Origin of the sequence: Vibrio sp. ABG19 (assembly GCF_029962385.1) — a bacterium.
Lineage (GTDB): Bacteria > Pseudomonadota > Gammaproteobacteria > Enterobacterales > Vibrionaceae > Vibrio > Vibrio ostreae.
The window spans coordinates 3,224,869-3,282,539 of record NZ_CP071708.1 but is presented as its reverse complement, the minus strand read 5'-3'; the positions used below and the strand labels follow the sequence as shown (position 1 = coordinate 3,282,539).

The window sequence follows — 57,671 nt, the reverse complement described above, 5'->3', positions numbered from 1 at the left end:
GACTCGGAAGAGGGTGAGGGCAGCAACATGATGGTTTATTTTGCGGTCTCTATGGTGCTGGAGCTGGTGTTCGGCTTCCTGGCAAGCTTTATTACGATGTGGTATAGCCGTCATCGTGAATTCCATGCCGATGCTGGTGCCGCGCAACTGGTCGGTAAACAGAAAATGATTGCCGCACTGGAGCGTCTGAAGATGAGCTATGAACCTCAGCTTGAAGGTTCAATGATGGCATTTGGTATTAACGGTAAAAGCACATTAACAGAACTGCTGATGAGTCACCCTCCGTTGGATAAACGAATTGCCGCGCTGCGCAATTCGTAATTCCCCAAGATACCAATGCACCAATAAGCCAATGTGCCGATAAACCCATTGGCCAATAAAACAATCACTCCGGACACGGCCTGCTCTGCCCGGGGGGATGTCAATCCAAGGCCCTGAGTTCACCCTCAGGGCCTTTTGTTTTGCCCTCATAATCCCACTGTCTGTTTCTTCCGGACCTGCTTCTTCTGAGTCATGATCGTTTAACGGAACATTACTTGCGCACAGACAGAACTGTTCTTGTCATGACCGCTTGCTCTATGCTTGCTGCTGCGTTTATTGACAGCGGCTTATTCTGTCCGCGCTTACCTTTATGCGAACTTAAGCTGGTCGGCGATTTTGTTATCGGCTAATTATTGATTTCCCGATTCATTTTAAAATTTTTGTTTATTTTTCGAGCGAACGAACGTTGTGTTGTTAATCATTTGCTATTTATGTTGCCTAACTGTGTTGTTTTTAGTGTTTGTTTAGTGATTTAATTGTCACTTTCGAAAGTTTTATGGATTAAATTATTTTAAAACAATAGGTTATGGTTATTTTTCGGGATAGGTTACGCAATGGCCTGGTGTGTTCAGAGGACTTAATGTGCGAACTTTAGCGCCTTTTCCATGATCTGAGGCAGCAAAGATGCGGGAATAAAGTGATCTATGTAACAAACAAGAAATGAGTTTGTCATTTAGTTATGAGTGAACGCGCATTTTTTGTGTTTCTTTGTTTTCGTATTCGATAATGAATGCATAATTACGCCAGCAACAACACAATTATAACGAGCAACTATAACGAGCCGTGAAAACAAAAGGACGAACATTATGACCACTCTTAAACAACCTAGTTTGCTAGGACAATGTATTGCTGAATTTATTGGCACCGGATTACTGATATTTTTCGGTGTTGGCTGCGTTGCGGCACTGGTTTTAACCGGTGCGCAGTTTGGCCAATGGGAAGTGAGTATTATGTGGGGCTTTGCAGTTGCGATTGCCATCTACTGCACTGCGGGAGTTTCCGGAGCGCATATCAATCCGGCAGTCACAATTGCATTAGCCGTATTTCACGGCTTTGAAAAGGAAAAGGTAATCCCTTATATCGCTGCTCAGTTGTTGGGGGCTTTCAGCGCAGCCGCGCTGGTTTACGCTCTGTTCGGCCCGCTGTTTACCGACTACGAAATTGCCCACAATTTCACCCGAGGTAGTGAAGAGGCTCTGGCTACGGCAGGTATTTTCTCGACTTACCCGAATCCGGCTCTCTCTTTTTCTGGTGCTTTTGCGGTCGAGTTTGTCATTACCGCAGTTTTGATGTTTGTCATTCTGGCGCTGGGTGATGAGCGCAATGGCGCGTCACGTGGCGCAATGAACCCTTTACTGATCGGTATCCTTATTGCGATTATTGGCGGCTCACTTGGCCCGCTGACCGGTTTTGCTATGAACCCGGCGCGTGACTTCGGTCCCAAGCTGTTTGCTTACCTTGCTGGCTGGGATTACGCATTGTCCGGCGCTAAAGATATCCCGTATTTCATCGTGCCGATTGTCGCTACCATTTGTGGTGCGTGTTTTGGCGGATGGCTGTATCCGAAAGTGATCGGTGCACACTTACCTCAGGAAGGCCAGGGTTGCACTATCCCGAATCAATGTGATGAAACGGTGGAAAACGCATCGGCGTAACCACAGACTTATTGATCTGTAAAGTCACCATTAAAACGATTTAAAAATAGAACATAATAGAAAACAAAAGGAATCCTGACATGAGCGACCAAAAATACGTTGTAGCACTCGACCAAGGCACAACCAGCTCACGCACTGTTATTCTCGATCACGACGCTAATATCGTCGCGGTATCACAACGTGAATTTACCCAAATTTATCCGCAGGGTGGCTGGGTTGAACATGATCCGTTGGAGATCTACGCTACCCAAAGTTCAACGCTGACTGAAGTCCTGGCGAAAACCGGTATCAGCAGTGATCAAATCGCCGCTATCGGTATCACCAACCAGCGTGAAACTACTGTGGTGTGGAACAAAGAGACAGGTAAGCCGGTATATAACGCGATTGTGTGGCAATGTCGTCGTACCGCTGACATTTGTGATGAGTTACGTGCTCGTGGTCTGGAGTCTTACGTGCGTGATAATACCGGTCTGGTTCTTGACCCGTATTTTTCCGGTACCAAGGTGAAATGGATTCTGGATAACGTCGAGGGCGCTCGTGAAGATGCTGAAGCGGGTAAACTGCTGTTTGGTACCGTTGATACCTGGCTGGTGTGGAAGATGACCCAGGGCCGCGTTCATATTACTGATTACACTAACGCATCGCGTACTATGCTGTTTAATATCAATGACATGTGCTGGGACCAAAAGATGCTCGATGAGCTGGGTATTCCTGCCTCTATGTTGCCGGAAGTGAAATCATCATCTGAAATCTACGGTAAAACTAACATTGGTGGTAAAGGCGGCACACGTATTCCGATCGCAGGTATTGCCGGTGACCAGCAGGCAGCACTGTACGGTCAGATGTGTGTTGAACCTGGACAGGCGAAAAACACTTACGGTACCGGCTGCTTCCTGTTGATGAATACGGGGACCGAGCGCGTAGCTTCAACCCATGGTTTGTTGACGACTCTGGCTTGTGGCCCGAACGGTGAGCCTAACTATGCACTGGAAGGTGCGGTCTTTATGGGTGGTGCTTCGATTCAGTGGCTGCGTGATGAACTCAAACTGTTTTCGGACGCACACGACTCTGAATACTTTGCCACCAAAGTAGACAGCTCTAACGGCGTTTACGTGGTGCCTGCATTTACCGGCCTTGGCGCACCTTACTGGGATGCACATGCCCGTGGCACCATTGTTGGTCTGACTCGCGGCACCAATACCAACCACATTATCCGCGCCACGCTGGAAGGGATTGCCTACCAGACTCGTGACGTACTGGATGCGATGCAGGCCGACTCAGGTATCCGTCTGGAGACGTTGAAAGTCGACGGTGGTGCGGTGGCAAACAACTTCCTGATGCAGTTCCAGGCTGATGTGTTGGATACTGAAGTACAGCGTCCTGAAGTGACGGAAGTGACTGCACTGGGGGCTGCTTATCTGGCTGGTATCGCGGTAGGTTACTGGAGTGGTATCGAGGAAGTGCGTAATAAAGCGGTTCTGGATCGTACCTTTACACCGCATGAAGACGAAGACAAGCGCGCCCGTCGTTACAAAGGCTGGAAGCGAGCGGTGAAATGTGCTCAGGTTTGGTCAGAATTACGCGATAGTGAAGATTAATCGTCTGATTTATGGACAAACCAACAAAAAAGAGCGCGTAAGAGCGCTCTTTTTTTGCATCAGCTCCTGATTTGGGGCTTCACAACTTCTCATAGGGTTGTAATTGGCGCACAATGCCCTTTATAACAACAAGATCACTATCAGGAGTAGAGTACGTGAAGCAAGTTCCACGACACCAGCAGATTGTCGAGCTGGTTACTAAACATGGTTATGTGAGCACCGAAGAGTTAGTCGAACGTTTTAATGTCAGCCCGCAGACCATTCGTCGTGATCTTAATGAACTCGCCGACGAAAATAAAATCCGCCGTTATCACGGTGGGGCGACGATTCCGTTAAGTTCGGAAAACATCTCTTATAATACGCGTAAATCGATAAATTTCAGCGAAAAAGACATTATTGCTGAGGAGGTCGCCAAGTCAATTCCGGATGGTGCGACACTGTTTATTGATATCGGAACCACACCTGAAGCGGTTGCCCGCGCCCTGAATAAAAACCACAAGCAACTGCGTGTTGTCACCAACAATATGAATGTGGCAACCATCTTGTTACCTAATCCGGAAGTGAGGCTGATTCTGGCGGGTGGCGAAGTACGCAACCGTGACGGCGGCATTGTTGGCGAGGCGACACTGGATTTTATTAAGCAGTTTCGTCTGGACTTCGGTATTCTTGGTATCAGTGGTATAGACCTGGACGGTTCATTACTGGATTTCGACTACCATGAAGTTCGGGTCAAACAGGCGATTATCGAGAACAGTCGCAGCGTACTGCTCGCGGTGGACCATTCTAAATTTGGTCGTAACGCCATGGTGAAACTGGGCAATATTTCCCAAATTCACAGTCTGTTTACCGACCAGCGCCCGCCGGAACAGATTATCAATATCCTTAACGAGCACAACATAACTCTGAGTGTGATCGAAGGTAAGAGCGCGTAAACTCATTTAAGCGCTATTAAAAGCTCATTAGTTAATACTTGTGGGCTTTTTTTGTGGCTGAATCACACAAATCGAGCATAAACGAACATTTTTGGTGACTGAAAACGAAAATGGATCTACCATGAGTCATATTCGTTCGCTCATTAGAATACTAAGGTCAGCAAAAATGAACACAAAGACTCAACATAATAATGACCATCTTCTCGATATGATTATTATCGGTGGAGGTATCAACGGTGCCGGTATCGCAGCGGATGCTGCCGGCAGAGGCCTGTCGGTCGGTCTCTATGAAGCTCAGGATTTTGCCAGCGCGACGTCATCGGCAAGTTCCAAGCTGATTCACGGCGGACTGCGTTATCTGGAGCATTATGAGTTTCGTCTGGTTTCAGAGGCACTGGCCGAACGTGAAGTACTGCTGCGTAAAGCGCCGCATATTTCGATTCCGATGCGATTCCGCCTGCCTCATCGCCCGTTCCTGCGTCCTGCGTGGATGATTCGTTGCGGCCTGTTTCTGTATGACCACCTGGGTAAGCGCACCACACTGCCAGCGAGTCGCAAAATTGATCTGTCTAAATCCGGTTTGCTGAAACCAGAGATGAAGGTCGGTTTTGAATACTCTGACTGCTGGGTTGATGATGCACGTATGGTGCTGCTGAATGTGTTGTCTGCCCAGAATAACGGAGCAGAAGTGGCGAACTACTGTAAGGTTGAGCAAGCGGAACAGAAAAACGGTATCTGGCACGTCACGATTCATAATGTGCTGACCAACACGCGTTTTGAGCGTAAAGCCAAAGTTCTGGTGAATGCGGCAGGGCCTTGGGTCAAGCAGGTGTTTGACGACGGCTTGCATGCCTCGTCACCGCGTAACATTCGTCTGATCAAAGGCTCCCACATCGTAGTGCCAAAAGTTCATCACGAAAATAAAGCTTACATTTTGCAGAATAAAGATGGCCGGATTGTATTTGTTATTCCTTATCTGGGGGATTTTTCCATCATAGGCACCACAGATATGGAGTACAAAGGCGATCCGCGTAAAGTCGAGATCTGCGATGAGGAAGTGGAATACCTGCTCGATATCGTAAACCAGCACTTTGTTAACCAAGTACACAAAGATGATGTCGTATGGACTTACAGTGGTGTGCGTCCGCTGTGTGATGATGAATCAGATTCACCGCAGGCGATCACGCGTGACTACACCCTGGAACTGACCAAAGATGGCGAAGCGCCGATTTTGTCTATTTTTGGTGGCAAGTTGACGACTTACCGTAAACTGGGTGAGTCAGCGATGAAAAAACTGGAGCCGTTTTTCCCGAACATGGGACGTCCATGGACTGCGCACAGCACATTGCCGGGTGGCGATTTCAGCTGTAGCCGGGAAAAACTGGCCATCACCATTCAGCAGCAATATCCGTGGCTAAGTGATAAGCAGGCGTTTCGCTATGTGACTCAATTCGGTATGTACACCCACAAAATGCTGGCGGGTGTTTCTAACGCTGAACAGATGGGGCGCGAGTTTGCGCCAGGTGTATACCAAATCGAAGTGGATTACATGCTGGAGCATGAATTTGTTAAAAACAGTGACGACCTATTATGGCGCCGTACCAAGTTAGGTTTGTATCTCAACCAAGAGCAGCGGGAACAAGTGGCTGAGTACATTGCCGCCAATCTACCGGCTCAGCCAGCCGTCAGTTTATCAGTCGTCAATCATTAACCCGAAGCCATTGATCGGTGATCGTTGACTGGTGAACAAAGTTTCAAGATAAAACCAGATTTCGAAGCAATATCGGAGTCTGGTTTTTTGTCGCTACCGTAAACGTCAATCGGGATGTGCAACGGATTGCCGCACATCTCTGCCCTTGATTTATCCTGCTTTTTACCGTGCTCACTTTTGGGTGCCGTTTTCATTTTGTTACTTATTTATCCTCCAAACTCAGCATCTTACTCAGCGCTTTAGTGATCGGCTTCGCTGCCCCTTGCGTACACCCTAATATAAAAAGTTGTACAAATATTTTTTTGTACAACTTTTGCGAAATGCTCTACAGTAGAGTTGTGTTGTACGAAATTATGTTTTGTATAAGTATTGAGGTCGGTCATGGATGTACAAACGGTTGCGCATTTTTACACTAAGCTCAACAAAAGCACCTTGCATACATTGCAGGATATTTATCATCACGATGTCGTGTTTGAAGATGCGGCACATCGTATCGAAGGCTTTGCGTCTTTGGCTGATTACTTCGATAACCTGTACCGCAATGTTGACCGGTGTGACTTCGTTATCCACGAACAGCATCAGGCCGGGCAGAATGCCTTTCTGACCTGGACCATGCAGCTCCAACATCCCAAATTGGCCGGAGGGCGAATGGTACAAGTGCAGGGCATGAGTCATGTGAAGTTTCATGAAGCGAAGGTGATTTACCACCGCGACTATTTTGATTTAGGTGAGATGTTGTATGAGCAGTTGCCGTTACTCGGCAGCGTTATCCGCTCGATCAAACGGAGGCTGGGGCAATGAGGTCTGTGCTGATTACTGGGGCAACGTCGGGTATTGGTAAAAAACTGGCCGAAGACTATGCACGTCTTGGTTGGCAGGTCATCGCCTGCGGCCGTAATCAGGAGAAGCTGCAGCAACTCTCTTCGCTTTCAACCTCAGTGCACTGTTTGCAATTCGATCTCACCCAGCGTGAGCAGACTCTTGAGGCTTTGTCACAACTGCCTCTTACTCCCACATTATGGATTTTAAATGCCGGTGATTGCGAGTACATCGATGACGGAGTGATGGACGCCAAACTTATGGCGCGTGTGTTTGAGATTAATGTGATTGGTCTCGCCAACGCTATAGAGGGCATCCAGCCTCATCTCAGCGCCGGACACAGGGTGGCCATCGTTGGCTCAATCGCCAGTGAGCTCGCGTTGCCAAGAGCTGAGGCGTATGGCGCTTCGAAAGCAGCCGTCGCCTATTTGGCCAACACACTGCGCCTTGACTGGAGTCAGCGTGAAATCGCGGTATCAACCATCTTTCCCGGCTTTGTCGCCACTCCGCTGACCGATAAAAACACGTTCAATATGCCAATGATAGTGACTGCTGAGCAAGCGTCTCAACGGATTCGTCACGGGCTTGAGCGCGGGCAGGACTGCATTTACTTTCCGCGCCGGTTTACCTGGATAATACGCTGCCTCGGCGTGTTGCCGTATAGCTGGCAACACCGCCTTATCCGTCGTTTTTTCCGTACTTAGAAGGACATTACAATGAAAATAGCCATTGTCGGCACGGGAATTTCTGGCCTGACCTGTGGATACTACCTGCATCAGGAGCATGACATTACACTATTTGAAGCCAACGATTATATCGGCGGACACACGGCGACAGTAGATGTTGAGCTGCAGGGGCAATCTTACTCTGTGGATACCGGATTTATTGTCTACAACGATCGGACCTATCCTAACTTTATCCGCATGATGGATGAAATCGGGGTACAAGGCGTGCCGACTCAAATGAGTTTCAGTGTGCGCAATGATAGTAATGGGCTGGAGTATAACGGCCATACGTTGCGCACCTTGTTTGCCCAGAAGCGCAACTGGTTGCGCCCCAGTTTCTATCGCTTTATCCGGGAAATTGTCCGCTTCAATAAGCTGGCCAAGCAGGCTGAACGGGACGAACAGCAAAGCTTGCAAACCCTCGGGCAGTTCCTGCTCCATCACCGCTTTTCCGACTACTTTTGCCGCAACTACATTTTACCAATGGGGGCTGCTATCTGGTCTTCGTCGCTGGCTGATATGCGCGCTTTTCCGCTGATGTTTTTTCTGCGTTTCTTTCTCAATCACGGATTACTGGATATTACCGACCGGCCGCAATGGTATGTGATTGAAGGCGGCTCCCGTGCCTATATTGAACCATTGACCCGGGGATTCTCTGACCGTATCCGCCTAAATGCGCCGGTAAGTCAAGTGCGACGAACTCTGCAAGGTGTTGAGCTGGAAGTGAATGGTCGGGTTGAGCAGTTTGACACGGTGATATTTGCTTGTCACAGCGATCAGGCTCTGAATATGTTAAATGACCCAAGCCGGAACGAAACAGATATTTTAAGTGCCATGGCTTATCAGGCCAACGAAGTGGTGTTACACACGGACACTGCACTTCTGCCTAAACGCAAAGCGGCATGGGCCTCGTGGAATTACTGGCTGAGCGGGCAGGCAGGAGAAGATCAGCAGTTGCCGTCTCTGACCTATAATATGAACATCCTGCAGCATATTCATTCGCCGCACACTTTTTGCGTGACCCTCAACAGCACGCACTCGATAGAACCGGACAAGGTTCTGCGCAAGTTTGTTTATCACCATCCGGTATTCACCCTGCAGTCTGTTCGGGCGCAGGAGAGAAAGCAGGAAGTGAGTGGCTTGAACAATACCTGGTATTGCGGTGCTTATTGGCACAACGGTTTTCACGAGGATGGGGTGCGCAGCGCACTGGACGTTATCACCCAAATTCAGGCTCAGGCGGCAAGAGATGCGAGAGGAGCAGCGTAATGCAGCAGCAAACAGCGGGCAGCGCTCTAATGGTTGGCCAGGTACGTCATCGCCGGTTTACCCCGGTGACGCACTCACTCAATTATCCGCTGTTTATGCCCTGTATCGACCTTGATGACTGGCCGGCATTGTCTCAGAAAGTGTGGGGATTGGGCGAACGTTGGTGGCACTGGGCTCGGTTTCGCCGTGATGATTATCTCGGTCAGGGGCCGCTGAAACAAGCGGTCCAGGATAAAGTGTACGAGCTGACCGGTGAGCAGTGCGACGGCAAAGTGCTGGCTGTGATTCATCTGCGTTATCTCGGTCTCTATTTCAGTCCTGTTAATTTTTACTATCTTTATGACAGGGGAGGACACTGGCGTTATTTGTTGGCTGAGGTCAGTAACACTCCCTGGAACGAGCGGCATTACTATGCAGTGGCGGCAGACAGCGGCGCCGACGGCGCGAACTGGAAGCACGAGAAAGTGTTTCATGTATCGCCGTTCAATCCCGTTGAACAGGAGTACCAATGGCGGCTGAAGCCGTTGGACCATTCATTAATGGTGCACCTCGAATGTCATCGGGAGCAAAAGGAATTTGATGCCACTCTGGCGCTTAAAGCGCGTCCTTTTACCTCTTCCGGGTTACTAAAGTTGTTGGTACGCACTCCGGCAATGACGGTAAAAGTTGTGTTCGGGATTTATTGGCAGGCGTTCAAGCTGTGGGTGAAAGGCGCACCGACTTATTTACATCCTAAGGATAACTTTCATCCCAAGTATCGCTCACACCCCGAGAGTCGCCAGAGCAAGGCGGATAAAAACAATAAGGAGAATTCTCAATGTTAAATTCCTCATCATTAGAACTACCCAAGACCTTGTCGCAGTGGCAGAAAGGGGCGCGTAGCCTGGCCCTGAAGTCACTTCGTTTTCTGAATAGCGGGTCACTGACCATCGAAGAACACTTCTGTGGGAATACGGTTAATCAGGAGCAGTTTGGCGAATACAAAGCCACAGAGCCTCATGCTGTCATCCGAGTGTCAAATCCGGACTTCTACGCCCGGGTCCTGAAAGGCGGCAGTATCGCCGCCGCAGAAGCCTATATGGACGGCTGGTGGGACAGTCCTGATCTGACGGCGCTGACTGAGCTGATGGCTCGTAACCTCGCCGCGTTGGATAAAATTGAGGCGCAAAGCAGCGTCATAACGCGCGCGGTTAATAAACTTGGGCACTGGCTGAAACGTAACTCGATTGTGCGTGCCAAGCAAAATATCGAGGCCCATTACGATTTGGGTAATGATTTGTACCGCACCTTCCTTGATGAGCGCATGCTGTATTCCAGCGCTCTGTATGTGAATACCTCAGATTCATTGGAGCAGGCACAGGTTCAGAAAATGGATCGCTTATGTCAGCAGCTCAAACTCACAGCCGATGATCAAGTGATTGAAATTGGTACCGGCTGGGGCGCGATGGCGATCTACATGGCGCAAACCTATGGCTGCCACGTGACCACGACGACGATCTCTGAGCAGCAATATGATTACGCTAAACGTAAGATCGAGCAGTTGGGCCTGTCGGAACGTATCACCTTACTTAAGCAGGATTACCGAGTACTGGAAGGCACCTTTGATAAGCTGGTCTCGATCGAGATGATTGAAGCGGTCGGTAAAGCGTATCTGCAATCGTATATGACCCAGTGCCAAAAGCTGCTCAAACCGGGCGGTTTGATGGCGATTCAGGCGATTACTATCGCGGACCAGCGTTACGATTATTACAGTAATAACGTCGATTTTATCCAGAAGTATATTTTCCCTGGTGGCTTCCTGCCGTCGATTACGGCGCTCACCAGCATGGCGACTCGCAGTACGGACTTTGTGGTGCGTGATTTGTTTGATATTGGTCAGGACTATGCACAAACTCTGGCCGACTGGCGGCAGCGGTTTGAGTCGTCTTTAGCTCAGGTTCGTGAGCTGGGGTATGACGAGCGTTTTATCCGCATGTGGCGTTATTACCTGTGCTATTGCGAGGGAGGATTCAAGGCGCAAACCATCAGTACCATTCACCTCACTCTGCAACGAGCCAGATGATGCGTTCATTTCTCCTGGTTTCAGTCTGGTTTGAGCTGATTTGGCTATTGGCCGTCCTGGGTCAGGAGCAGTGGCAGTGGCTGACCACTTTGCTGGTGGTCGTTACGCTACTGTTTTCAGCCTGGCGGCTATCCGTTGCCGTAGGGCGGATATGCGCCGTGGCCGTCACCGGTATAGCGATTGATGTAGCCAATATGCATCTCGGGCTATTTTTCTTTATTAATCCGCATCTTCCGGTGTGGTTAATTGCGCTTTGGTTCATTTTTGTCTGGTTTGCAGCTTTTGCCATCCCGGCATTGAGCCATTTGCCATCCTGGCTCGTAATAATAGCTACGGGCTTAGGTGGCGCGCTAAGTTATTGGGCGGGTTATCGTTTCGGGGCTGTTGGTTTCGGTTTGCCCGTTTTTTATACAGTGTTGGCACTGTTTTTGGAATGGTTAGGTGTGTCTTTGTTACTGATAAAGGTGTTTAGCAATGAAAACGTCAATCGTCACACTTTTCCTGAGCACACTGCTGTGGACCGGCGTAACAGCCAGCGCGGCAGAGGTTAATGGAACACAAAAGCCACAATGGAATGAATGGCCTGTCGTTGGGCAGGCTACTTTGTCCTGGCTGTGGTTAGATATCTATTCTTCCCGGCTGAGAACGCCGGACGGTAAATATCAGCAGCAGGATGATGTGCCTCTTCACCCGCTGGCGTTGGAGATCCGCTATTTGCGTGATATTGAGCGTGAAGACCTGGTCGAGGCCACCCGGGATCAGTGGCAGAAAATGGGCTATTCCAGTGATGAGATTGAGCGTTGGCTCCCGCTGTTAGAGACGATGTTACCGAATGTCCTGTCAGGCGAAAAGCTGGTCTATGTGTCTGACGGACATCGTGGACAGATGATCCACATGTCACTACAGGACAAGTCTCAGATTCTGGGAGAGGTTACAGATACGAAGTTTAACTCAGCCTTTCTTGCCATCTGGTTATCACCCAACACCCAATATCCGAAACTTCGCAGTCAATTAATAGGGATGAACCGATGACATCGACAGCAAAACTCTGGTGGGTAGTCAGAGCCTGGTTACTGATGGCCGCAACCATGTTGGCGGGTTGCTCGGCTGAGCTCAAGGATTATAAAGCGAGTCAGCCGGCTTTCGATTTATTTGGCTATTTTTCCGGTCACACTCAGGCCTGGGGAATGGTACAGGATTATACCGATAAGCAGACCCGGCGCTTTGAGGTTGATATCGTAGGGACTGTCTCTGGTGATGTTTTGACCTTGGTTGAAGACTTTGAGTTTGACGATGGTGAGCAGAGTCAGCGTATCTGGACCATAACTCGCACTGGCGAGGGGATGTATCAGGGGCAAGCCGACGACATCATCGGAGTGGCAACCGGACAGGAAATCGGTAATGCCCTGCAGTGGCAATATGATTTTTTGCTGAAAACCGACGACAGCGAAATTGAGGTGACATTTGATGACTGGATGTATCGTCAGGACGAAACGCGTCTGTTCAATGTCACCACGATACGTAAGTTTGGCATTGAAGTGGGCAAAGTGACTTTGTTTTTTAGTAAATAAAAATTTTTAGTAAATAAAAGTTTTTTAGTAAAGGAAAGCTTTGCAGTAAATCAAAATTTTACAGGCCATCATTTTTTCGGAAATAGAGTCACTTGGTTTTTCAGCACATGATGGTGATTGACCAACAAAAAAGGGTAGCCGAAGCTACCCTTTGACGTATTGGCTTTAGATTAAAGCTTGTCAGTCAGTTCGATTGCGTAACCGATGTAACTGGCTGGCGTCATCTCTTTCAGGCGTGCTTTTTCTTCAGCTGGCAGCTCAAGGCCATCGATGAAGTTACGCATCGCTTCGCCGTCAACACGCTTACCACGAGTCAGCTCTTTAAGCTTCTCGTATGGCTTTTCGATACCGTAACGACGCATAACGGTTTGCACCGGTTCGGCCAGAACTTCCCAGTTCTGATCCAGCTCTTTCAGCAGTGCATCACGGTTAACTTCCAGCTTGCTGATACCTTTCAGAGTCGAAGTGTAAGCGATGATAGCATAACCCACACCTACGCCCAGGTTACGCAGCACAGTTGAATCGGTCAGGTCACGCTGCCAGCGTGAGATTGGCAGTTTTTGCGCCAGGTGGTTGAATACTGCGTTCGCCAGACCCAGGTTACCTTCTGAGTTTTCAAAGTCGATTGGGTTAACTTTGTGCGGCATGGTTGAAGAACCGATTTCGCCGGCGATCGTTTTTTGTTTGAAGTGACCCAGAGCGATGTAGCCCCATACGTCACGATCGAAGTCGATCAGGATGGTGTTGAAACGAGCAACGGCATCAAACAGCTCTGCGATGTAGTCGTGTGGCTCGATTTGCGTAGTGTACGGGTTCCAGGTTACACCCAGAGACTCAGTCACGAACTCTTCGCTGAACTGGTGCCAGTCGATGCTTGGGTAAGCCGACATGTGTGCGTTGTAGTTACCTACAGCACCGTTGATCTTAGCCAGAATTTCAACGTTTTCGATCTGCTTGTACTGACGCTCCATACGGTAAGCGACGTTAGCCATCTCTTTACCCATGGTTGACGGAGAAGCCGGTTGGCCGTGAGTACGAGACAGCAGAGGGATGTCACGGTATTCGTTTGCCAGCTTGCGAATCGCATCGATGATGTTGCGAATCTCAGGCAGGATCACAGTTTCACGCGCTTCGTGCAGCATCAGAGCGTGAGACGTGTTGTTGATATCTTCAGAAGTACATGCGAAGTGGATGAACTCGTTCACCGCGTGCAGTTCAGGAACGCCCGCCACTTTCTCTTTCAGAAAGTACTCAACCGCTTTTACGTCGTGGTTGGTGGTGCGCTCGATTTCTTTGATGCGCGCTGCATCTTCTTCACTGAAGTTTGCCGCGATCTCATCTAGAAACTGGTTTGCTTCCGCACTGAATGCTGGTACTTCTTTGATCGCATCTGTCGCTGCAAGTTTTTGTAACCAACGGATTTCAACGATAGAGCGGTACTTTAGTAGGCCAAACTCGCTAAAGATGCTGCGTAGTGCAATAGTCTTACTTCCGTAACGGCCGTCTACTGGCGAAACAGCAGTCAATGCTGACAGTTCCATGGGGTTCTCCTGAATTGAGTTTCTAAATTTCGTGTGCTTTATACCAATAACTGTGGTAATTGTCACGAACATTGCGCAATCGTTTGCGCTAAGTTGATTTCAGTTTAAAAAACGTCTTCGGTTGCGGTAATTCCGGCAATTTAAACATGACAGCAACCGAAAAAAATTAGCTCGCGACTAAGCGCGAGCTAATGAATCAATCTTTACAGCCTGGCTAACAGGATTTTAGCCTGCTCAACCATCTTCTTGCGTCCGAAAATCAGGTGACGACGTTTGCCTCCGACCTGACGCCACAGCACTGCACAGCGGATCCCAGACAGCAACAGGGCGCGTACTTTCTGCTGATTACCGGTTTGCTGCAGTACCGCAGGTGTGCCGGTGACCTGAATGCGTGGGCCGATTGGGCTGATGACATCCAGATAAATGCTGGCCAGGTTACTGATCATCTGGTCATCCAACAGATCGAAATGCTCCACCTGACGTTCGATCATCTGGATACGATCCCCTAGCTGAGAAAGGGCATCGCGGCGCTGAGTCAGTTTACGCTCCAGCGCCATCAGGCTGATGATGTAGCGGGTCACTTCGCTGCCTGCAGGCGTGCTGTCGATTCCGTTGACTAAACACTCAAGGCCGACTTTTAGATTAGCCTCACTGCCGAATACGTTGAGTGTATTGGCAGGGTTGGTAGATAAGATGGCCTTGAGAGAAGTTTCAAACGCGTCTGAATCACAGGAACCGTTTTTTGCTACTTGTTGAACCAGGGCAACGGCCTGGCAAATACCGGCAAAAGCGATGGTACGGTCGTAATTTGTGTTAGCCACGTAAATACTCCTAAAGTTGACTAAGTCCTGAATGCCTAAACGATGCGCTCTTCGATGATACCGCCACCCAGACAAACTTCGCCTTGGTAGAATACCGCTGACTGACCCGGGGTCACTGCAACCTGCGGTTCATCAAACATAACTTTGATATTACTGTCATCAAGAGGGATGATAGTACATGGTATATCAGCCTGGCGGTAGCGGGTTTTGACTGTGCAACGTGTTGGTGCTGTAATGATTTCGCGATCTATCCAGTGTAGTTGAGAGGCCACTAAACCCTCTGATTTCAGCAGTGGGTGATCGGCACCCTGAACAGCAATCAGCACGTTACGTTTCAGATCTTTCTCTGCTACATACCAAGGCAATTCGGAACCGTCTTTTAAACCACCGATATGCAGGCCTTTACGCTGGCCCAGGGTGTGATACATCAGGCCTTGGTGTTCGCCGATGACTTTACCTTCCGGTGTTTCGATTTTACCCGGCTGAGCCGGTAAATAGCGAGAAAGGAAATCGGTAAATTTGCGCTCACCGATGAAACAAATACCGGTTGAATCTTTTTTCTTCGCCGTGATCAGCCCTTGCTCTTCAGCAATACGGCGTACTTCTGGTTTTTCCAGTTCACCAACAGGGAACAGGCTGCGTGCGACTTGCTCGTGACTCAGCGTGTACAGGAAGTAACTCTGATCTTTATTGCTGTCCAGGCCTCGCAGCATCTGAGGCTTCTCATCCTGCTCAGGGAAAGTACGGCGTACGTAGTGGCCCATCGCAATGTAGTCTGCATCGAGTACTTCATCTGCGAATTCCAGAAACGCTTTGAACTTAATTTCTTTGTTACAAAGAATGTCCGGGTTTGGGGTACGGCCGGCTTTGTACTCTTCCAGGAAATACTCGAACACATTGTCCCAGTATTCTGCTGCGAAGTTGATGGTATGCAAATAGATACCCAGTTTGTCACAGACCGCCTGAGCATCAGCAAGATCTTCGGCAGCAGTGCAGTATTCTTCGTTATCATCCTCTTCCCAGTTCTTCATAAACAGGCCTTCGACCTGGTAGCCCTGCTGTTGCAGGAGATAAGCTGAAACGGAGGAATCAACGCCACCTGACATGCCGACAATAACTTTCTTTTGGCTGTTTGCGTTGCGGTTTTCTGACATGACTAAACACCACTTAATTAACTAGGAGGCAGATTCTAACAGAAAGATTTTTTTGAGGACAGATCCGCGACTCGAATCACACTTCACACAGACGCTCTCTGCGGTTGCTTAAACGCAGTTTTTGACCAACAACATCATTTCCATGAGGACAGTGTTGCCTGTAAAAACACGGGTAAAGTTGGGGGATGTAAAACAGCGATTAATATAAGGAGATGGGCGTGATCTCATTGTCTAAATAGCGGAGTTCAGAGTGCAATCGTTATTATTTTTGCTATTGCTAAAAATATCATCATTGCAAACGTTTGCTATAATTGTGTGAGTTGCCGCAACATTGGACGCGGGGTAGAATCGCGCATCCTTTCCATCCGAGCCTATACTGACGTTATGAAATTTCCCGGCCAACGCAAATCCAAACACTATTTCCCGGTTCATGCCCGTGACCCGCTTGTGATTCAAGCACAAGAAAGTAAAAGAATGTCACGTACCCACATTATTGGTATTGATCAGACATTGGTTGATATTGAAGCGAAAGTCGATACCGGCCTGATTGAGCGTTATGGGTTGAGCAAGGGGCATTCGCTGGTGATCAGTGATGAGAGTGCAGAAGCTCTATATAGCGAGTTGAAGTCTGAGCAATTGATTACCAATGAATATGCAGGTGGAACTATAGGTAACACGCTTCATAATTATTCGGTATTAGCTGATGACCGTTCAACGTTATTAGGGGTTATGAGTCAGGATATAAAGATCGGCAGCTACGGATACCGCTATCTATGTAATACATCCAGTCGTATGGATTTGAATTACCTCCAAGGTGTTGACGGCGCGATTGGCCGCTGTTTTGCGTTAATTACTGAAGATGGTGAACGAACTTTTGCGATTAGTGAAGGTCAGATGAATCAGCTCAGTCCGGATAATATCCCGGAAAAGATTTTTAAAAGTGCTTCTGCATTAGTGCTCACAGCGTATTTAGTGCGTTGCAAAGAAGGCGACCCTATGCCTGATGCAACCATGCGAGCGATAGAATACGCCAAAAAATATGACGTGCCTGTGGTGCTGACGTTAGGGACTAAATTTGTTATTCAGGATGACCCAGCATTCTGGCAGCAGTTCCTCAATGATCACGTGTCTGTGTTAGCCATGAACGAAGATGAAGCGCAAGCTCTGACCGGCGAAAGCGATCCGCTTGCGGCTTCGGATAAAGCGTTGGATTGGGTTGACCTGGTGTTATGTACGGCAGGTCCTGTCGGTTTGTTTATGGCAGGTTATACGGAAGAATCCAGTAAGCGTGAAACTTCATTGCCTCTGTTACCCGGCTCTATTCCAGAATTTAACCGCTATGAGTTCAGTCGCCCGGCAACCAAAGTCAGCTGTATTAATCCGCTGCGTATTTATTCTCATATTGCGCCTTATATGGGGGGGCCGGAGAAAATAAAAAATACCAATGGAGCAGGGGATGCGGCGCTGTCGGCGTTGTTACACGATATGGCTGCAAATAAGTATCATAAAGAGAACGTTCCTAACTCCAGCAAGCATCAGCACGAGTTTTTGACTTATTCGTCTTTCTCTCAGGTGTGTAAATATTCCAACCGAGTAAGCTATGAAGTCCTGGTTCAGCACTCGCCGCGCTTGTCTCGTGGTCTGCCTGAGCGTGAAGATAGCCTGGAAGAAGCATACTGGGAACGTTAATCGCGGCTCATCAGTGAGCTAGGCTTGATTGCGGCAATAAACTTGATACGTATCTGTAAGCACTGCCAATTTGGTAGTGCTTTTTATTTACCTGCGGGATAAAAATCAACAACAGCGCCGCTTGCTGATTTTGAGTTGATGCCTTTATTGGTTATTGAGTTAAATTATGGAAAGCATGTCGTTTATTGTTTAAGCCACTTATCTGTAACAAAATCTAACGGCGACCTGTGTTAAATCTGTAAGCGGTTTCATGCTCATTCTGTAGCGCATAAATATTTATATCAATAGAAAAAAAAGGCCCCCATATGGGAGCCTTATTAAAAGATAAGCTATTAAAGTGCGAAGTCTTCGAGAGATTTACCTTCGTCCAGAGCTTGTTGGATAACCGATGGAGTACGACCTTGGCCTGTCCAAGTCTTTTCTACACCGTTGTCCATGTATTTATACTTAGCTGGGCGAGGAGCACGTTTGCCTTTCGTTTTTGTTTTAGTTTCACCAGCAAGTGCAGTAATAAGAGCATCAACATCAATGCCGTCTTTTGCAATTTGCTCAGCGATAGCGGCTAATTTAGCCTCTTGAGCTTCACGTGCTGCACGTTCTTCTTCTTCCGCTTCTTTGCGTTCTTCAACAACAGTAGATAATTTATCCAGTGCTTCTTCTAGTTGTTCAACAGTCAATTCACGAGCGTACGCACGAAGGCTGCGAATATTCAACAGAGTTTTTGTAATTTCCGACATTACCGATTCCTATGAAATAAATTCTTTTAACAGTTCAATAGTAAACCCAGCGATTTATTCTGGCAACAATGAAAGTGTAATATTAAGAAAAATATTTGTAAAAATAAAATAACTGCGCCGTGGGCAATTTATTACTCCCGCTTCACCCTTATCTTATTTATGGTTTTATTCGCTGAATTGGTTAAAAGGAGCAATTTATCGCACAAACGCAAATAAGCGAAGTGATATTCATTGCATAATTGTATGAAATGGGTCTCAGCAATGAAATGGATTTCAACATTTTGTGATCAAAATTGAGTAACAGGATGTGTTGCATTGATAATTATCATAAGTACAATAGCGCGCACCTGATGCGAAGTTCGGGATGAGAATCTGTTACAACTGCTTAACAGAGATGTTTGTCCTGGTTTCGATGTAGAGGCGCGATATCGATAAGTAGTCATGATTAGGGTGATGCCAGTGAGTTATGACAAAAGGTGATATCGCCGAAGTCAGCACGCCTGTCAATGCGTCTGGCTGGGGTTGTCAGCGAATAGGGACAACACTGCCATAGTCTATTTTTTCCTTAAACTATGGAGCGCTACTGTAGGGTTGGGTGAAGTGTTCGCTTCCCTTTCGCTTAGTTCAACATAAGTTACGCGTTAGTTCGTGTAGTTTGTCTGCAGTAGATCTCTAGCCATTTATTACTGGTTTTTGAAGATCATGAATTTAATTGATTTTGCTACCTCACCGTTTTCTGTACTTCCGCCTTTGGTGGCATTGACGCTGGCGATCGTAACACGCCGTGTTCTGGTTTCACTGGGTGTCGGTATTATATTGGGTGCGCTTTTACTGGCTGATTATTCAGTGGGTGGAGCATTGAGTTACATCGGTGAAAAAGTCTCAAACGTTTTTGTCGAAGACGGCGGACTGAACACCTGGAATATGAGTATAGTCGGATTTCTTCTGCTGCTTGGCATGATGACGGCGCTGTTGTCTCTGTCAGGTGGTACCCGTGCGTTTGCCGAGTGGGCCCAGGTCCGGGTTAAAAGCAAACGTGGTGCTAAGTTGCTGGCGGCATTTCTGGGCGTATTCATCTTCGTTGATGATTACTTTAACAGCCTCGCTGTTGGTTCTATCTCGCGTCCTGTGACTGATCGTTTTAATGTATCGCGCTCAAAGCTGGCGTACATTCTTGATTCGACCGCTGCCCCTATGTGTGTTGTTATGCCAGCTTCAAGCTGGGGCGCTTATATCATGACCATTATCAGTGGTATCCTGGTCTCTCACGGTATTAGTGACTATTCTCCGCTGGGTGCTTATCTGCGTCTGGTACCGATGAACTTCTACGCGATTTTTGCCTTAATCATGGTGTTTGTCGTGGTCTGGTTCCAGATGGATATCGGCCCGATGCGCAAGCACGAAATTGCCGCATCTATGGGTAAAGGTTCCGATGCGGATGCCCAGGCTCGCGATCTGAATGATGAACTGGATATTCGTGAAAGTGAAAATGGAAAAGTGTCTGACCTTATTTTTCCGATTGTGGCGCTGGTTATCGCCACGATTGGCGCGATGTTGTGGACCGGTGGTCAATCATTGTCAGAACAGGGTACTGCGTTCAATATCTTGGGTGCTTTCGAGAACACGAATGTCGGTACATCACTGATATATGGCGGCTTGGTTGGCCTAGCAGTCGCTCTGTTTACCGTCGTGAAGCAGGGGATTGCGATCAGCGAAATTGGCGCGACACTGTGGGTTGGCGCAAAGTCGATGTTTGGTGCCATTCTGATTCTTATCTTTGCCTGGACGATTGGTGCGGTGATCGGTGATATGAAGACCGGTGCTTACCTGTCGTCTCTGGTGCAGGGGAATATCGATTCGCAGTGGTTGCCGGTCATCCTGTTTGTGCTTTCGGGCATCATGGCATTCGCAACGGGTACATCATGGGGTACCTTCGGCATCATGTTACCGATTGCCGGTGATATGGCCGGTGCGACAGACATTGCATTAATGCTGCCGATGCTGAGTGCGGTTTTGGCCGGTTCTGTATTTGGCGATCACTGTTCTCCAATTTCAGACACCACGATTCTTTCTTCTACCGGCGCGCGCTGTAACCATATCGACCACGTTTCGACTCAGCTGCCTTACTCACTGGCTGTAGCGGGTGTTTCGGCGATTGGGTTTGTCGTACTGGGTATGACAGCATCGGTATTCCTGTCTCTGGCGGCAGCAACGGCGGTATTTATTGCGGTCTGTTTTGCCTTTGTGACGCTATCCCGTGCCAAAATGGCGAGCCTGAAAACGGCCTGATAACCGTCTGATAACCAGGTGGCTGTTTGGTAAGCCTGAGCTGGATTATAAAACTGGCCCGGTTGATAAAAAACTCCGCAAGCGCGGAGTTTTTTATTTGTGTTGCGGTGGTCACTGAAGGCGGTATAACCCGGCATGACTCAGAGCAGGCGCCAAACCGCCTATTTCTGCAAATTATATTTCTTTAATAGTCGATAAAGTGTCGTACGTGATATTCCCATATAGCGCGCTGCAGCACTCATATTATGCTTGTGGTCACTGATGACCTGCAGCAGGTAATCAGAATCAATCGTGTCCGATGCCGGTAGCATTTGCCGATCTGCAATTTCAAGCCCCAAATCCGCAATGGTGATGTTTTTGTCTCCGCACATGATAATTGCACGCTGAATGACATTTCTGAGCTCACGCACATTCCCTGGCCATGAGTGGCGGGTCAGATAGGCGACCACGGCTTTACTGAGGTGTTTTTTCTTGCCGTCGCTCAATACGTTGAGGAAATACTGGGCATAATCAGGAATATCTGCCTTACGTTCTCTTAATGCCGGAATATACAGCGGCAAGATATTGAGTCGGTAATACAAGTCCTCTCGGAAACCGCCCTGAATGACGTCGTGTTTGAGATCGACGTGACTGGCCGCAATGATACGACAGTCAACGGATACCGAACTGTCAGACCCCAGGCGTTGCATTTTTTTAGATTCAATAAAGTGCAGCAGATGAATCTGCAAATCAGAGGGCATATCTCCGATCTCATCCAAAAACAGGGTGCCGTGATTGGAACGCTGGATATAACCAATGTGGTCGGCAATAGCGCCGGTAAAGGCGCCTTTTTGATGGCCAAACAGTTCGGACGCGATCAGACCACTGGCTATGGAGCCACAATTGACCTCAATATACGGATACTGGGCTCGTGCGGACAGTGAGTGAATCAGTTTGGCACACAACCCTTTACCCACCCCGGTTTCACCCTGGATCAGTACTTCGGCATCGCTGGCGGCGTATTTGGAGATTTTGTTGCGTATATCTGCCATACTCGAGCTACTGCCAATCAGCTCCAGAGTTTTATAATCATTCGGGCATAACACATCGACATGGGGGCTCACAGCTTCGTACCTTGTTAAACAAGACTCCATATAACCCTAGTGCTTCTGGGCTAATTAGGGAGCGATTGGCTGTCTTATATATGAGAAAGCTATCGCTCAGACACGTTTTTTTGTGAAGGCAATTGCTGTGCAACTGTTATTTTAAGGTGTTCGCTGAGTAGCAACTCATCAGGCCGGAATTATCAGTGTGCCGCTAAGATCAGTAAAAGTGATGTCGATCAGCAGATGTGACGTTGTTCTTTTAAAGGTTTTTAGGGTATTTCATACTATTTAACCCGTGGCAGGAAAAAAAATGCAATTAGCAGTTGCAAATTCTGTCGAGCTTAGTTAGTGTTGAAACCAATCAAGTTAACCAGTTCAGAAGTAAATAGTATGCGTAATTTTGTAATGAATATTCATCATCACCATCATCCCTAAGCAGTCTTTCGGGAGATGTACGCATACCCGGGAGGCAGGACTCTCCCGGTGGTTATATGAAAAAATTTTCAGAAATCAGACCCTCGGGAGACAAATCTCTCGAGGGTTTTTTTCTATCTGGCTCAGATAAATCTGAAATAAATTCAATATCTTACAAAGGAATCATGTAATGCAGACACAACGCCTACGAATCGCCGTTCAGAAGAAAGGTCGCCTGAGCAAAGAGTGCCAGGAACTACTGAAAAAGTGCGGTGTTAAATTTAACATCATGGGTGAGCGTCTGGTGGTTCACTCACTAAATATGCCAATCGACCTGCTGCTGGTTCGTGATGACGATATTCCGGGTCTGATCATGGATGGCGTGGTTGACCTTGGTTTTGTCGGTGAGAACGTTCTGGAAGAAGCCTGTCTTGACCGCCAGGCTCTGAACCAGCCAAGCAACTACGTGCCTCTGCGCCGCATGGATTTTGGCGGCTGCCGTCTGTCCATCGCTATCGATAAAGAAATGCCTTACAACGGCCCTCAGGACCTGCGTGGTAAGCGCATTGCAACCACTTACCCTCAACTGCTGAAGTCTTACATGGACAAGCAGGGCATTGATTTCAGTACCTGTATGCTGACGGGGTCTGTTGAGGTCGCTCCGCGCGCTGGCCTTGCTGATGCGATTGCCGACCTGGTATCTACTGGCGCAACACTGGAAGCCAACGGTCTGAAAGAAGTGGAAGTCATCTATGAATCAAAAGCGGTTCTGATTCAGCGTGGTGGTGATTTTGCAGCGGATAAAGTGGCGTTGATCGAGAAACTGTTGGCGCGTATGCAAGGTGTTCAACAGGCGAAAGAGTCGAAATACATCATGCTGCACGCCCCGGCTGACAAGCTGGCTCAGGTTAAGTCTCTGCTGCCGGGTGCGGAAGATCCAACGGTTCTGCCTCTGTCTGAAGACAAAACGAAAGTAGCCGTACACATGGTGAGCTCTGAGAACCTGTTCTGGGAAACGATGGAACAACTGAAAGCACTGGGCGCAAGTTCTATCCTTGTACTACCGATTGAAAAAATTATGGAGTAGTCGCCATGAGAACCGTTGTATGGCAATCATTAAGTGAAGAGCAGCAGGATTCAATTCTGCAGCGTCCGGCAATCGCTGAAGGAGCAAACATTACTGCTGCTGTTTCAGAAGTGATTGGTCAGGTCCGTGCCCGCGGTGATGCCGCATTATTGGAACTGACGGAAAAATTTGACCGCGTGAAGCCGGAATCGATCCGCGTTTCTCAGCAAGAAATTGATGCAGCGTCTGAGCGTCTGACTGATGAGATGAAACAGGCTCTCGATCAGGCTTACACCAACATTGCTAAATTCCACAAAGCGCAGAAGCCACAACCGATCAAAGTGGAAACCATGCCAGGCGTGGTTTGTGAGCAGGTAACCCGTTCGATCAACAAAGTAGGCCTGTACATTCCGGGTGGCAGTGCGCCGCTGCCTTCAACGGTTCTGATGCTCGGTGTGCCTGCACAAATTGCTGGCTGCCGTAAAGTGGTGCTTTGCTCACCGCCGCCAATTGCCGATGAGATCCTGTACGTCGCCAAACTGTGTAACATCGATGAAGTGTATAACGTTGGTGGTGGTCAGGCGATTGCGGCGATGGCTTACGGCACAGAAACTGTGTCTAAAGTGGATAAAATTTTCGGCCCTGGCAACGCTTACGTAACCGAAGCTAAGCGTCAGGTCAGCAATGATTTCCGCGGTGCAGCGATCGATATGCCGGCGGGCCCGTCTGAAGTGCTGGTCATCGCTGATGAAACGGCTGATGCTGACTTTATCGCGGCAGATTTGCTCAGCCAGGCAGAACACGGCCCTGATTCACAAGTGGTTTTAGTGACGCCGTCACCTGTTATCGCTGATCAGGTCACTGATGCGGTGCAAAAGCAGTTGGCGCAGCTTTCCCGCTCTGCAATTGCTGAGAAGGCACTGGCATCAAGCCTGATTATTATTGCCGAGTCCCTGACTCAGGCGGTCTCTATCTCTAACTACTATGGCCCGGAACACCTGATTGTTCAGACTAAGAATCCACGTGAACTGGTGCCTTTGCTTGATAATGCAGGTTCTATTTTCCTCGGTGACTGGTCACCGGAATCTGTCGGTGACTACGCTTCCGGTACCAACCACGTATTGCCGACATACGGTTATACCCGTACGTACTCGAGTCTTGGTCTGGCGGATTTCAGTAAACGTATGACAGTGCAGGAGCTAAGCGCAGATGGTCTGCAGGCTCTGGCTCCGACAGTGGTTGCAATGGCAAATGCGGAAGGTTTGGATGCACACCGACGTGCAGTCACCATCCGGGTTGAAAAGTTACAAAAGGCGTAATCATCATGGAAAAACTCGCTCGTAAACAAGTTCAGGCACTGACACCTTATATGTCAGCGCGCCGCATCGGCGGTAGTGGTGATGTTTGGCTCAATGCCAATGAATCACCATTCGACAACGAGTATAAAACGGATTTTACCCGTCTTAACCGTTACAGCGATTGTCAGCCGCCTGCACTTATCGAGGCTTATGCGGCCTACGCTGGTGTGCAGGGTAATCAGGTGCTGACCTCACGTGGTGCCGATGAAGGCATTGAGCTGCTGATTCGCGCTTTTTGTGAGCCGAATGAAGACGCGATTCTTTACTGCCCGCCGACCTATGGTATGTACGCGATCAGCGCTGAGACAATCGGTGTTGAGCGTAAAGTAGTGCCTCTGACGGCTGAATGGCAGCTGGATCTGGATGCGATCGAAGCCAATCTGGACAACGTCAAACTGGTCTTTGTCTGCAGCCCGAACAACCCGACCGGTAACCTGGTGAAGCGCACTGATATCGTTAAGCTGCTGGAAATGACCAAAGACCGTGCCATTGTCGTGATGGATGAAGCTTATATTGATTTCTGTCCGGAAGCCTCGACGGTTGATCTGCTGGCGCAGTACTCAAATCTGGCGATTCTGCGCACGTTGTCAAAAGCGTTTGCGCTGGCAGGATTACGTTGTGGTTTCACCCTGGCGAATGAAGAGCTGATTAATGTACTGCTGAAAGTGATTGCGCCGTATCCGGTACCGGTACCGGTCGCCGATATCGCGGTGCAGGCACTGTCTGAAGCCGGCCTGGCTCGTGCTAAGTTCCAGGTTCTGGATCTCAACGCCAACCGTGCTTATCTGCAGGTAGGTCTGCAGATGATTGCAGGTCTCACCGTATTTGAAGGCTGGGGTAACTACCTGCTGGTGAAATTTCCGGATGGCGATGCGCTGTTTAAAGCCGCCTGGGACCACGGCATCATTCTGCGTAATTCACCGATTGAAAACTGCGTACGAATTTCAGTCGGAAACCGGGAAGAGTGTGAAAAAACCGTTGCGTTTATTCGCAATTATTACCAGTAATCGATAATTAATGAACACTGATCTGTGATGAGTGTGGCAGTGCTGTCCGCGCTGCCGTTAAGAAAAGGATATTCCCGTGAGCAATCAACAAAAAATTCTTTTTATCGACCGTGATGGCACCTTAATTGTTGAGCCGCCGGTTGATTTTCAGGTTGACCGTTTAGATAAACTGAAGCTTGAACCTTATGTCATCCCAAGCCTGCTGGCGCTACAAGATGCCGGTTACCGTCTGGTGATGGTAACCAACCAGGACGGTCTTGGCACCGACAGCTACCCGCAGCAAGATTTCGATGCACCGCACAATATGATGATGGACATTTTTGCATCGCAGGGTGTGAAATTTGACGATGTGCTAATCTGCCCTCACTTTGAGAAAGACAACTGCTCCTGCCGTAAGCCTAAACTGGGTATGGTGAAAGAATACCTGCAAAGCGGCCGGGTGGATTTCCAACACTCTGTTGTGATTGGCGACCGTGCGACGGATTTACAGCTGGCTGAAAACATGGCAATTCGTGGTATCCAGTACCACCCGGAAACCATGGGTTGGCCAGCAATCGTTAAAGATCTGACGATCAAAGCGCGTACCGCTCAAGTGGTGCGCAAGACCAAAGAAACCGATATTCAGGTGGCTGTCAATCTGGATGAAACCGGCGGCAACCAGATTGAAACCGGTCTGGGCTTTTTTGACCATATGCTGGATCAAATCGCCACGCACGGCGGCTTCCAGATGAAACTGAAAGTGGTGGGCGATCTGCACATTGATGATCACCACACGGTTGAAGATACTGCACTGGCCCTGGGGCAGGCATTGAAAGATGCGCTGGGCGACAAACGCGGTATCGGTCGTTTTGGTTTCAGTCTGCCGATGGACGAGTGTCTGGCACAGTGTGCGCTGGATCTGTCTGGTCGTCCTTACCTTAAGTTTGATGCTGAGTTCAGCCGTCCTCAGGTGGGCGACTTGTCGACTGAAATGGTGTATCACTTCTTCCGTTCTCTGACTGACACGCTGGCGTGTACGCTGCACCTGTCTTCAGCAGGTGAGAATGATCACCACATCATTGAGAGCCTGTTCAAAGCCTTCGGCCGTACGCTGCGCCAGGCCATTCAGGTGCAAGGCAATGAGCTGCCGAGCAGTAAAGGGGTGTTGTAATGAGCCAGAGTCAGAAGGTCGTTATCATTGATACCGGTTGTGCCAACGTTTCTTCCGTGCGTTTTGCGATTGAACGTCTTGGCTACGTGGTGACCATCTCCAAAGACCCTGCTGTAGTGCTGGCGGCAGATAAACTGTTTTTGCCTGGGGTGGGCACTGCGAGCGAAGCGATGCAAAACCTCAAGCAGCGCAATCTTATTGAGCTGGTCAAGAAAGTTGAAAAGCCGATGCTGGGTATTTGTCTTGGCATGCAGCTTTTGGGCAAACTGTCGGAAGAGAAAGGTCAGAAGGCCGATGAGATCGTTGACTGTCTTGGCCTGGTAGAAGGCGAAGTCCGCCTGATGCAAACCGGCGACCTGCCACTGCCGCACATGGGCTGGAATACCGTATCAGCCACGCCAGGGCATCCGCTGTTTAAAGATATTGAAGAAGGTGAGTACTTCTACTTTGTGCACAGCTTTGCGATGCCGGTGGGGGATTACACCATTGCTCAGTGTCAGTATGGCAACCCGTTTAGTGCAGCGATCCAGAATGGCAATTACTACGGCGTGCAGTTCCACCCGGAACGTTCTTCAAAAGCCGGTTCAAAGCTGATTCAAAACTTTTTGGAATTGTAAGGATGAGTGCCTGATGACTGTTATCAGGCCTTAATAAGGAATAGTGATGATCATTCCCGCATTAGATTTAATTGAAGGCCAGGTGGTACGTTTGTATCAGGGCGATTACGGCCAGGTCACCGAATATAAAGTGGACCCAGCAGAGCAGTTCAATCTGTATCACCAGGCTGGTGCGAACTGGCTGCACCTGGTTGACCTGACTGGCGCCAAAGATACCACGGCACGTCAGCTCGACCTGATTGCCAGACTGCTGGCCAGCACTCCGGCTCACATCCAGATTGGTGGTGGTGTGCGCAGTGAACAAGACGTGATTGATTTGCTGGAAGCGGGTGCACAGCGCGTTGTGGTTGGTTCTACCGCAGTGAAACAACCAGAATTGGTTAAAGGCTGGATGAGCAAATACGGCGCAGAAAAGATTGTTCTGGCGCTGGACATCAACATTGATGCTGACGGCGTGCGTAAGGTCGCGATTTCCGGCTGGCAGGAAGACTCAGGTGTAACCATCGAAGCTCTGATAGATGACTACCTGACGGTCGGTCTCAAGCACGTGCTGTGTACCGATATTTCCCGTGACGGTACACTGGCGGGCTCGAACGTTGATCTGTATGTTGATTTATGTAAGCAGTATCCTCAGGTGCAGTTCCAGTCTTCGGGCGGTATCGGTAGCCTGGCGGATATCGAAGCACTGAAAGATACTGGTGTAGCAGGTGTGATCGTAGGTCGCGCCCTGCTGGATGGTAAATTTACCGCACAGGAGGCGTTCGCATGTTGGCAAAACGCATAATCCCTTGTCTCGACGTTCGTGATGGTCAGGTGGTGAAGGGCGTTCAGTTCCGTAACCACGAAATCATCGGTGACATCGTCCCGCTGGCACAACGTTACGCCGCAGAAGGCGCGGATGAGCTGGTATTTTACGATATCACCGCATCCAGTGATGGCCGCGTGGTGGATAAAAGCTGGGTGTCTCGTGTGGCGGAGGTGATTGATATCCCTTTCTGTGTCGCCGGCGGCATCAAGTCAGCAGAAGATGCAGCGCGTATTCTGGAGTTCGGCGCGGATAAAGTGTCGATTAACTCTCCGGCTCTGGCCAACCCGCAGTTGATCACGGATTTGGCGGATAAATTCGGCGTGCAGTGTATTGTGGTGGGTATCGACTCTTACTTTGATAAAGAGACCGGTAAATACCAGGTGTATCAGTTTACCGGTGATGAAGCACGTACCAAAGCAACCCAATGGGAAACCAAAGACTGGGTGCAGGAAGTGCAGAAACGCGGTGCCGGTGAAATCGTGCTGAATATGATGAACCAGGACGGCGTGCGTAATGGTTACGATCTTGAGCAGCTCAACATGGTGCGTTCAGTGTGTAAAGTGCCTTTGATCGCGTCTGGCGGTGCCGGTGCGATGGAACATTTCGCCGATGCTTACAAGCTGGCTAATGTCGATGGCGCCCTGGCGGCATCGGTGTTCCACAAACAGATCATCAATATTGGTGAACTAAAACAGTATTTAAAACAACAAGAGATCGAGGTAAGACTATGAGCCAAGCAGTACCAAGCCTGACAGAGCTCTCAGACCGCATTAACTGGGAAAAGGTCGATGGTCTTGTACCGGCAATTGTCCAGGATTTCGCATCCAGCCAGGTGCTGATGATGGGTTACATGAACCAGGACGCTCTGGCAAAGACGCTGCAAACTGAACAGGTGACGTTTTTCTCACGCACCAAAGAGCGTCTTTGGACCAAGGGTGAAACCTCGGGCAATGTGTTACAACTGAAAAATATCGCTTTGGATTGTGACCAGGACACGCTGTTGGTTAAAGTCAACCCAATCGGTCCGACGTGTCACACTGGTACCACGACCTGTTGGGATGGCGACTCGCAAGAGGAGTCACAAATGGTGTGGCTTCATCAACTTGAGCAGCTACTGGCTGCCCGCAAGAGTGCCGACCCAGAGTCCTCTTACACTGCCAGCCTATATTCGCGTGGTACCAAACGTATTTCGCAGAAAGTGGGCGAAGAAGGCGTTGAAGTCGCGCTTGCGGCGACGTCGGGCGATAAGGCGGAACTGATTTGTGAATCGGCTGACCTGATTTACCACCTGCTGGTGTTGTTGCAAGATCAAGGCCTGTCGATGAGCGATGTGATTGATAAGCTCAAAGAGCGCCACAAGTAACGCTTAGTGATACGACAGTACGACATAATACAAAACGCCCTTGAGGGCGTTTTGCTTTTGGCCTGAGAAACAACAATGGGCCGGAGAAGTTTGATCTGTGTGTCAGAGCTTGATCTCTTTCCATTCACCCGGCTGCAGGTCGCCGAGTACAATATCACCCATAGAATAGCGGATCAGGCGTAGGGTAGGGAAGCCGATATGTGCGGTCATGCGGCGCACCTGACGGTTGCGTCCTTCGATGATGGTGATGGCCAGCCAGGTGGTCGGGATTGCAGCGCGATAGCGTACCGGCGGATGGCGATCCCAGAGTTTTGGCTCGGTCATAATAGCCACCTTTGCAGGCAGAGTCGGGCCATCTTTGAGCGTGACTCCGCGCCGCAGCTGTTGCAGATCTTGCTCTTGCGGGGCGCCTTCCACCTGCACCCAGTAGGTCTTCGGCGATTTAGACTGCGGCTGAGTCAGGCGGGCCTGCAAAATACCATCATTAGTCAGAACCATCAGTCCTTCACTGTCACGGTCAAGGCGACCGGCGGCATAAATGTCCTTGAGCGGAATAAAATCCGCCAGAGTTTTACGCCCTTCACCGTCGGTAAACTGGCTCAGCGTGTCAAACGGCTTATTGAAGATCACCACTTTACGGTCTTGAGGAGACACTCTTGGCTTATCGGCACGCGCACGTTGCCCGTTTGTTGGTTTGCGATGACGTTGTGGACTCTTGGCATTACGCACAGAATCGGAAGATTTTGCTCGTTTAAAATGCGGCTTTGGGGCGCCGTGTGTTGAGGTAGCAGAAGCTCGCGGCGAGCGGGATGACATGTTAAGTACCTTGCAAAAATGTGAATGACTTGTATTTCAAAGTTTCCAGACGGGCGGATTTAAGCTATTATTTGCGCGCCCGAAAACAGTAATGACGAACAAGATGATAGACTATTATCTTAGTTTTGTTTAATTATAACTGCCTTCACTCACGGACTGTATCCCAAGTCATTGGATCTGCTGTCAGACCAGAAGCGCATCGGCCCTCAAAAGCAACTTATTGTATGGAATTGAGTTGTATAGAATTGAGGACAGGGAGCGCGGCGACGGCATCAAAGCAGCGACAAAGCGACTGGGTATTGGACGGACGCGCAGATTCATCGTGTTCGGCCCGGGACTTGAAGACCGAGACTTGAAAAAGTGGGATTATCGTACCCTGGTTGGACGGCGCTTCCTGCTGGGCAGGAGGGGTCAACAGAGTACGGACATTCACACAGTGTGATGCAATTCATTGCGCTGTTAGAACAAATAGGGAAAGTTCATGCCTACAGAAAAACCTACAATTATCTACACCATCACTGACGAAGCTCCGGCACTAGCCACTTATTCATTGCTGCCAATCATTCAGTCATTTACAGCATCGTCAGGTATCAACGTTGAGACGCGTGACATTTCGTTAGCAGGCCGAATTCTTGCCAACTTCCCTGAGCACCTGAAAGAAGACCAGCGTATCGGTGATGCACTGGCTGAACTGGGTGACCTTGCTCAGACTCCAGAAGCGAACATCATCAAGCTGCCAAATATCTCTGCATCTGTTCCTCAGCTGCGTGCAGCCATCAAAGAGCTTCAGGAAAAAGGCTACAGCCTGCCTAACTACCCAGATGAGCCAAGTACTTACGAAGAAGAAGCGATCAAAGCAACTTACGACAAAATCAAAGGTAGTGCGGTAAACCCTGTACTGCGTGAAGGTAACTCAGACCGTCGTGCGCCTGCATCAGTGAAAAACTATGCGAAGAAGAACCCGCACTCAATGGGGGCCTGGTCTGCAGATTCTAAGTCACATGTTGCAAGCATGGACGACAAAGATTTCTTCGGCAGCGAAAAGTCACTGACTGTCGATGCAGCCACTCAGGTTTCAATTGAATTTGTTGGTAAAGATGGTTCAAGCAAAGTGCTGAAAAAACCATTTGCACTGCAAGATAAAGAAATCATCGATACCACAGTAATGAACAAGAAAGCTCTGGTTGAGTTTTTCGAGAAAGAGATCGCTGAAGCGAAGAGCCAGGATGTACTGCTGTCTCTGCACATGAAAGCGACGATGATGAAAGTCTCTGACCCGGTGATTTTTGGTCACGCGGTTAAAGTGTACTACAAAGAGGTATTTGCTAAATACGGCGAGCTGTTCGAACAGCTGGGTGTTGATGTGAACAACGGCCTGGGTGATGTATACGCGAAGATCCAGACTCTGCCAGAAGCCCAGCGCACTGAGATCGAAGCGGCAATCGCAGCGGTTTATGAAACCCAGCCTGCACTGGCGATGGTTGACTCAGACCGTGGTATCACCAACCTGCATGTACCAAGCGACATCATCGTTGATGCCTCTATGCCAGCCATGATCCGTTCTTCCGGCCAGATGTGGGGCCCGGATGGTAAACAGAAAGACACTAAAGCACTGATCCCGGATCGCTGCTACTCAGGTGTTTACCAGGCCGTGATCGAATTCTGTAAGGAAAACGGTGCTTTCGACCCAACCACTATGGGCAGCGTACCAAACGTCGGCCTGATGGCGCAGAAAGCAGAAGAATACGGCTCACACGATAAGACCTTCATCCTCGACGCTGAAGGTAGCGTACGCGTTGTAGACGCGGCGGGTAACGTGCTGCTGGAACAAGCGGTTGAAGCTGGCGACACCTTCCGTATGTGCCAGGTGAAAGATGCACCGATCCAGGATTGGGTTAAACTGGCGGTTGCCCGCGCTCGCGCAACGGGTGCACCAGCGGTATTCTGGCTGGATGAAGCTCGCGCACACGATGCAGAGCTGATTAAGAAAGTGAACCAGTACCTGCCAGAGCACGACACTGCGGGTCTTGAAATCAAGATCCTCTCGCCAGTCGAAGCGACTAAGTACTCTCTGGTTCGCATTAAAGAGGGGCTGGATACGATTTCTGTCACTGGTAACGTTCTGCGTGACTACCTGACTGACCTGTTCCCGATTCTGGAACTGGGTACTTCAGCGAAAATGCTGTCTGTTGTTCCTCTGATGAACGGTGGCGGTCTGTTCGAAACCGGTGCGGGCGGTTCTGCGCCTAAACACGTTCAGCAAGTAGAGAAAGAGAACCACCTGCGTTGGGACTCACTGGGTGAATTCCTGGCTCTGGCTGCATCTTTGGAGCATCTGAGCGAAGTCAGCAATAATCCTAAAGCTCAAGTGCTGGCGGATGCACTGGACAAAGCAACCGGTCAGTTCCTGGATACCAACAAGTCTCCTTCACGTAAAGTGGGTGAACTGGATAACCGTGGCAGCCACTTCTATCTGGCTATGTACTGGGCACAAGCTCTGGCTGAGCAGACTGCAGATGCCGACCTGGCCGCAGAATTCGCACCAATCGCGAAACAGATGCAAGACAACGAAGCAAGCATTGTTGCTGAGCTGAACAGCGCGCAAGGTGTGAGTGTTGACCTGGGTGGTTACTATGCACCGGTATTTGAAAAAGCATCCGCTGTTATGCGCCCAAGTGCGACTCTGAACAGCATCATCGATCGTGCGTAATACCTGACACGGAGTCGTTACTCACATACGGGTAACGGTTTCACGGTAGTCAACGCTCAGATGTATCAGATGTAATAAAAAGAACACCCGCCATATGGCGGGTGTTCTTTTTACGGCAGTCGGTAACGCTTACCGAACAAAATATCTATCATCTTTTGGCAGCGATTATTTTGCTTGTTGACCCTCAATCGGTACAACGCTGCTGGCGTGGTAACCTTTAGGGCCTTGTTCAACTTCATACGATACTGTCTGGCCCGCTTTCAACGTCCGATAGCCATCCATCTGGATCGTTGAATAATGGGCAAAAATGTCTCCGTCTTCACCTTCCGGACAAATAAATCCAAATCCTTTGGCGTTGTTGAACCATTTAACTGTACCTGTAGCCATGCTTTACATCCCTCATGCATTTTCGTTACTGATGTTGTTTAAGAGAAAACTCACTTGTTCTCCATCGTCGTGAGCTCTCCAAGTAGTGAATAGCCATTTAGCCGCTGCCAAATTTTTAGTCACTATTTGACCAATGTAGCCAATGATTGAACACAGTCAATAGGAAAACCGTATAAAGATATGTAGTTTTATAAGTAAATCACTATTGGTCGTACGTAACTCAAACTTATGGCACATGTTGGTGAGTAATTTGCAATTTGTTAATGGCAGGTTGCTAATTTGATAATTTTGACAGTTGCAAATAGCGAAGCATATTGTGAGTTTATTTGCATATTGACGGTTGCTTTTTGTTCAAATGCATGGGTGATGGCACTGAATAGCAATCTTTTATTTGCAGCGATACAATTGCTGCATTAGTCTCTAATTAAGGGTTGTTTTCACCTGAAGTGACAGCATGTTAGGTTATGAAACCGTGTTGTGAATGGGACTGAATAGGTTATTGATTTGAGAAACAGTCTGAATAACGGCCGTCATGAGCAAAAACTTTGAATGGGTGTCTCCGGGCTCAGAACTACTGGAGCGAGAAGAAACAGGGATCAAGCCACCGGCTATGTATAACGTATTGTTAAACAATGACGATTACACACCGATGGACTTTGTCATCGAAATCCTGGAACGTTTTTTCTCGATGGATATCGAACGAGCGACGCAGGTAATGCTCAAGGTGCATTACGAAGGTAAAGCAATTTGTGGCACATTTACTGCAGAGGTTGCAGAGACGAAAGTCGCACAGGTGACAATGTACTCAAGGGAAAATGAGCACCCACTGTTATGCACCATGGAGCAAGCTTAGAACTTGCGACGACGATGTGGTTGTTCCTTAAGGAGGCCTTATGCTTAACAAAGAACTAGAGTCGAGTCTAAATGGCGCGTTCGCTCGAGCGCGGGACAAAAGACATGAATTTATGACCGTCGAGCACCTCCTACTCGCATTGTTGGAAAACGATGCCGCGAAGGAAGCACTGCTGGCGTGTCAGGCTGATATCGACACATTACGTCGTGAGCTGGATACATTCATCGATCAAACGACGCCCCTCATCCCGGAAAATGACGAGACGCGTGAGACACAACCAACGCTGAGTTTTCAGCGCGTTTTGCAGCGTGCCGTTTTCCATGTTCAGTCATCCGGGCGTAGCGAAGTGACCGGAGCTAATGTCCTGGTCGCCATTTTTAGTGAGCAAGAGTCTCACGCAGCTTACCTGCTGAAGAAAAACGACATCAGTCGTCTGGATATTGTTAACTTTATTTCACACGGCATCACCAAAGCGTCCAGCTCCGGCGAAGACTCTTCATCCGATTCTTTCGGTACCGAGAGCGGTGAAGAGGTGAGTGCAGACGAACGTCTGGAAAGCTTTGCCACTAACCTCAATCATCTGGCCAAACAAGGTAAGATTGACCCGCTGATTGGCCGTGACAAGGAGCTGGAAAGAACCATTCAGGTGCTGTGCCGCCGCCGCAAGAACAACCCGCTGCTGGTGGGTGAGGCCGGCGTTGGTAAAACGGCGATTGCTGAAGGTCTGGCATGGCGTATCGTTGAAGGCCAGGTACCTGAAGTGATCAAAGACAGCGTGATTTACTCGCTGGATATCGGCTCTCTGCTGGCGGGTACTAAATACCGCGGCGATTTTGAGAAGCGCTTCAAGTCGATTCTTAAACAACTGGAAAAAGAGAAAGACGCTATCCTGTTTATCGATGAAATCCACACTATTATTGGCGCGGGTGCAGCATCGGGTGGCCAGGTTGATGCCGCTAACCTGATTAAACCTCTGCTGAGCAGCGGTAAACTGCGCTGTATCGGTTCGACGACTTATCAGGAATACAGCAACATTTTTGAGAAAGAGCGTGCGTTATCGCGCCGTTTCCAAAAAATTGATGTGGTAGAGCCATCATTGGATGACACCACCAAGATTCTGATGGGGCTAAAGCCTAAATACGAAGCGCACCACGACGTCCGCTATACCAACAAAGCACTGCGTGCGGCTGTTGAGTTGTCGGCGAAATACATTAATGAGCGTCACCTGCCAGATAAGGCTATCGATGTGATTGATGAAGCCGGTGCGCGAATCCGTCTGCTGCCAGCCAGTCGTCGTAAGAAAACCATCGGTGTGGCTGAAATTGAAGCCATGGTCGCAAAAATGGCGCGTATTCCGGAAAAATCAGTGTCGTCTTCTGATAAAGACATCCTGAAAAATCTGGACCGCAAAATGAAGATGCTGGTATTCGGACAAGATAATGCGATTGACGTACTGACCGAATCCATCAAGTTGACCCGTGCAGGGCTGGGCTCGGACAATCGTCCGGTGGGTTCCTTCCTGTTCGCCGGTCCGACCGGGGTAGGTAAAACGGAAGTCACAGTCCAGCTGTCTAAGTTGCTGGGTATTGAACTGCTGCGCTTTGATATGTCTGAGTACGGTGAACGCCACTCTGTGAGCCGCCTGATTGGTGCGCCTCCGGGTTACGTTGGTTTCGACCAGGGTGGTTTGCTGACGGATGCGGTGATTAAGCACCCTCACTCGGTGGTACTGCTGGATGAGATTGAGAAAGCTCACCCGGATATCTTTAACCTGCTGCTGCAGGTGATGGATAACGGTACGCTGACGGACAACAATGGTCGTAAAGCGGATTTCCGTAATGTGATCCTGGTGATGACGACCAACGCCGGTGTGGCAGAAACCGTGAAGAAATCGATCGGGATGATCCAGCAAGATCATAGCCATGATGCCATGGCTGAGATCAAGAAGGTATTTACACCTGAGTTCCGTAACCGACTTGACCATATTATTTGGTTCAACGCGCTGGATGAACGGGTTATTCATCAAGTGGTCGACAAATTTATTGTCGAACTGCAGGTCCAACTGGATGCTCGTGGCGTGTCTCTGGAAGTATCCGAAGATGCTCGTCACTGGTTGGCAATCAAGGGCTATGACCGTGAAATGGGTGCACGCCCAATGGGCCGTGTTATTCAGGATAAACTGAAAAAACCATTGGCGAACGAATTGTTGTTCGGCTCACTGGTTGACGGCGGTACGGTGAAAGTTGCGCTGAGTGACGATAACCTGACCTTTGAATACATGGGAACCCGCGAAGAAGTGGTTCACTGATTCACTTGTCATCGAGACAGGTTGACCTATCTGCAATAAATGCAAAAGCGCACTGAAATCAGTGCGCTTTTTTGTGTTTCGGATCTGGACAGTCTGTTCGATTTGCCAGCCAATTCAAGTTGTACAGAACACGGGCTATCGCTTGTGTGAATCATCCGGTTGCCGGTTTGTCAGCTCTTTGCAGAGAGGCATCGTAGCTCTGTAGGGAACTCGCAGACTCAATAGCGGACGAGACAAGCAGGGGAAGACGAGCTGCCCCGGTGGGCCGAAAAACAAAAACGGAGCATTAAGCTCCGTTTTTGTTGCATTCGAAAATCAATGATTAACGAGCACGGAAGACGATGCGCCCTTTTGTCAGGTCGTATGGTGTCATCTCTACAGTCACTTTATCACCCGTCAGGATACGGATGTAGTTCTTACGCATTTTACCAGAGATGTGAGCAGTCACTACGTGACCGTTCTCTAGCTCAACGCGGAACATTGTGTTTGGAAGAGTATCAAGGACCGTACCTTGCATCTCAATTACGTCTTCTTTAGCCATTTAATCCTCTTTAGAAATTAGGCAAATATTAACGGCCGCATTCTGCCGCTAATTAAACAATATGTAAAGTTGGGCAGTATTCTACCCTTGCCAACGCTGATTTACTAGCCTTTGATGACGTCTGAAACGTACTTTGTAGTTCATTGCCGGACATTCATCAATTTGATATCCCAGATAAAGCCACTGTTTATCCAGCTGTTTACACAGCTCCAACTGGGTCAGCACGCCCAACGTGCCCAGCGACAGCGGATGGTCCGGGTCGAAAAAGGTGTAAAACGCACTGGCACTGTGGGGAAGGATATCGGTTATTGCGACGGCCACCAGTTTATCCTGGTGGTATATATGCAAATAGCGGGTATCTAACCAGGCGCTGCGGGCAAATTTATCAAATTCATCTTTACGCGGTGGGTACATGGTACCATCGCGGTGACGTGCTTTGATATAGCGCGAATAGAGACTAAACCAGTTTTTATCCAAATTCTGTTTAAGTTGCCACGAAAATTCGCTACGCATCTTGCTGAGCAGACGCTTTTGGCTTTTGGATGGCACAAAGTCGCTGACCGAGACACGCAGAGCTTCACAAGCGTTGCATGCATCACAGTGAGGTTTATAGATGGTATCGCCGCTGCGACGGAATCCGTTTGCCAGCAGAATTTCATAGTTTTCGGCGGATTGCATTTGGCTGTCGATAGCGACAGCGACACGTTCCATGCGATCTTTGAGGTAACTGCACGGGTGATTACTGGTCAGTCCAATACGAATATTTTGCAGCTCAGAGCTCATGTTTATTCCTCAGTCGTTGTTTGCGCCGGACAAGGCAGCCACTGGGGCTCAAAACAACGTTTGCTTACGTCCTGTTTCTTTAAAGATAGCAACAAATCCATGAAATTGTCGCGGGATAACTCCTTTGCACCCAATGATTTAAGGTGAGGGTTCATCACCTGGCAGTCAATGAGTTCTCCCCGATGAGCGGCAAAATGGTGGCAGAAATGCCATAGTGCTATCTTCGAGGCATTCGGTTTGAGACTGAACATTGATTCGCCGCAAAAGAGCCTGCCGACCTGAATGCCGTACAGGCCACCAATAATTTGCTGGTTGTGCCACACTTCAACGGAATGGCAATGTCCTTGACGCGCCAGTTGCTTATAAGCTTGACGCATTTCGCCATTCAACCAAGTTTCTTCAGGTGTGCGCACGGCGGCACACATATCGATGATATGGGGCGTATTGTGATTAATACTGACGGTATAAGCGTGCTTACGTTGAAATTTTTTCACACTTTTGGCGGCGTTGAATGTCTTAGGATCAAACACAGCACGTGGAGACGGGCTCCACCATAAAATCGGTTCGCCCGGGCCATACCAGGGAAATATACCGTTCTGGTAGCCGTTAAGAATCCGGTTTGGGTGCAGATCGCCACCAAAAGCCAGCAGGCCGTTTGGCTCTTGCAGAGCAAGGTAGGGGGATGGAAAACTAAAATCATCCCTGGCTAACTCGGTGAGATAAATCGTCATAGTAAGCGTTTCCGGTAATCAAGAACCCGACAGGAGTAAAACATGAACAAGTGGATTTGGATCTTATTGATTTTTCCTCTCTTTGCCAATGCTGCCTATCAGCGAAATCAGGCAAGGCCGGTAAATGAGGTGGTGTTTGGTACTGTAGATACAGTACGTTACATCTCTCAGCAGGACATTATCCATTCTAAGGCGAATGGTTGGGAAACCCTGCTTGGTGCAGTCGTCGGTGGTTTGATTGGCCATCAGTTCGGTGATGGGCACGGACGACAGGTTGCGACAGCGGTTGGTGCTATTGCCGGAGCGGGTATCGTCCGTCATCAGGGCGATCAGAGTTATCAGGTTGAATACCGTCTGGTTGAAATCCTGATTAAGACCGAGGATGGCCAATTGATTGACGTTATTCAGGACATTGATAACCAGATGCTGTTTGCCGCCGGTGATCGGGTACGTATCCTCTATTTTAATGACGGAGTGCGGGTTGATAAAGAGATGTGAGACGCGTTTGGTACTGCGTGATAGCGGACAATGTACTGACCCAAGCGTAAACCGTCAGAATTTCATTTCAAAGCCCCGATTAACACTGGCGTTGGGGGGGGATTTTGGTTAGTCTGCGGATACGAAGAATTTTCACTGCCGTAACGATCATTGCACAAGACAGGAGTAGCGGCAGTGCAAGGAAACACAACTTTAATGGAAAGCCTCACTTTACAACCCATTGCAAAAATTGACGGACAAGTGAACCTGCCAGGTTCAAAAAGTGTATCAAACCGCGCGTTGCTGCTGGCAGCGCTTGCTAAAGGCACAACCCGCCTGACTAACCTGCTCGACAGTGACGATATTCGTCATATGCTGAATGCCCTGACTAAGCTGGGGGTGGTATTCCGCCTGTCTGATGACAAAACTGAATGCGAAGTGGAAGGATTAGGTAAGCCGTTTACCGCCACTGATGTGCAGGAACTGTTTTTAGGTAATGCAGGCACAGCGATGCGCCCGTTGGCAGCCGCTCTGTGCCTGGGCGAGGGGGATTTTCTCCTGACCGGCGAGCCGCGCATGAAAGAGCGTCCGATTGGCCACCTGGTTGATGCACTGCGTCAGGCCGGCGCTCAAATCGATTATCTGGAAAATGAAAATTATCCTCCGTTGCGTATCCAGGGTACAGGTCTTCAAGCCGGCAGCGTATCGATCGACGGCTCAATCTCCAGTCAGTTTCTGACGGCGTTCCTGATGTCAGCTCCGCTGGCGCAGGGGCAGATTACCATCAATATCGAAGGTGAGCTGGTTTCTAAACCATACATTGATATCACGCTGCACATTATGGAACAGTTTGGTGTGCAGGTCGTTAATAATGATTATCAGCAGTTTGTGATTCCTGCAGGTCAGTCTTATGTTTCGCCAGGTAACTTCATGGTGGAGGGCGATGCATCCTCGGCTTCTTATTTCCTTGCTGCCGCCGCAATTAAAGGCGGTCAGGTGAAAGTGACCGGGATTGGTAAAAACAGTATCCAGGGTGATATTCAGTTTGCTGACGCATTAGAAAAAATGGGTGCACAAATTGAATGGGGCGAAGATTACGTTATCGCGCGTCGTGGTGAGCTGAATGCGGTTGACTTAGATTTCAACCATATTCCGGATGCAGCAATGACCATTGCGACTACAGCACTGTTTGCCAACGGGACGACTGCGATTCGTAACGTCTACAACTGGCGAGTCAAAGAGACAGATCGCCTGGCGGCAATGGCAACCGAGTTGCGTAAAGTCGGTGCGACAGTGGAGGAGGGTGAAGATTACATTACCATCACGCCACCAGCACAACTGACGCACGCTGCGATCGACACCTATGATGACCACCGCATTGCGATGTGTTTTTCACTGGTCGCATTGAGCGATACGCCTGTCACCATCAATGATCCTAAGTGTACATCGAAGACGTTCCCGGATTACTTCGATAAGTTTGCTCAGCTGAGTCACGCCGAGTAAAATTATTTTAAAAATAGTTACACAAAGTTGTTGATATAAAAGCCTCTTTAAGAGGCTTTTATTATTTTTGCAGCGTAAACTCGTTAGAGAGTTGGTGAGCCAGATATTTAAACATGTTGAACACCGCTGTTGTCTTTTCGGTCGGCATACCGTTTGAATCGAGAAAGTAAGTTCCTTTGAACACCAGAACATCGGCTTTCTCTTCCACACTATCTGCGCGCATGCCCTCGATGTAACTTTCATGCTCTTGAATCAGTTGGTTGGCGATGAGCAGCAGATCGAATTCGCTGATGTGAGTTTTGCTAGTCATAACGTGTCTCCTCGGTAGTCATGTGTTGCCAGTTTAGGGTTGTGACACGCAAATACCATGATCAAAAACAGGAAAAATGAGAATGGTGCATTTGACTAATCTGTGATTTGTTCCATATTTCACCTGTTTGCAGTCGCGCTGCCAAGTAAGTCATTTTAGTATGTGCGGGATTTCCTGCGACGGGTGAGGTTTCGTCGATTTGTCGAGCAAATAAGTGGATTTTTTTAAAAACCTGTTGATCTTCTCTTTATTCGGCTCGATAGTAAAAAAAGAAGCAATATTGTAGAACGTCATGCGATTTACTGTTCGCATAGTGATTAAGGACATTTGAGTCAAATTATGGGTAAATCACTCGTTATAGTGGAGTCGCCAGCCAAGGCCAAAACGATCAATAAATATCTTGGCAAAGACTTTATTGTTAAGTCTAGTGTCGGTCATGTCCGCGATCTGCCAACCGCCGGTCAAAGCACGGCGACGAAAAAGAAAGCCGCACCTGTCTCAACCAAAGAGCTAAGTGCAGAAGAAAAAGCACGCCTGAAGAAAGAGAAGGACCGTGCTGCACTGATCAAGAAAATGGGTATTGACCCATACCATGATTGGGAAGCCAACTACCAGATTCTACCCGGCAAAGAAAAAGTCGTTGCCGAACTGCAAAAGTTAGCGAAAGACGCAGACAGCGTTTATCTCGCAACCGATTTGGACCGCGAGGGAGAGGCTATCGCTTGGCACCTTCGTGAGATCATCGGTGGCGATGAAGAGCGATATAAACGTGTTGTGTTTAACGAAATCACTAAAAACGCCATTCAGCAAGCTTTCCAGCAGCCTGGAGAGTTGAACATGGCTGGCGTGAATGCTCAGCAGGCCCGTCGTTTTATGGATCGCGTGGTGGGCTTTATGGTGTCACCTCTGCTTTGGAAAAAAGTGGCACGAGGCCTATCAGCCGGTCGCGTTCAGTCTGTAGCGGTAAAACTGTTGGTGGAGCGTGAGCGCGAAATTAAAGCGTTTGTACCGGAAGAGTTCTGGGATATCCACGCTGACACTCTGACACCGGGTCACGAAGCATTCCGTCTGTTGGTGGCTCAGAAAGACGGTATGGCCTTCAAACCGTCTAACGAAACCGATGCCATGGCTTCGGTAGCTGCGCTGCAAAAAGCGCGCTACGAAGTGTGTAAGCGCGAAGACAAGCCAACCAGCAGTAAACCGTCGGCGCCGTTTATCACCTCAACCCTGCAGCAGGCGGCCAGTACGCGTCTGGGCTACGGTGTTAAGAAAACCATGATGCTGGCTCAGCGTTTGTATGAAGCGGGTTACATCACTTATATGCGTACCGACTCGACTAATCTGAGTTCAGAGGCGGTAGGCGCGGTACGTGACTACATTACCAGTGAATTTGGTGATGCCTACCTGCCTGGTAAGCCGAACGTGTACGGCAGCAAAGAAGGTGCTCAGGAAGCGCACGAAGCGATTCGTCCTTCAAGCGTGTCCGTTAAAGCGGAAGACCTGGAAGGGATGGAAGCGGACGCTCACAAACTGTATGCACTTATCTGGAACCAGTTTGTCGCTTGTCAGATGACGCCGGCCAAATACGATTCAACCACCGTCAGCGTTAAAGCGGACGAGTACACGCTGAAAGCGAAAGGTCGTATTCTCAAATTTGATGGCTGGACTCGCGTACAGCGTCCTCTGGGTAAAAATGAAGACCAGATTCTGCCAGCGGTCCAGGTTGGTGAAACTCTGGCTCTGGAAAAACTGGATCCGAAACAGCACTTTACTAAGCCGCCGGCACGTTACACCGAAGCTGCGCTGGTTAAAGAACTGGAAAAACGTGGTATCGGCCGTCCTTCAACCTACGCATCCATCATCTCGACCATTCAGGATCGTGGCTACGTCAAAGTTGATCAGCGCCGTTTCTACGCTGAGAAGATGGGTGAGATCGTGACCGACCGCCTGGATGACAGTTTTGAAGATCTGATGAACTACGATTTTACCGCCCGCATGGAACAGAAACTGGACCAGATAGCGGAAGGTGAAACCAACTGGAAAGGTGTGCTGGATAACTTCTTTGAAGACTTCAGCCACAATCTGGAACAAGCTGAGCAGGATGAAGATCACGGCGGTATGAAGCCGAACCATATCGTGATGACCGATATTCTTTGCCCGACCTGTGAGCGCCCGATGGGGATTCGTACGGCCTCGACCGGTGTGTTCCTGGGGTGTTCCGGTTATGCGCTGCCACCGAAAGAGCGTTGTAAGACAACGATCAACTTAGGCGATGAAGAGGGCATTATCAACGTTCTGGAAGAAGACGTTGAAACCGCTGCACTGCGTGCCAAGAAGCGTTGTCCTATCTGTGAAACCGCAATGGATGCGTACCTTATCGATGATAAGCGTAAGTTGCATGTGTGTGGTAACAACCCGAACTGCGACGGCTACATTGTTGAGAAGGGTGAGTTTAAGGTGAAGGGCTACGATGGCCCTGTGGTTGAGTGTGACAAATGTGGTTCTGATATGGTGCTGAAAAACGGCCGTTTCGGAAAATACATGGATTGCACCAGCGAAACCTGTAAGAACACACGTAAGATTCTGAAAAACGGAGAAGTGGCACCGCCAAAAGAAGATCCGGTTCACTTCCCTGAGTTACCGTGTGAGAACTCAGATGCGTACTTTGTTCTGCGTGATGGCGCGTCAGGTCTGTTCTTTGCGGCAAGCAACTTCCCGAAATCACGGGAAACCCGTGCGCCGTTGGTAGAGGAGCTGGCGAAATACAAAGATCGTATTTCAGAGAAATTCCATTATCTGGCCGATGCGCCGACTCATGACCCGGATGGTCGTCCGGCAGTGGTCCGCTTCAGTCGTAAAAGTAAAGAGCATTACGTACGTACTGAAGATGACGGCAAACCGTCAGGATGGACGGCGCTGTTTAACGACGGTAAGTGGGAAATCACGGATAAGCGTAAGAACGCCAAATAACGAGTTATTGTAAACCAGCGTGTTACACATATCTGCAGGCAGCCAATCGGCTGCCTTTTTTATCATTGTTATACCGGGTAAAAGTGAGTTTGTGTCGCAATTTTCTGACCTGGTTATGAACATCGTCACTTGACGGTATCCTCTGTCACATTTCACTCCTACACTGCTGGTTGAATGTTCGTCACTTTAGGCGAAAGCCGTAACGGAATTGTTAGTTTTTAGGTAGTAATAACCCTCTGTTTTGTGAGCGTTATTAGGTGTTGGAAACGCAACAACAGATTCCATTAGAGAATGCTGATTCCTGAATTGTATTCCTGTACGGTTTAGATAAAGTAGATAACCAACTGGTTGCATTTTGCGTTTCCCCACGTATCTGCTAGCTGTATCTAATGTTACCGGTTGAAAGGAAAACGCCGTCATCCCCCACTTTTCAGATATGACGAGCGCAATACAAAAAATGGAGAATAATAATGACTGGTGTACTAGGTATGATTTTAGCCGGTGGCGAAGGTTCCAGACTGATGCCGCTGACCGCTTCCAGAACCAAACCTGCCGTGCCGTTTGGTGGCAGTTACCGATTGATTGACTTCGCGCTGAATAACTTCGTCAACGCGGATATAATGCGTCTCTACGTACTGACGCAGTTTAAATCTCAATCACTCTACCTGCATATGAAAAAAGGGTGGAATGTCTCCAGTATTCGTGACCGTTTTATTGATACCATTCCTGCCCAGATGCGCGATGGCAAACGCTGGTATGAAGGCACGGCAGATGCTATTTATCAGAACCTGCGTTTTGTCGAAATCTCAGAGGCGGATCAGGTGTGTATTTTTGGCTCTGATCATATCTACAAGATGGACATTCGTCAGATGCTGGATTACCACCGTCGTCAGGAAGCTCGTATGACTGTTGCTGCGATTCGTATGCCTATTTCGCAGGCATCCTCGTTCGGGGTTATCGAAGTCAATGAAGAGGGGCTGATGGTTGGCTTTGAAGAGAAACCTGAATGCCCTAAATCCATTCCGGGTCAACCGGAGTGGGCGCTGGTATCAATGGGGAACTACATTTTTGATACCGAAATTTTATGCGACGAATTACGTCAGGATGCCGCGAACGCAAACTCCAGTCATGACTTTGGTAAAGACATCATTCCGAAGATGTTCCCGGAAGGCGGAGTGTACGTGTACGATTTTTCTACCAATAAAATCAAGGGTGAGAAGGAGTCAAGCTACTGGCGCGATGTGGGTACGATAGAGTCTTACTGGTCAGCGCATATGGATCTGCTTGATAAAGAGCCGCCATTCTCTCTGTATAACCGTAGCTGGCCGCTGCATACCTATTATCCACCACTGCCACCGGCTACCTTTGTCGATGTTGGGGATAAGAAGGTCACCATTAAAGACAGCCTGGTATCAGGCGGCAGCTACATCCAGGCTTCGAAGATTTATAAGTCGGTTTTGGGGTATCGCAGTAACATTGGCACTGGCTCTTACATTAGTGAATCTGTTATCTTGGGAGACGTGAAAATTGGTGCAGGCTGCACAGTTAAGCGCGCCATTATCGACAAAAATGTGGAGATCGCCCCAGGGACTGTTATCGGCGAAGACTTGGAATTGGACAGACAACGTTTCCATGTGTCCGACGAGGGGATCGTTGTCATAGCAAAAGGAACAAAAGTTGGATTCTAACCTTGAACACATTAATGTTTGGTTTGTTGTATCAGAAGCCGAAGGGTTGGTGAAGAGTGGTGGCTTAGCGGATGTCGCTAAGGCACTGCCTAAAGCACTGGCTGAACTTGGCCACCAGGTGGCGATTGTACTGCCTGGGTATCGCACAGTTGCAGACAAAGATTCAGCTCCGGTGATCCTTGATACCGAACTGACCCATTGGCCGCATATCCGTTATCAGGTACGCCAGCGTGAACTCGATGGTGTGCCGGTCTATCTTATCGATTGCGACCAGTATTTTGACCGTCCTCAGCTTTATGCTGAGGGCAACCAGGCGTATCCGGACAATGGAGAGCGTTTTGGTTTCTTCTCTTCCGCCTGTCTGGACGTACTGCCTAAACTGGGTATCAAACCGGATATTATCCACGCTAATGACTGGCATACCGGTCTGGTTCCTTTTTTGCTCAAAACCCGCTATCAGGATGATGGGTATTTTGAGGATGTAAAGAGTGTCCTGACCATCCACAACGCCATCTTCAAGGGGATTTTTTCTTACCATCAGCTGGAAGTTATCCCGGAACTGAATTTATCGGGCATGGAATTTCTGCAATATGGTCATGATCACATCAGCATGTTGCGCGCCGGTATTGCGTTTGCCGATAAGATTAATGCGGTTAGCCCGAACTACGCATCGGAGTTGCTGACACCACTCGGCTCGCACGGTCTGGTTGATGATTTTGTCCATCGTGCCCGTGATTTGCACGGCATTGTTAATGGCTGTGACTATTCAGAATGGAATCCGGCAACCGATAGCTACCTGCCTCAGACATACACAGCCGAAACGGATTCTTTGCTTGCCGGTAAAGCCGCCAGCAAAGCCGCATTGCAAACTGAACTGCAATTACCGCAACGCGATATTCCGATGTTTGGCATGGTGTGCCGTCTGACTCATCAGAAAGGCTTTCACTACATTCTGCCAATTATTGCGCAGTTCCTGCGTAATGACGTGCAGTTGGTGATTGTGGGGACTGGTGAGCCTGAAGTTGCGGCTAAGCTGCATAAGATTGCCGCAGATCACGCTGATAAGTTTGCGTTTGTCGAAGCCTACAGCAACCGGTTTGCCCACCTGGTCGAAGCTGGCTCAGATTTCTTCCTGATGCCATCAGAGTTCGAGGCCTGTGGTCTGAACCAAATCTACAGTATGGCTTACGGTACCTTGCCTATTGTACGTGAGGTTGGCGGGCTGAAAGACACAGTACATGATTATGACAAGTACCCGCATGAGGCGACCGGTTTTGGCTTTCAGGAGCCGTCACCTGAAGCTCTGCTGATTACAATGCAACGTGCTTTGCTGTTTTACCTGCAACATCCCGATGAGGTGCTCAAAGTGCAGCAGCGCGCGATGGGCACCGATTTCAGCTGGAGCGAGTCGGCGCTGGAATATGTCAAGATGTATCGTCTGGCCCGGTTTGATTAACCCGACGCAGATAAAGGCCGATATCCGTCTTTAAAGAGCTGCCCGGTTGCACTGCTGTCAAAGCAGAGTTCGGATATCTGGTGTTGAATCGACAAGGTTTATGAGCGGAATATGAAAGCATTCCGTTTTTTTATGGTAAGTGGTTTATTTTGTGCACAGTTGTCGGTGTTGGATGACTTACGCTGGCGCAGATTATGGTAGTCTGTGCGCGAGTGATTACTGAGCCTGTTACTAATGTCTGACAACATTTTGTTCCATAAAACGTATCTGCATCCATTCAGCTCGGAGTGGGTGGTATTTGTGCATGGTGCCGGAGGCAGTTCGTCGATTTGGTTCAAGCAAATTAAAGCCTATAAACAGCACTTCAATTTATTGCTGATTGATCTGCGCGGGCATGGTAAGTCCGGCAAATTGCTCAAAGAGTTAATCTCTCATCGTTATACCTTCCACTCCGTGACTCAGGATGTCCTGTGTGTGTTGGATCACCTGCATATCCGCACCGCTCACTTTGTTGCTATGTCTTTGGGGACCATCATAGTGCGTAATATTGCGGAAGTGTCGGCTGAACGGATTTCGTCTATGGTGCTGGGCGGGGCGGTTACCCGCTTTAATGCCCGCTCTCAGATACTGGTTCAGCTCGGACGCCTCGGCCAGCACATCATTCCCTACATGTGGCTGTATCGTTTATTTGCCTACATTGTCATGCCGCAGCGCAGTCAGAAAGAGTCACGCCACTTGTTTATTCGTGAAGCGAAAAAGCTGTGTCAGAAAGAGTTTAAACGTTGGTTTACTCTCGCGGCTGATGTCAATCCGCTGATGGGCTATTTCAAACAGAAGGACAGTGCGATTCCTACGCTCTATCTGATGGGAGAGAAGGATTATATGTTTATTCAGCCGGTCAAAGAGATGGTTGCTGCGCACCGTCACAGTGAATTATACCAGATACCTGATTGCGGTCATGTGTGTAACGTTGAGCAACCTGAGCACTTCAACCAGGTTTCAATTGGTTTTATTCAGCAGCATGTTGTTACTTCGCCTTGCATTACCTGAGATAGCTTGTGCACATCTGACGATGATTGTTCTCGCTACTCTTGGTCAGCTTTTCCGCACTGCCAGCAGAGGGCAAATTGCGCGTCATTCATTTCACCACAATAGTGACAACGCCATGCCGCCGTTTTGCTGTCGGCAGCCGGACGTGTGTATTCTTCAATCAGTGCTTGGGCCTGTGCCAGCTGTTCAGGATGAAAGAGCCAGATATACGGAGCAGTATCATCATTGAGCGGCAATTCGCCGCGCAGTCCAAACAATCCTTCACCTCGTACATCACAGATTATTCCTGCTTGCTTGAGTAATTCGCATAATAAGTGTGCGTCGGTTGGGTTAGCGGCAATGAATATTTTCATAGACTGTACATCCGGTTAAGTGGCATCGGAGCGACGATGGGGAAGCTTATTGAGCAGCCACTTCATTAGCAATGGGAATACCCCCAATAGTGCAAAAGCCAGCAGCACGGAAGGCGAGACGATACCTGCCAGTGAGTCTATTTGGGCAAGCTGAGTGCCGGCATTCAGATACACCGCAGTGCCAGGCAGCATTCCTAATTGGCTTACCCAATAATAACGGGTGGCTTTGATGGATGTCAGCCCCATAAGTAAGTTAATCAGAAAAAACGGAAACACCGGGATCAGGCGCAAGGAGAACAGGTAAAAGGCGCCATCACGATCCATACCGCGGTTGATGGTTTCCAATTTGGCCCCAAATCGCTTTTGCACCCATTCACGCAGCAGAAACCGACTGCTGAGAAAAGCCAGTGTGGCACCCAGGGTACTGGCAAATGAGACCAGCAGCAGGCTTAACCAAAAACCAAACAGCGCGGCCCCCAGTAGTGTGACAACCGCTGCGCCCGGAATAGATAATGCTGTGATCACCAGATAGCTGAAGAAATAGAGAGCGGCGGCTGAAATTAAATGGCTCTGAATATACTCATTGAGTAATGATTGCTGTAATTTCGCATTCTCCAGAGTCAGGGAAGGGCCCAATACAATACTGGCTGATAAGATAATCCCGATAAGCAGAATTCCCCAAACCCACTTGCGACTCATATGTGCTCCTGATGGTGATAACCTGAAAGATAAATAGCGATGTTTTGCTAGATAATTAGTGAGACAGGTTTTATCGTGTTTTTCTTTCACCGTAAACCAAATTTCACCAAAAGCCATATTTCACCCAAAACAAAAAAGTTTCACCCAACAACAAAAAAAGCACCCGCATTTGCGAGTGCTTTATTAAGTGAAGTTGCTCTGATTTTTAAGGGATTAAGACAAACGTTGTAACAACTCGTCGCGACGTGCCTGAGGGATTACTGACCAGTGCTTGCCCTCTATCGCGCCTTCCAGTGCCCACAGAAGTTCCAAACCGACATCTGAAGAATGTGACTGTCTAACGGCTTTGTAAGCTTCTACGGCACCTTTTTCCTGCAAGTCTTCAACGCTTTGAATGCCGGCTTTTTTCAGCATCCGTTCTGTCGCTAATCGCAGGTTAGGTAAGTCTTTTAAACGATCTGGTTTTGCCTGGGCTTGTGTTTCCCGTTCTGCTTTTGCAACGGCAAGTGCAGCTTTAGCATCTTCCAGAATACGTCCGGTGTCTGACCAACAGTCTTCCGGTAACGCAAAATATTTGGTTACGACCGGGAAACCCCGCTTCTTATAAACATAGGGTTCGAAACCTTGTTGCTTAAATTTTGCAGTTGAAGCGTCGTCGGCACGTATGTGTAATTTATCATTAACTACTAATGCGAACATGGTGTCATCGACAAAAATGCCGAATCCGCCGAACATTGAACGAGATTTAACGCGTCCTAATTGTTCGAATAGCCGCATTGAATCTTTAAGTATTGGTTTATCCATGCTTTAAGTCTCGGTGTATTAATTAATACGCCACCAAAATCAGGTCCGAGAGAGTAGCAAAAGAATGCAGTATGTGTGTCAGTAGGGAGTCAACTTCGTAATTAATGCATTTTTGCCATCGGTAACCCCGCTACCTACCAGAAACTGGTTCAGGCCGGAGGCTTTGCGTCCCACCTTTTCAGATGGTTTGCCCTGTGCGTGACATCTCCTTTTTATCAAAGGATGATTAAATCATTGAATGAGTATCACATTTACAGCCTGCAAATGTGATACTCATTCTAAAGTTTATATTTAACGGGTGCAACAAAATTAACACAACTAACGCGTGCTCATATGGGATGCGATGCGTATTTTCGATAAAGCCCTTATTTTGTTAAGTTTTTTACCGTATCTCGTACTACAATTTCCGGATGCATCTCGAATACACGGCGCTCGTGTTCTTTATCCTTGATGCGCTCCAGCAGGATCTCAAATGCGTTTTTACCCACACGACGTTTTGGCTGGTGGATAGTCGTCAGCGGTGGTGAGAAATATTCGGCTAATTCGATGTTGTCGTAACCAATCACAGACATATCATCCGGTACACGTACACCGCGTTGTTGCAGACGGCTGATCAGACCCAAAGCCATGGTGTCATTGAAACAGAACACGGCAGTTGGTCGCTTATCCATGGCAATCAACTTGTCTGCCGCCAGTACAGCGGTATCACATTCGAAGTTACCTTCCAGGATCCAGTCTTCACATACCGGCAGATTGGCTTCAGCCATCGCACGACGGAAGCCCGCAATACGTTCCTGACAAGCCGCTTTGACAAAATGGCCGCTCAGACAGGCTATATCCTGATGTCCATGGTCAATCAGATATTTTGTCGCGAGGTAACCCCCTTCTTCTGAGTTGTCCATGATTTTATCGGCCTGAGAAGTTTCCGGGCCCCAGTCCATGATCACTTTCGGAATGTCTTTATGTGCTTCAAGCATTTCCAGCAGTTCTTCGGTCAGATCCGAACACATCACCAGCATGCCATCAACACGCTTTTCTGCCAGCATGCGGATGTAGTCACGTTGCTTTTCATAGATGCCGCCGGTGTTACATAAAATCAGCGTGTAACCCTGCCGGTAGCAGTAACTTTCTACGCCATCGATCACTTCTGAGAAAAACAGGTTGGTTGACTGGGTTACCAGCATACCGATCGTACGGGTGGTGTTGCATTTTAAGCTGCGAGCTACGGCACTTGGTGCATAATTCAGCTCTTTTACCGCTTCCATCACTTTTTCTTGTGTAGCTTCTGCAACGAAACGGGTTTTGTTAATTACGTGAGATACGGTTGTTGTTGAAACGCCGGCCAGGCGAGCAACGTCTTTAATCGTAGCCATAGGTTTGTCCTGTCGATGACTGCCGATGCAACAATATTGTGTCATGAACGGTATACGTCATGATGGATGTTGCCCGTTGAGCAGTATATCCCGCCGTTCGGGGGAAGCCATGCTCAGGTTCAGCAGCGGTTAGGCTTTTACACAAAGTGAAGCCTATAAGTAGTAAAAACACAAAAACCGCCCTTAAACAGCGGTTTGCATCTTAACGTTGTATTTTATCGTTTGCGGCCAAGATTCTAGACTGCAACGCTCTAAGTCGCAACGAAATTCATCGGATGAGTCTAAATTATCATCACTAAATCGGACCGGTTAGGTCACCTAAAGCGCTATAAAAGCCTGTTACTCGTTGGTGAGATAGGCTAAGTCGAGTTTTAATAACGCAACCAGCAGGTCAGTGACGGCCGCGTAAAATCCGAAGGTGTCATGCTCACGGCACCGCTGGGCAAATTGTGGCACCCAATTGATTAAACTGTTCTCGATAAAAATGGCCTGTTCAGCGAATGCCTGCTCCATATGGACCGGTTTCTCCAGCTCATTGCTGCGCATGATCATATGGCCGAGAAAGTCGAGTTCCACCGCGATGTGATCGGCAGGTTGCGTCGGTGAGGGATTAGCAATGCCGGCGGCTTTCATCAGCTGCGCCATTTCTGACGCAGCTGTGTCATGGCCGGGAGTGGATGTGTTGTTGTAATGAGAAGCGCAGGGGATAGGCGCTTGAGGTTGGATCCCCTGAAACAAACGGCAAAAATCGGCGGCGAGCTCAAATTGCGCGTCCTGTCTTTCCAGTAATCGGTTAAGGGCGCTGATGATGTTGCGGACGGCGGGCTTGAGTTCGTCATTTTCACCTAATCCGGAAAGGAAACCACGAATCTGCGGAGAATGATATTGGGCCAGCTCTTTGGCGCTCAGTTCCTGGTTGAATAAACTGGATAACCACCAATAGAGTTCGGCGCGTTGATCATTGAAAGCTTTCAGTTCTTGCATGTCTTGCATGGTCAGACTCCGGCTGCGTGTACTTGTAGTAAGTCTAATCAATAATCATCAATAGTAATAATGCGTTAAGTGAAAAAACGGTTAAACAAAATAGGTTTTGTTGTTTGTGGGGAGAAGCCATTGCTGTCAGAGCTTGTCTTGAATCAATAAAGGCGTGGATTTTTGCCGTGAATGCTAGAATTGCCATTGGCAATATTTAAAATTGGTTGCATCGTTTTTATGGGTCCAATTATGCCATGAGCAATCATATTCTTGTTGTTATTGACGATGATGTGACACGTAATACCCTGGTTGGTTATTTTGACAAAGAAGGATATCGGGTTTCACAAGCCAGTGATGCTGCGGGATTACGGGCGATATTCACACAACATCATGTGGACATTTTGATCCTGGATATTAATGTATCCGATGAGGATGGTCTGCTGCTGACCAGAGAGCTGCGCGGGGAATCAACCGCCGGTATTATTTTGCTGACTGGCCGTGTCGACAGTATCGACCGGATTATCGGCTTAGAGATGGGCGCTGACGACTGTATTACGCATCCGATAGCCTTGCGTGAGCTTTTAGCCAGAGTTAAAAATCTGCTGTGGCGGGTCTCTTTGATGGCTGGAGATATGGTCTCTGAAAGTGTGCTCCCGCCTGGAACGGTTTCCTTTGGGGACTGGCGTTTTGATATAGCCCGGCGCGCGCTCTTCTATGATGACAAGCCGGTGCGACTGACCAAGGCCGAGTATGAGCTGCTGGTCGCTTTGACTTCTTGTCCGAATCAGGTGCTCAGCCGGGAGAAAATTCTTAATCTGCTCAGTCATCGGGTGGATATGCCAAATGACCGAACGATCGATGTTCTGATTCGTCGTTTACGCGCCAAAATAGAGTTTGACCCCAAGAACCCGCAAATTTTTGTCACAGTGCATGGCGAGGGCTACATGTTTGCCGGTGACTAATACTTTTGTCAGTGGTTAACCCTAAGGTGAGGCGTGATGTAACCAGCCTGTCAGTAGGAGTCATTCACTAGTGAGTAAAAAGACCAGCCTGAAGCTGGTCTTTTTATTGTATCTGCCATTATTCCAGTGTGGTTTCAGAACCTTGTAGCGGAGCGGTTTGCTGATGTCCCGCTACCCAGTCCCGCAGAGATTGCCAGATAAGCCCCATACTTTCGTACCAAAAGCGTTCAGTCTGCTCGAGATAGAGTGCTTTGGGCGTGTACTTGTCCCATGGCTGGGTAATATTGCTCTGTGCCAGATAATTAGTCGGTGCAGGGATCGGTTGCAGACCGGCAGAGTGAAACTCGTTCAGCGCCCGCTGCATATGACTGGCGGACGTCACCAGAACCAGGGTTCTCTGCTGCACAAACGCCGCAGCCTGACGTGCTTCCTCCCAGGTATCCTTGGCGGTTTCCAGCAAGATGATATCTGATTTAGGGACGCCAAGCGCTAACGCTACACGAGCCAGCATGCGCGCATGACTGAACTCACTGCCGCCTGCATAACCAGACAGTATCAACTTAGAGCCGGGATACATCCGCATCACCCGAATCCCCTCACTCAGGCGCATTAATGCCGCCCGGCTCAGTTCGGATGTCGGCGGAATCTGGTCATCAACCACATGGCCATTACCCAGCACCATGATGTAGTCAACGGTGCCATCCACCGGTAAAAAAGCCGTGTACTGACGCTCAAGCGGCATCAGCAAACGACTGGAGACCGGCTGAAAAGAGATCAGAAAAATACCGGACAGGGAGAACAGTACAACAAGGCATCCGGTTTTGCGTTTGGCCGTGAACATGATCAGCATCAGGCCCACAAAACCAATCAGCAGCAATGCCGGAAGTGGCATCATTAAAGAAGAAACAATTTTTTTCAGCTCAAACATAAACAAATAGTCCGAAAAAACAGCACTTGATAATAAAAAGGGCTAAAAGCCTCTTTATTCCTGCCATTCCTATGACAGAATAGCAGCACGATTTATTATCATAACGCATGCTACAGTGACAGAAGATCGCAATTTCGACGATATTGCCCACAAATTTGCAAAAAACATATACGGTTCTGACAAAGGCGAGATTCGCCAAGTCATTGTTTGGGAAGATTTACTCCAACTGTTAACGCATTTTGATGGAATAAGCAAACCTTTGCACGTTTTAGATGCAGGAGGCGGTCTTGCTCAGATGTCTCAAAAACTGGCCCGCCTGGGCCATCGCGTTACCTTGTGTGATCTGTCTTCTGAAATGCTGCAACTGGCAGAGAAGGATATTGCAAATAACGGGTTGCTTGAGCAGTATCGCTTGGTTCATTCACCGGTACAGTCAGTACAGGAACATTTATCAGAACCGGTGGATATTGCCATGTTCCACGCTGTGATGGAATGGTTGGCTGATCCAAAAGCTGCACTGGACAACCTGCTCGCTCAGGTAAGACCGGGTGGCATGGTCTCGGTGATGTTTTACAACTATCATGGCCTGGTCTACAAAAACGCCGTGTGTGGCAATATTCCGCATGTCCTTGATGGCATGCCACATCGTAAAAGATTTAAACTGCAACCGCAGCAAGGGCTTATCCCGATCGATGTTTATCAGTGGATAGAAGCGGCCGGATTTGAGATCTGCGGTAAGTCAGGCATTCGCTGTTTTAGTGATTACATCGGTAACATGAAAAACATGGGCGAATACCAATATGAGGATGTGCTGGCCCTGGAGCAGAAATTTTGCCGTCAGGAGCCGTACCTCTCATTAGGCCGATACATCCATGTATGGGCCCAGAAAAAACAATAACAGGAATAACAATGAGTGAGTTAACTCAGAACGCTGCGGAGCAGCCAATCGACGAATTGGTCAGTTGGGTCAAGCAGAACGATTTCTCATTGAACCTGAGCACCGAACGGTTGGCGTTTCTTATCGCCATTTCGGTGTTAAGCAACGAACGGTTCGATGAAGAGCTAGGTGAAGGCGAGTTGCATGATGCGTTTGTGATTGTGACCCGCATGTTCGAAGACACGGGCGAGGCGTCTGCTTTTCGGGCCAACAATGCGATTAATGAGCTGGTAAAACAGCGTTTGATCAGTCGCTTTACCAGTGAAGTCACCGATGGTGCCAGTATCTACCGTCTGTCTCCGCTGGCCGTCGGCATCACCGACTATTATGTTCGCCACCGCGAATTCTCCAAGCTGAAACTGTCGATTCAGCTCTCGATGGTGGCTGACGAAATGGCGAAAGCGGTGGAGTCTGCGCAGCAGGGCGGCACGCCGGGTCACTGGAAGAAAAACGTCTACGGAGTGCTGAAATACTCGGTAGGCGAAATTTTCGATCGTATCGACCTTAACCAGCGTGTCATGGATGAGCAGCAGCAGTCCGTCAAACAACAGATAGCTGAGCTGCTCAATAAAGACTGGCGCGATGCGATTATCAACTGTGAATCTCTGCTGTCGGAGACCTCGTCCACACTGCGAGAACTGCAAGACACCTTGCAGGCGGCGGGCGATGAATTACAGACCCAGATCCTGGATATTCAGGAAATTGTCTATGGCGATGAGGAACTGGACTTTATCGGAGAAACCCTGTTTGGGTTGCAGATGAAGCTCGACCGGATCACCAGTTGGGGCCAGCAGGCGATTGACCTGTGGATTGGCTACGACCGCCATGTGCATAAATTTATCCGTACAGCCATCGATATGGACCAGAACCGGGCCTTCAGCCAGCGTCTGCGTCAGTCGGTGAATGATTATTTCGATCAACCATGGTATCTCACTTACGCCGAAGCGGAGCGCCTCAGTGATCTGCGCGATGAGGCTCTGGTGCTGCGTGACGAAGAAGTGACGGGTCATGTGCCGGTCGAAGTAGAATATGAAGAATTCCAACAGGTCAATGATGAGCTGGCAGAGCGCATCGGCGAAATGCTGAAAGGTCATAAAGAGCAGGGCATGCCGATTGATCTTGGCAGCGTGTTGCGTGATTACCTCGCCGCTCACCCGAGAACTCATCATTTTGATTTAGCACGAATTGTGGTCGACCAGGCGGTACGTCTCGGTTACTCAGGCTCGGATTATCGGGCAATTCAGCCAGACTGGCAGGCGATCAACGAATTTGGTGCAAAGGTACAAGCAAATGTCATCGACCGATATTAATGAATACATGCCAGAGAATCTGGCCAAAGCGATCGCGAACCCTCTGTTCCCGGCGCTGGACAGCCTGCTGCGTGCCGGCCGTCATATTTCCAGTGACGACATGGATAACCATGCCCTGTTGTCCGACTTTGAGCCGGAACTGGCTCAGTTCTATCAGCGTTATAACACCGAACTGGTGCGTGCGCCGGAAGGCTTCTTTTATCTGCGTCCACGTTCAACCTCACTGATTAGCCGTAGTGTGCTGTCTGAGCTGGACATGCTGGTAGGTAAAGTGTTGTGTTTCCTGTACCTCAGCCCGGAGCGTCTGGCTCACGAGGGCATCTTCACCAATCAGGAGCTGTATGAAGAGCTGCTGGCGTTAGCGGATGAGAAGAAGCTGATGAAGTTGGTCACCAACCGTGCCAACGGCTCTGATTTGGATAAAGAAAAACTGTTTGAAAAAGTGCGTACCTCGCTGCGACGTTTACGTCGCCTCGGTATGCTGATCAATATTGGCGATACCGGTAAATTCCGCATTTCAGAAGCGGTATTCCGCTTTGGTGCTGATGTCCGTGTTGGCGATGACATGCGGGATGCACAGCTGCGTCTGATTCGTGATGGCGAGGCGGTCGTGCATAGCCAAGAGCCGAATCAGCAAAGCCTGCTGGATAACGATGATTTATTGGATTCACAAGATGATGAGCAATCAGAGCGGGAAGGTGATGCATGATTGAACGTGGTAAATATCAATCACTGACCATGGTCAACTGGAACGGCTTCTTTGCCCGTACGTTTGACATCGATAATCTGGTCACCACTTTGTCCGGCGGTAACGGTGCGGGTAAATCGACCACCATGGCCGCGTTTATTACGGCGTTGATCCCGGACCAGACCCTGCTTCATTTCCGTAACACCACAGAAGCGGGCAGCTCCCAGGCCTCACGTGATAAAGGTTTGTACGGTAAATTGCAGCCGGGTGCCTGTTATGCCGCGCTGGATGTAGTGA

At 48.8% G+C, this 57,671-nt stretch carries 54 protein-coding genes, 2 riboswitches and 1 other annotated feature (2 of these 57 only partly in view); of the genes, 37 read left to right on the top strand and 17 right to left on the bottom strand.

Annotated features, from left to right (window positions below; translation table 11 throughout):
* From htpX to J0X00_RS21035, 13 genes are all read left to right on the top strand, one after another.
* Positions 1-321, top strand: partial view of a protease HtpX gene (gene htpX / locus J0X00_RS21095; protein ID WP_218562954.1) — the end only. 543 nt of this gene lie to the left of the window's left edge; the window shows 321 of its 864 coding nt (coding positions 544-864); its start codon lies beyond the left edge, outside the window; the stop codon is at positions 319-321.
* Between the two features lie 806 nt (positions 322-1,127).
* The gene (locus J0X00_RS21090) at positions 1,128-1,976 is read left to right on the top strand and encodes an MIP/aquaporin family protein (RefSeq protein WP_136484427.1); all 849 of its coding nucleotides are present in this window, start codon (positions 1,128-1,130) and stop codon (positions 1,974-1,976) included.
* Positions 1,977-2,056: 80 nt separating this feature from the next.
* Positions 2,057-3,574 (top strand): glycerol kinase GlpK, encoded by a 1,518-nt coding sequence (glpK, locus tag J0X00_RS21085; RefSeq protein WP_136484428.1) that lies wholly within the window; start codon positions 2,057-2,059, stop codon positions 3,572-3,574.
* A gap of 155 nt (positions 3,575-3,729) precedes the next feature.
* Positions 3,730-4,506: a DeoR/GlpR family transcriptional regulator gene (locus J0X00_RS21080; RefSeq protein WP_136484429.1), complete on the top strand. Its 777-nt coding sequence runs from the start codon at positions 3,730-3,732 to the stop codon at positions 4,504-4,506.
* Between the two features lie 166 nt (positions 4,507-4,672).
* Positions 4,673-6,217 carry a glycerol-3-phosphate dehydrogenase gene (glpD, locus tag J0X00_RS21075; protein ID WP_282477683.1) on the top strand — a complete coding sequence of 515 codons (1,545 nt, stop codon included), beginning with the start codon at positions 4,673-4,675 and terminating at the stop codon, positions 6,215-6,217.
* Between the two features lie 381 nt (positions 6,218-6,598).
* Positions 6,599-7,018 carry a nuclear transport factor 2 family protein gene (locus J0X00_RS21070; protein WP_136484431.1) on the top strand — a complete coding sequence of 140 codons (420 nt, stop codon included), beginning with the start codon at positions 6,599-6,601 and terminating at the stop codon, positions 7,016-7,018.
* Positions 7,015-7,740, top strand: coding sequence for an SDR family oxidoreductase (locus tag J0X00_RS21065; RefSeq protein WP_282477682.1), 726 nt, complete (start codon positions 7,015-7,017; stop codon positions 7,738-7,740). The genes J0X00_RS21070 and J0X00_RS21065 overlap by 4 nt, the downstream gene beginning before the upstream one ends.
* Before the next feature lie 12 nt (positions 7,741-7,752).
* On the top strand, positions 7,753-9,030 hold the full coding sequence (locus J0X00_RS21060) for an NAD(P)/FAD-dependent oxidoreductase (RefSeq protein WP_282477681.1): 1,278 nt from the start codon (positions 7,753-7,755) through the stop codon (positions 9,028-9,030).
* Positions 9,030-9,854 (top strand): DUF1365 family protein, encoded by an 825-nt coding sequence (locus J0X00_RS21055; RefSeq protein ID WP_282477680.1) that lies wholly within the window; start codon positions 9,030-9,032, stop codon positions 9,852-9,854. The genes J0X00_RS21060 and J0X00_RS21055 overlap by 1 nt, the downstream gene beginning before the upstream one ends.
* Complete coding sequence (locus J0X00_RS21050; RefSeq protein WP_282477679.1) at positions 9,848-11,092, top strand: cyclopropane-fatty-acyl-phospholipid synthase family protein; 1,245 nt, start codon at positions 9,848-9,850, stop codon at positions 11,090-11,092. Before J0X00_RS21055 ends, J0X00_RS21050 begins: the two co-directional genes overlap by 7 nt.
* Positions 11,089-11,643: a DUF2878 domain-containing protein gene (locus tag J0X00_RS21045; RefSeq protein ID WP_240798162.1), complete on the top strand. Its 555-nt coding sequence runs from the start codon at positions 11,089-11,091 to the stop codon at positions 11,641-11,643. Before J0X00_RS21050 ends, J0X00_RS21045 begins: the two co-directional genes overlap by 4 nt.
* Positions 11,567-12,124 (top strand): chalcone isomerase family protein, encoded by a 558-nt coding sequence (locus tag J0X00_RS21040; RefSeq protein WP_282477678.1) that lies wholly within the window; start codon positions 11,567-11,569, stop codon positions 12,122-12,124. Before J0X00_RS21045 ends, J0X00_RS21040 begins: the two co-directional genes overlap by 77 nt.
* Entirely contained in the window at positions 12,121-12,663 is a 543-nt protein-coding gene (locus J0X00_RS21035) for a DUF3833 domain-containing protein (protein ID WP_282477677.1), read from the top strand. Before J0X00_RS21040 ends, J0X00_RS21035 begins: the two co-directional genes overlap by 4 nt.
* A gap of 170 nt (positions 12,664-12,833) precedes the next feature.
* On the opposite strand, the gene purB is transcribed toward J0X00_RS21035, so the two are convergent.
* The 3 genes from purB to mnmA all read right to left on the bottom strand — a co-directional run bounded on the left by purB (position 12,834) and on the right by mnmA (position 16,179).
* Positions 12,834-14,204: an adenylosuccinate lyase gene (gene purB / locus J0X00_RS21030; RefSeq protein WP_136484438.1), complete on the bottom strand. Its 1,371-nt coding sequence runs from the start codon at positions 14,202-14,204 to the stop codon at positions 12,834-12,836.
* A gap of 203 nt (positions 14,205-14,407) precedes the next feature.
* Positions 14,408-15,025 (bottom strand): high frequency lysogenization protein HflD, encoded by a 618-nt coding sequence (hflD, locus tag J0X00_RS21025; RefSeq protein WP_136484439.1) that lies wholly within the window; start codon positions 15,023-15,025, stop codon positions 14,408-14,410.
* Positions 15,026-15,060: 35 nt separating this feature from the next.
* Positions 15,061-16,179, bottom strand: coding sequence for a tRNA 2-thiouridine(34) synthase MnmA (gene mnmA, locus J0X00_RS21020; RefSeq protein WP_282477676.1), 1,119 nt, complete (start codon positions 16,177-16,179; stop codon positions 15,061-15,063).
* A gap of 384 nt (positions 16,180-16,563) precedes the next feature.
* Between mnmA and J0X00_RS21015 the strand changes: the two genes are divergently transcribed.
* Positions 16,564-17,868 carry an inosine/guanosine kinase gene (locus tag J0X00_RS21015; RefSeq protein WP_282477675.1) on the top strand — a complete coding sequence of 435 codons (1,305 nt, stop codon included), beginning with the start codon at positions 16,564-16,566 and terminating at the stop codon, positions 17,866-17,868.
* 332 nt (positions 17,869-18,200) lie between these two features.
* Here the strand turns inward: J0X00_RS21015 and J0X00_RS21010 are convergent, their stop codons facing one another.
* Positions 18,201-18,605 carry an H-NS family nucleoid-associated regulatory protein gene (locus J0X00_RS21010; RefSeq protein WP_136484442.1) on the bottom strand — a complete coding sequence of 135 codons (405 nt, stop codon included), beginning with the start codon at positions 18,603-18,605 and terminating at the stop codon, positions 18,201-18,203.
* Between the two features lie 407 nt (positions 18,606-19,012).
* A riboswitch (Lysine riboswitch) is annotated at positions 19,013-19,196 on the top strand.
* Positions 19,197-19,307: 111 nt separating this feature from the next.
* On the opposite strand from J0X00_RS21010, the gene J0X00_RS21005 reads away from it, so the two are divergent.
* Positions 19,308-20,894 carry a Na+/H+ antiporter NhaC family protein gene (locus J0X00_RS21005; RefSeq protein ID WP_282477674.1) on the top strand — a complete coding sequence of 529 codons (1,587 nt, stop codon included), beginning with the start codon at positions 19,308-19,310 and terminating at the stop codon, positions 20,892-20,894.
* A 161-nt stretch (positions 20,895-21,055) separates the two neighbouring features.
* Here the strand turns inward: J0X00_RS21005 and J0X00_RS21000 are convergent, their stop codons facing one another.
* The gene (locus tag J0X00_RS21000) at positions 21,056-21,997 is read right to left on the bottom strand and encodes a sigma-54 dependent transcriptional regulator (protein ID WP_282477673.1); all 942 of its coding nucleotides are present in this window, start codon (positions 21,995-21,997) and stop codon (positions 21,056-21,058) included.
* A gap of 395 nt (positions 21,998-22,392) precedes the next feature.
* Positions 22,393-22,529: a sequence feature (His leader region), on the top strand.
* 54 nt (positions 22,530-22,583) lie between these two features.
* Here J0X00_RS21000 and hisG point away from each other — a divergent pair.
* The 8 genes from hisG (at position 22,584) to hisIE (ending at position 29,762) form a co-directional block, all read left to right on the top strand.
* Complete coding sequence (gene hisG, locus J0X00_RS20995; protein WP_136484445.1) at positions 22,584-23,480, top strand: ATP phosphoribosyltransferase; 897 nt, start codon at positions 22,584-22,586, stop codon at positions 23,478-23,480.
* Positions 23,481-23,485: 5 nt separating this feature from the next.
* Positions 23,486-24,778, top strand: a complete 1,293-nt coding sequence (hisD, locus tag J0X00_RS20990) for a histidinol dehydrogenase (RefSeq protein ID WP_136484446.1) — start codon at positions 23,486-23,488, stop codon at positions 24,776-24,778.
* 5 nt (positions 24,779-24,783) lie between these two features.
* The gene (gene hisC / locus J0X00_RS20985; protein ID WP_218562959.1) at positions 24,784-25,824 is read left to right on the top strand and encodes a histidinol-phosphate transaminase; all 1,041 of its coding nucleotides are present in this window, start codon (positions 24,784-24,786) and stop codon (positions 25,822-25,824) included.
* A 76-nt stretch (positions 25,825-25,900) separates the two neighbouring features.
* Positions 25,901-26,974 carry a bifunctional histidinol-phosphatase/imidazoleglycerol-phosphate dehydratase HisB gene (hisB, locus tag J0X00_RS20980; protein ID WP_136484448.1) on the top strand — a complete coding sequence of 358 codons (1,074 nt, stop codon included), beginning with the start codon at positions 25,901-25,903 and terminating at the stop codon, positions 26,972-26,974.
* On the top strand, positions 26,974-27,591 hold the full coding sequence (gene hisH / locus J0X00_RS20975; RefSeq protein ID WP_282477672.1) for an imidazole glycerol phosphate synthase subunit HisH: 618 nt from the start codon (positions 26,974-26,976) through the stop codon (positions 27,589-27,591). The genes hisB and hisH overlap by 1 nt, the downstream gene beginning before the upstream one ends.
* A gap of 46 nt (positions 27,592-27,637) precedes the next feature.
* The gene (gene hisA, locus J0X00_RS20970; protein ID WP_136484450.1) at positions 27,638-28,375 is read left to right on the top strand and encodes a 1-(5-phosphoribosyl)-5-[(5-phosphoribosylamino)methylideneamino]imidazole-4-carboxamide isomerase; all 738 of its coding nucleotides are present in this window, start codon (positions 27,638-27,640) and stop codon (positions 28,373-28,375) included.
* Positions 28,357-29,130: an imidazole glycerol phosphate synthase subunit HisF gene (hisF, locus tag J0X00_RS20965; protein WP_282477671.1), complete on the top strand. Its 774-nt coding sequence runs from the start codon at positions 28,357-28,359 to the stop codon at positions 29,128-29,130. Before hisA ends, hisF begins: the two co-directional genes overlap by 19 nt.
* A complete protein-coding gene (hisIE, locus tag J0X00_RS20960) occupies positions 29,127-29,762 on the top strand; it encodes a bifunctional phosphoribosyl-AMP cyclohydrolase/phosphoribosyl-ATP diphosphatase HisIE (RefSeq protein ID WP_136484452.1) in 636 nt (211 codons plus the stop codon). Before hisF ends, hisIE begins: the two co-directional genes overlap by 4 nt.
* Before the next feature lie 102 nt (positions 29,763-29,864).
* Here hisIE and J0X00_RS20955 read toward each other — a convergent pair whose 3' ends face one another.
* A complete protein-coding gene (locus J0X00_RS20955) occupies positions 29,865-30,578 on the bottom strand; it encodes a pseudouridine synthase (RefSeq protein WP_218562962.1) in 714 nt (237 codons plus the stop codon).
* 481 nt (positions 30,579-31,059) lie between these two features.
* Here J0X00_RS20955 and J0X00_RS20950 point away from each other — a divergent pair, with 481 nt between their 5' ends.
* Positions 31,060-33,288, top strand: a complete 2,229-nt coding sequence (locus tag J0X00_RS20950) for an NADP-dependent isocitrate dehydrogenase (RefSeq protein WP_282477670.1) — start codon at positions 31,060-31,062, stop codon at positions 33,286-33,288.
* Positions 33,289-33,453: 165 nt separating this feature from the next.
* On the opposite strand, the gene cspD is transcribed toward J0X00_RS20950, so the two are convergent.
* Complete coding sequence (gene cspD / locus J0X00_RS20945; protein ID WP_136484455.1) at positions 33,454-33,675, bottom strand: cold shock domain-containing protein CspD; 222 nt, start codon at positions 33,673-33,675, stop codon at positions 33,454-33,456.
* A gap of 532 nt (positions 33,676-34,207) precedes the next feature.
* Between cspD and clpS the strand changes: the two genes are divergently transcribed.
* Positions 34,208-34,528 (top strand): ATP-dependent Clp protease adapter ClpS, encoded by a 321-nt coding sequence (clpS, locus tag J0X00_RS20940; RefSeq protein ID WP_136484456.1) that lies wholly within the window; start codon positions 34,208-34,210, stop codon positions 34,526-34,528.
* Positions 34,529-34,568: 40 nt separating this feature from the next.
* On the top strand, positions 34,569-36,836 hold the full coding sequence (gene clpA / locus J0X00_RS20935) for an ATP-dependent Clp protease ATP-binding subunit ClpA (RefSeq protein WP_218562963.1): 2,268 nt from the start codon (positions 34,569-34,571) through the stop codon (positions 36,834-36,836).
* Between the two features lie 322 nt (positions 36,837-37,158).
* Here clpA and infA read toward each other — a convergent pair whose 3' ends face one another.
* From infA to aat, 3 genes are all read right to left on the bottom strand, one after another.
* On the bottom strand, positions 37,159-37,377 hold the full coding sequence (gene infA / locus J0X00_RS20930) for a translation initiation factor IF-1 (protein WP_006075347.1): 219 nt from the start codon (positions 37,375-37,377) through the stop codon (positions 37,159-37,161).
* Between the two features lie 81 nt (positions 37,378-37,458).
* Positions 37,459-38,160, bottom strand: coding sequence for an arginyltransferase (locus J0X00_RS20925; protein WP_136484458.1), 702 nt, complete (start codon positions 38,158-38,160; stop codon positions 37,459-37,461).
* Between the two features lie 2 nt (positions 38,161-38,162).
* Entirely contained in the window at positions 38,163-38,891 is a 729-nt protein-coding gene (gene aat / locus J0X00_RS20920) for a leucyl/phenylalanyl-tRNA--protein transferase (RefSeq protein WP_282477669.1), read from the bottom strand.
* Positions 38,892-38,933: 42 nt separating this feature from the next.
* On the opposite strand from aat, the gene J0X00_RS20915 reads away from it, so the two are divergent.
* The gene (locus J0X00_RS20915; protein WP_282477668.1) at positions 38,934-39,389 is read left to right on the top strand and encodes a glycine zipper 2TM domain-containing protein; all 456 of its coding nucleotides are present in this window, start codon (positions 38,934-38,936) and stop codon (positions 39,387-39,389) included.
* Positions 39,390-39,584: 195 nt separating this feature from the next.
* A complete protein-coding gene (gene aroA, locus J0X00_RS20910) occupies positions 39,585-40,871 on the top strand; it encodes a 3-phosphoshikimate 1-carboxyvinyltransferase (protein WP_136484461.1) in 1,287 nt (428 codons plus the stop codon).
* Positions 40,872-40,932: 61 nt separating this feature from the next.
* Here aroA and J0X00_RS20905 read toward each other — a convergent pair whose 3' ends face one another.
* Positions 40,933-41,181, bottom strand: coding sequence for a YciN family protein (locus J0X00_RS20905; protein ID WP_282477667.1), 249 nt, complete (start codon positions 41,179-41,181; stop codon positions 40,933-40,935).
* Between the two features lie 339 nt (positions 41,182-41,520).
* Here J0X00_RS20905 and topA point away from each other — a divergent pair, with 339 nt between their 5' ends.
* The 4 genes from topA to J0X00_RS20885 all read left to right on the top strand — a co-directional run bounded on the left by topA (position 41,521) and on the right by J0X00_RS20885 (position 48,345).
* Positions 41,521-44,151 carry a type I DNA topoisomerase gene (topA, locus tag J0X00_RS20900; protein ID WP_218562964.1) on the top strand — a complete coding sequence of 877 codons (2,631 nt, stop codon included), beginning with the start codon at positions 41,521-41,523 and terminating at the stop codon, positions 44,149-44,151.
* Between the two features lie 467 nt (positions 44,152-44,618).
* On the top strand, positions 44,619-45,839 hold the full coding sequence (gene glgC / locus J0X00_RS20895; RefSeq protein WP_346762936.1) for a glucose-1-phosphate adenylyltransferase: 1,221 nt from the start codon (positions 44,619-44,621) through the stop codon (positions 45,837-45,839).
* Positions 45,829-47,295 (top strand): glycogen synthase GlgA, encoded by a 1,467-nt coding sequence (glgA, locus tag J0X00_RS20890; RefSeq protein WP_282477666.1) that lies wholly within the window; start codon positions 45,829-45,831, stop codon positions 47,293-47,295. Before glgC ends, glgA begins: the two co-directional genes overlap by 11 nt.
* A gap of 219 nt (positions 47,296-47,514) precedes the next feature.
* The gene (locus tag J0X00_RS20885; RefSeq protein ID WP_282478336.1) at positions 47,515-48,345 is read left to right on the top strand and encodes an alpha/beta hydrolase; all 831 of its coding nucleotides are present in this window, start codon (positions 47,515-47,517) and stop codon (positions 48,343-48,345) included.
* A 35-nt stretch (positions 48,346-48,380) separates the two neighbouring features.
* Here the strand turns inward: J0X00_RS20885 and J0X00_RS20880 are convergent, their stop codons facing one another.
* The 5 genes from J0X00_RS20880 to torD all read right to left on the bottom strand — a co-directional run bounded on the left by J0X00_RS20880 (position 48,381) and on the right by torD (position 52,558).
* The gene (locus J0X00_RS20880; RefSeq protein ID WP_136484467.1) at positions 48,381-48,698 is read right to left on the bottom strand and encodes a DUF2007 domain-containing protein; all 318 of its coding nucleotides are present in this window, start codon (positions 48,696-48,698) and stop codon (positions 48,381-48,383) included.
* 15 nt (positions 48,699-48,713) lie between these two features.
* Positions 48,714-49,397, bottom strand: a complete 684-nt coding sequence (locus tag J0X00_RS20875) for a TVP38/TMEM64 family protein (RefSeq protein ID WP_282477665.1) — start codon at positions 49,395-49,397, stop codon at positions 48,714-48,716.
* Positions 49,398-49,610: 213 nt separating this feature from the next.
* Entirely contained in the window at positions 49,611-50,201 is a 591-nt protein-coding gene (locus tag J0X00_RS20870; RefSeq protein WP_136484469.1) for a TfoX/Sxy family DNA transformation protein, read from the bottom strand.
* A 117-nt stretch (positions 50,202-50,318) separates the two neighbouring features.
* Positions 50,319-50,403: riboswitch (cyclic di-GMP riboswitch) on the bottom strand.
* 163 nt (positions 50,404-50,566) lie between these two features.
* Entirely contained in the window at positions 50,567-51,574 is a 1,008-nt protein-coding gene (purR, locus tag J0X00_RS20865) for an HTH-type transcriptional repressor PurR (protein ID WP_282477664.1), read from the bottom strand.
* 339 nt (positions 51,575-51,913) lie between these two features.
* Positions 51,914-52,558, bottom strand: a complete 645-nt coding sequence (torD, locus tag J0X00_RS20860; RefSeq protein ID WP_282478335.1) for a molecular chaperone TorD — start codon at positions 52,556-52,558, stop codon at positions 51,914-51,916.
* Positions 52,559-52,803: 245 nt separating this feature from the next.
* On the opposite strand from torD, the gene torR reads away from it, so the two are divergent.
* Complete coding sequence (gene torR, locus J0X00_RS20855) at positions 52,804-53,511, top strand: two-component system response regulator TorR (protein ID WP_282477663.1); 708 nt, start codon at positions 52,804-52,806, stop codon at positions 53,509-53,511.
* A gap of 118 nt (positions 53,512-53,629) precedes the next feature.
* Here torR and elyC read toward each other — a convergent pair whose 3' ends face one another.
* A complete protein-coding gene (elyC, locus tag J0X00_RS20850) occupies positions 53,630-54,439 on the bottom strand; it encodes an envelope biogenesis factor ElyC (protein ID WP_136484472.1) in 810 nt (269 codons plus the stop codon).
* Positions 54,440-54,554: 115 nt separating this feature from the next.
* Between elyC and cmoM the strand changes: the two genes are divergently transcribed.
* The 4 genes in view from cmoM to mukB are tightly spaced (at most 11 nt apart) and all read left to right on the top strand, a layout consistent with a single transcriptional unit that may run on beyond the window.
* Positions 54,555-55,337, top strand: a complete 783-nt coding sequence (gene cmoM, locus J0X00_RS20845; RefSeq protein WP_136484473.1) for a tRNA uridine 5-oxyacetic acid(34) methyltransferase CmoM — start codon at positions 54,555-54,557, stop codon at positions 55,335-55,337.
* A gap of 11 nt (positions 55,338-55,348) precedes the next feature.
* On the top strand, positions 55,349-56,686 hold the full coding sequence (mukF, locus tag J0X00_RS20840) for a chromosome partition protein MukF (RefSeq protein ID WP_136484474.1): 1,338 nt from the start codon (positions 55,349-55,351) through the stop codon (positions 56,684-56,686).
* On the top strand, positions 56,667-57,395 hold the full coding sequence (gene mukE, locus J0X00_RS20835; RefSeq protein ID WP_168797000.1) for a chromosome partition protein MukE: 729 nt from the start codon (positions 56,667-56,669) through the stop codon (positions 57,393-57,395). The genes mukF and mukE overlap by 20 nt, the downstream gene beginning before the upstream one ends.
* A protein-coding gene (gene mukB, locus J0X00_RS20830; protein ID WP_282477662.1) for a chromosome partition protein MukB crosses the window boundary here: on the top strand, positions 57,392-57,671 show its beginning. It continues 4,181 nt past the right edge of the window; 280 of the gene's 4,461 nt are visible here — the first part of the coding sequence; it begins with the start codon at positions 57,392-57,394; its stop codon lies off the right edge, out of view. Before mukE ends, mukB begins: the two co-directional genes overlap by 4 nt.

Excerpts from the sequence above, each read along its gene's own strand:
- elyC (WP_136484472.1), bottom strand. The coding sequence starts at position 54,439 with ATGTTTGAGCTGAAAAAAATTGTTTCTTCTTTAATGATGCCACTTCCG.
- J0X00_RS20950 (WP_282477670.1), top strand. The coding sequence starts at position 31,060 with ATGCCTACAGAAAAACCTACAATTATCTACACCATCACTGACGAAGCT.
- hisG (WP_136484445.1), top strand. The coding sequence starts at position 22,584 with ATGCAGACACAACGCCTACGAATCGCCGTTCAGAAGAAAGGTCGCCTG.
- J0X00_RS21065 (WP_282477682.1), top strand. The coding sequence starts at position 7,015 with ATGAGGTCTGTGCTGATTACTGGGGCAACGTCGGGTATTGGTAAAAAA.
- mukE (WP_168797000.1), top strand. The coding sequence starts at position 56,667 with ATGTCATCGACCGATATTAATGAATACATGCCAGAGAATCTGGCCAAA.
- J0X00_RS21015 (WP_282477675.1), top strand. The coding sequence starts at position 16,564 with ATGAAATTTCCCGGCCAACGCAAATCCAAACACTATTTCCCGGTTCAT.
- hisF (WP_282477671.1), top strand. The coding sequence starts at position 28,357 with ATGTTGGCAAAACGCATAATCCCTTGTCTCGACGTTCGTGATGGTCAG.
- J0X00_RS21040 (WP_282477678.1), top strand. The coding sequence starts at position 11,567 with ATGAAAACGTCAATCGTCACACTTTTCCTGAGCACACTGCTGTGGACC.
- cspD (WP_136484455.1), bottom strand. The coding sequence starts at position 33,675 with ATGGCTACAGGTACAGTTAAATGGTTCAACAACGCCAAAGGATTTGGA.
- hisIE (WP_136484452.1), top strand. The coding sequence starts at position 29,127 with ATGAGCCAAGCAGTACCAAGCCTGACAGAGCTCTCAGACCGCATTAAC.
- aat (WP_282477669.1), bottom strand. The coding sequence starts at position 38,891 with ATGACGATTTATCTCACCGAGTTAGCCAGGGATGATTTTAGTTTTCCA.
- J0X00_RS21055 (WP_282477680.1), top strand. The coding sequence starts at position 9,030 with ATGCAGCAGCAAACAGCGGGCAGCGCTCTAATGGTTGGCCAGGTACGT.
- aroA (WP_136484461.1), top strand. The coding sequence starts at position 39,585 with ATGGAAAGCCTCACTTTACAACCCATTGCAAAAATTGACGGACAAGTG.
- J0X00_RS20905 (WP_282477667.1), bottom strand. The coding sequence starts at position 41,181 with ATGACTAGCAAAACTCACATCAGCGAATTCGATCTGCTGCTCATCGCC.
- J0X00_RS21010 (WP_136484442.1), bottom strand. The coding sequence starts at position 18,605 with ATGTCGGAAATTACAAAAACTCTGTTGAATATTCGCAGCCTTCGTGCG.
- glpD (WP_282477683.1), top strand. The coding sequence starts at position 4,673 with ATGAACACAAAGACTCAACATAATAATGACCATCTTCTCGATATGATT.
- torD (WP_282478335.1), bottom strand. The coding sequence starts at position 52,558 with ATGCAAGAACTGAAAGCTTTCAATGATCAACGCGCCGAACTCTATTGG.
- J0X00_RS20915 (WP_282477668.1), top strand. The coding sequence starts at position 38,934 with ATGAACAAGTGGATTTGGATCTTATTGATTTTTCCTCTCTTTGCCAAT.
- clpA (WP_218562963.1), top strand. The coding sequence starts at position 34,569 with ATGCTTAACAAAGAACTAGAGTCGAGTCTAAATGGCGCGTTCGCTCGA.
- J0X00_RS21005 (WP_282477674.1), top strand. The coding sequence starts at position 19,308 with ATGAATTTAATTGATTTTGCTACCTCACCGTTTTCTGTACTTCCGCCT.
- J0X00_RS20870 (WP_136484469.1), bottom strand. The coding sequence starts at position 50,201 with ATGGATAAACCAATACTTAAAGATTCAATGCGGCTATTCGAACAATTA.
- J0X00_RS21035 (WP_282477677.1), top strand. The coding sequence starts at position 12,121 with ATGACATCGACAGCAAAACTCTGGTGGGTAGTCAGAGCCTGGTTACTG.
- hisD (WP_136484446.1), top strand. The coding sequence starts at position 23,486 with ATGAGAACCGTTGTATGGCAATCATTAAGTGAAGAGCAGCAGGATTCA.
- mnmA (WP_282477676.1), bottom strand. The coding sequence starts at position 16,179 with ATGTCAGAAAACCGCAACGCAAACAGCCAAAAGAAAGTTATTGTCGGC.
- J0X00_RS20875 (WP_282477665.1), bottom strand. The coding sequence starts at position 49,397 with ATGAGTCGCAAGTGGGTTTGGGGAATTCTGCTTATCGGGATTATCTTA.
- hisA (WP_136484450.1), top strand. The coding sequence starts at position 27,638 with ATGATCATTCCCGCATTAGATTTAATTGAAGGCCAGGTGGTACGTTTG.
- J0X00_RS21070 (WP_136484431.1), top strand. The coding sequence starts at position 6,599 with ATGGATGTACAAACGGTTGCGCATTTTTACACTAAGCTCAACAAAAGC.
- J0X00_RS21050 (WP_282477679.1), top strand. The coding sequence starts at position 9,848 with ATGTTAAATTCCTCATCATTAGAACTACCCAAGACCTTGTCGCAGTGG.
- purB (WP_136484438.1), bottom strand. The coding sequence starts at position 14,204 with ATGGAACTGTCAGCATTGACTGCTGTTTCGCCAGTAGACGGCCGTTAC.
- purR (WP_282477664.1), bottom strand. The coding sequence starts at position 51,574 with ATGGCTACGATTAAAGACGTTGCTCGCCTGGCCGGCGTTTCAACAACA.
- J0X00_RS20955 (WP_218562962.1), bottom strand. The coding sequence starts at position 30,578 with ATGTCATCCCGCTCGCCGCGAGCTTCTGCTACCTCAACACACGGCGCC.
- hisH (WP_282477672.1), top strand. The coding sequence starts at position 26,974 with ATGAGCCAGAGTCAGAAGGTCGTTATCATTGATACCGGTTGTGCCAAC.
- J0X00_RS21045 (WP_240798162.1), top strand. The coding sequence starts at position 11,089 with ATGATGCGTTCATTTCTCCTGGTTTCAGTCTGGTTTGAGCTGATTTGG.
- J0X00_RS20880 (WP_136484467.1), bottom strand. The coding sequence starts at position 48,698 with ATGAAAATATTCATTGCCGCTAACCCAACCGACGCACACTTATTATGC.
- mukF (WP_136484474.1), top strand. The coding sequence starts at position 55,349 with ATGAGTGAGTTAACTCAGAACGCTGCGGAGCAGCCAATCGACGAATTG.
- J0X00_RS21090 (WP_136484427.1), top strand. The coding sequence starts at position 1,128 with ATGACCACTCTTAAACAACCTAGTTTGCTAGGACAATGTATTGCTGAA.
- topA (WP_218562964.1), top strand. The coding sequence starts at position 41,521 with ATGGGTAAATCACTCGTTATAGTGGAGTCGCCAGCCAAGGCCAAAACG.
- clpS (WP_136484456.1), top strand. The coding sequence starts at position 34,208 with ATGAGCAAAAACTTTGAATGGGTGTCTCCGGGCTCAGAACTACTGGAG.
- hisC (WP_218562959.1), top strand. The coding sequence starts at position 24,784 with ATGGAAAAACTCGCTCGTAAACAAGTTCAGGCACTGACACCTTATATG.
- J0X00_RS20925 (WP_136484458.1), bottom strand. The coding sequence starts at position 38,160 with ATGAGCTCTGAGCTGCAAAATATTCGTATTGGACTGACCAGTAATCAC.
- torR (WP_282477663.1), top strand. The coding sequence starts at position 52,804 with ATGAGCAATCATATTCTTGTTGTTATTGACGATGATGTGACACGTAAT.
- infA (WP_006075347.1), bottom strand. The coding sequence starts at position 37,377 with ATGGCTAAAGAAGACGTAATTGAGATGCAAGGTACGGTCCTTGATACT.
- J0X00_RS21060 (WP_282477681.1), top strand. The coding sequence starts at position 7,753 with ATGAAAATAGCCATTGTCGGCACGGGAATTTCTGGCCTGACCTGTGGA.
- glpK (WP_136484428.1), top strand. The coding sequence starts at position 2,057 with ATGAGCGACCAAAAATACGTTGTAGCACTCGACCAAGGCACAACCAGC.